Below are 57,671 nucleotides of genomic sequence, written 5' to 3'. Positions count from 1 at the left end.
AGCACCTTCCCGTACTACACGTCGTGGAAGGAGAACTCGCAGACCGCGGAGAACAACACCCGCTACATGGAGTACCCGGTGTTCACCGGCCTCTTCCAGTGGGCGAACGCGAAGCTCGCGGCGGGCTGGTACCACGTCGCCGAGGCGGGCTGGCTGCCCGGCGGGCTCCCGGTGGCCATCTACTTCGACCTGACGGCGTTGTTCCTCGCGATGGCCTGGCTGGTCACCGTGTGGGCGACCGGGCGGACGGTCAAACGCCGTCCGTGGGACATGCTGCTGGTGGCGGCCTCACCGCTGGTGCTGGTGCACGCGTTCACCAACTTCGACGCGATCGCGACCGCGTTCACCGCGACCGGCCTGCTCGCCTGGGCCCGCAAGCGGCCGCTGCTGGCCGGGCTCCTGCTCGGCCTCGGCGCGACGGCCAAGCTCTACCCGCTGTTCCTGCTCGGCGTGCTGTTCGTGCTGTGCCTGCGCGCCGGGAAGCTCACGCCGTTCTGGAAGACCGCGGCCGCCACGGTGCTGACGTGGGTGGTGGTGAACGCGCCGTTCATCCTCACCGCGACCCGCGGCTGGTGGGAGTTCTTCCGGATGAGCACGCTGCGGCCGATGGACCCGGACTCGCTCTACAACGTCATCTCCTACACCACCGGCTGGGCCGGGTTCGACGGCGTGCTGCAGCAGAACCAGACACCGACGTACCTCAACATCGTGGTGGCGGTGCTGTTCCTCGGCTGCTGCGCGGGCATCGCGTACATCGCGCTCGCCGCCCCCCGACGCCCGCGCGTCGGGCAGCTCGCGTTCCTCGTCGTCGCCGCGTTCCTGCTGACGAACAAGGTGTGGAGCCCGCAGTACTCGCTGTGGCTGGTGCCGCTGGCCGTGCTGGCCATCCCGCGCTGGCGGCTGCTGCTGGGCTGGATGCTGATCGACGCGCTGGTCTGGGTGCCGCGGATGTTCTACTACCTCGGCGTCGACCACAAGGGCCTGCCCGAGGGCTGGTTCCTCGGCACGGTCGTGGTCCGCGACCTGGCCGTCGCCGCGCTGTGCGTGCTGGTGGTCCGGGAGATCTACCGCCCGGCGACGGACCTGGTCCGGGCGGCGGGCGACGACGACCCGGCGGGCGGCTTCCTCGACGGCGCCCGGGACGTGATCGTCCCGAACGCCGTCCGGCACCGCCGCAAGGCCGCCGCGGTCTAACCGAGCTGTTCGCGCAGGTAGGCGATGTCGCCGGCCTGCCCGTCGGGCGGGGTCTCGACGACGACCGGGGCACCCGCCTCGCGCGCGACGGCGACCAGGACCTCGGGATCGATCGTGCCTTCGCCCTTGACGACGTTCGCGTGCCGGTCCCGCGTCGAGCCGAACTCGTCGCGGGAGTTGTTGAGGTGCACCAGGTCGATCCGGCCGGTGATCGCCTTGACCTTCTCGACGGCGGTCGAGAGGTCCCAGCCCGCGGCGAACGCGTGGCAGGTGTCCAGGCAGAACCCGGCGCCGAACTCGCCGACCTTGTCCCACAGCCGCGCGATGACGTCGAGGTCGCGGGTGATCGCGTTCTCGCCGCCGGCGGTGTTCTCGATCAGGATCGGGACCTTGAAGCCGCCCTTCTCCTGCTCGCGCTCGAACAGCTTGCGCCAGTTGTCGATCCCGACCTCGACGTCGTCGTTGTCGCCGACGTGCCCGCCGTGCACGATCAGCCCCTTCGCGCCGACCGCGGCCGCGCCGTCGGCGTGCTGCGTGACGTTCTTGCGGGACGGGATCCGGATCCGGTTGTTCAGCGAAGCCACGTTGATCAGGTACGGCGAGTGGATGAACACCTCGACCGGGTCCGCCAGGATGGCCTCGCCCTGCGGGTGCGGCTTCGGGGCCTTCCAGCCCTGCGGGTCGGAGAGGAAGAACTGGACGACGTCGGCTTTGCGCTCGGCGACCGCGGTCAACGGGTCGTCGTCACGGACATGGGCGCCAATCAGCATGCCCAGCACGCTACTCCGGTGCTTCTTCGCCCTGCGGCCCCAGTTCGTGACGCTCGTGGAGTACCGTGAGCGCGTTCCGTGATCCAGATTTGGTCCGACTGCCGGAGGGCATCGATGGGGAAGCACGTCGCCCGGATCACCGCACTGGGGTTCACCTTCGCCGCCGCGGCCACGCTCGCGGCGCCGGGCCTGGCGACCGCCGAACCCAGCCCGACCCTCGGCGGGGACTGCGCGACAACCCTGCAGAACGGCCAGGTCCGCGACGCGAAAACCGGTCTCGTGCTGGACGCGGGCGCCCCGCTCAACACCCCGGACCGGCTGACCGTCGGCCTCGACTCGAGCGCGAAGAACACGGACGGCTCGGCGCCCCTGCTGACCCTGCCGGTCGGTGACACCGTGCGGGCCCTCGGCGTCGGCGACGTGCCGGTGGTCGGCGACGCCGCGACGAACGCCGTGTGCCCGGTCGCGCAGGGCACTGTCAACGCTGTCGGAAACACGACACAGGGCATCCTCGAAGACGTCGGCGCCCCGCCGCTGCCGCTCCCGCCGAACCCGAACCCCCCGGCGCCGAACCCGCCGGCCCCGACGCCGCCCGCACCGAACCCGCCCGGCGGGAGCACCGGCCCGGTCGTCACCGGCCCCGGCGGCGCGGGCCTGCCGGGCGACGCGATCTCGGGCATCTTCACCAACGCCGCCCTGCTGCCGGGCAGCCTGGTGCAGGCCCCAGTGATCGCGCAGGTGATCCCCGGCCAGCAGGTCCCGACGGTCGACGCCGAGAAGTCCGGCACCGCGGAAGCCCTGCCGGGTGTCACCCCGCCGGCGAAGCTGCCGATGCTGCTCGCGGTGCTGGCGCTGGCGATCGTCGCGGCGGCACTCGTCCGGGCGTGGATCCGCCGTTCCCCGGCCTGATTTCACGGTCGGTGATCTCCGCTTCCACTCGAATGCCGGACATTTCTGAGCGAGCGGGCGTCACCGTGCTGCCTTAACGTCGTTGTCCTGGGGAGAGGCGACGAGACAAAGGGGCGGCGAGCATGCGGGATCGGACACGGAGGGCAACGGCGGTCGGTGCGACGGCGTTCGTCCTCGCCGGTTCGGCCGTGCTCGGCATGCCCGGCACGGCCTCGGCCGAGACCAAGACGGTGCCGTGCGGCGGCACCGTGTCCGCCAAGCCCGGCGACACGATCCAGGCCACGACGCCGCTGCTCGGCCTCCCGCTCAACCTCGGTGTCGTCACCGAAGGCACGAAGGTGCTGACCGGGACGATCAACGCCGTGCTGGGCACGCTCTGCAAGGTCACCGTGAACGTGGTGAACACCGTGGTCTCGCCGGTGCCCGTGGTCGGCGCGCCCGCGGCGAGCGCGATCAACCAGGGCGTCGAGAGCGTGACCAGCGGCGCCCAGAGCCTGACCGGCGGTGGCCAGCAGTCGTCGCCGCAGCCGGGCACCGGCGGCAGCCCGCAGCAGCCGCCGTCCGGCGGCACCGGGGGCTCGCCGCAGCAGGGCGGCACCCCCGCCTCGGGCGGCACGGGGATCCCGGAGGCGAACAGCCCGCTGCTGCCCGGGTTCTCGAGCAGCCCCGCGTTCGGCGGCTACCCGTTCACCCTCGGCACGGGCTACGCGCCGATGCGCGACTACAGCGGCATCCCGTTCGCGACGGCCGGGCTGTTCACGCCGTCGCCCGCGATCCGCTACGGCAGCCAGATCCCGGGGTACGCGCCGCAGTACGGCCTCACGAGCCCGGACGAGAACGGGTCGGGCGGCTCTGGCATCCAGACGGCGGGACGGGCCGAAGCGCTACCGTCCGCATCCAACGGCTTCACGGACGGGTCGAATCTGCCGCTGTTGATCGCGGTTCTGGCACTCTCCGGAGTCAGCGCGGGCCTCGTCCGCACCTGGGTGCTCCGCCGAATGGCCGCTGGGAATTGACCCGACTGCCGAGTATCTTTCGCGTATTCCCTTCGTTGATCCTGTTGCCTGGAACGACGCCCCCGTAACCCCTGGAGGAAAGCTCGTGCGGAAGACCCTGACCGTCACCGCCATCGCCGCGTTCATCGCTGGCGGAGCATTCCTCTCCTCGGGCACCGCGTCGGCGAGCCAGCAGGTGGTATCGAACAGCTGCACGGGCTCGGTCACCGGCCAGATGGGCGACCAGGTGGCGATCGACGGGGCTTCGGTCAAGACCCTCGTCACGAACGGCGCGAACAACGCCGGGACCCTCGCGGTCGGCAGCTGGGCGGGCGACTCCATCGCCAAGATCCACGCCATCCCGGTCGGCCAGGTGCCGACCGCCGCGGGCGGCGAGGCCACCGGCGCGGCCATCGGCAAGGCGGTCCGCACCGCGCTGGCCAACTCCGGCACGTGGGGGCTCGGCTTCGACTGGAACAAGACCCTGAACAGCGTGGAGACCACGGTCGCCAAGGCCTGCGGCCTCACGCTGCTCGCCAGCAACTACGTCGCCCCGAGCACCCCGGGCCAGCCGGGCGCCAACCCCGGCACGCCGCAGGGCGGCACCGGGACCGTCCCGGGCGGCACGACCGGCAACCTCTCGAACCTGAACCCCGGCACCACCGGCGGTACGGGCGGCAGCGCGCCGATGCGCGACTACAGCGGCATCCCCACGGCGACCGCGGGCACGGCCGTCGCCCCCGGTATTCGCTACCCGGCGAACGGCACCCTCCCCGGCGACGCCTCCGCGCCGCAGGCCGGCCAGGGCGACCAGAGCGGACAGGGCGCGAACATCCGCGACGCGGGCAACGCGCAGGCGCTGGCCTCGAACGGCGCGTCGAGCGACGTGCAGCTGCCGATGCTGCTCGCGGTGATCGTGCTCGCCGGCGTCACCGCCGGGCTGGTCCGCACCTGGGTCCTGCGCCGCGCGAGCTGACCCCCGGCGTCCGGTCCCGCCGGTACCCCCAGGTAGCCTTACCTGGACAAACCCTCCTGCCACGGACAGTCCGTGGCCGCGAGCCCATAGGAGGTGAGTGGTTGTGTCACGCCATTACGAGGTAATGGTCATCCTGGACCCCACGCTCGACGAGCGCACGGTCGCCCCCACGCTGGACAACTTCCTCAACGTGATCCGCACTTCGGGCGGTTCCGTGGAGAAGGTCGACGTCTGGGGCCGTCGTCGCCTCTCGTACGAGATCAAGAAGCACGCCGAGGGCATCTACGCGCTGCTCGACCTGAACTCCTCGGCCGACGCGGTCGAGGAGGCTCGACCGGCAGCTGTCGCTGCAGGAGACCGTGCTCCGCACCAAGGTCATGCGTCGCGAGGTCAAGCGCGCCGCGGCCAAGCCCGCTGCCGCCAAGGCCTGAGCCCGAGGGGAACCCCGATGGCTGGAGACACCGTCATCACGGTGGTCGGCAACCTGACGTCCGACCCGGAACTGCGCTTCACCCCGTCCGGTGCGGCGGTCGCGAACTTCACCGTCGCGTCCACCCCGCGCACCCTCGACCGGCAGTCCGGCGAGTGGAAGGACGGCGAGGCGCTGTTCCTGCGCTGCAACATCTGGCGGCAGGCGGCGGAGAACGTCGCCGAGTCCCTGACCCGCGGCGCCCGCGTCGTCGTGCAGGGCCGCCTGAAGCAGCGCTCGTTCGAGACGAAGGAAGGCGAGAAGCGCACCGTCGTCGAGCTCGAGGTCGACGAGATCGGGCCCTCGCTGCGCTACGCCACGGCCAAGGTCAACAAGGTCAGTCGCGGTGGCGGCGGCGGTGACTTCGGCGGCGGCGGTGGCGGCGGCAACCGCGGTGGCGGTGGCGGCATGCCGGCCGACGACCCGTGGGGCTCGGCCCCGCCCGCCGGTGGCGGCGGTGGCGGCTTCAGCGACGAGCCCCCGTTCTGATCTCGTACACATCCACACAGATTTGACTTTCCAGGAGTAACCAGTGGCCAAGCCACCCATCCGCAAGCCCAAGAAGAAGGTCTGCGTGTTCTGCAAGGCCGAGAAGAAGGGCCGCCCGGAACTGATCGACTACAAGGACACCAACCTGCTGCGGAAGTACATCTCCGACCGCGGCAAGATCCGTGCCCGTCGCGTCACCGGCAACTGCAGCCAGCACCAGCGTGACATCGCCATCGCGGTCAAGAACTCCCGCGAGATGGCGCTGCTGCCCTACACCTCGACCGCGCGCTAAGGGAGGGCACTGACATGGCGAAGATCATCCTCACCACGGACGTGGCCAACCTGGGCGGCCCCGGCGACATCGTCGAGGTCAAGGACGGCTACGCACGCAACTACCTGCTCCCGCGGGGCTACGCGATCGTGGCCTCCAAGGGCGCGGAGAAGAACGTGCGCACCATCCAGCGCGCGCAGGAGAGCCGTCGCATCCGCGACCTCGACCACGCCAAGGAGATCAAGGCGACGCTGGAGGGCCTCGGCGCCATCCAGCTCACCGGCAAGGCGGCCGAGGGCTCCAAGAAGCTCTTCGGTTCGATCACCGCCGGCGAGATCGTCGACGCGATCAAGGCGGCCGGTGGCCCGCTGCTCGACAAGCGCGTCATCGAGCTGCGCGACCACATCAAGACCGTCGGCAAGCACTCGGTCGGCGCCCGGCTGCACCCGGACGTGAAGGTCGACGTGCGGCTCGAGGTCAAGGCCGCGCAGTAAGGCAGTACGTCGTGGAAGGCGGGTCGTCCCTGGTGGGCGGCCCGCCTTCACGCTTTTCGGGGAACCTCGGACACACTTGCGGCGTCGGAGGACAATAGGAGCGGACGTGGAAGGGGATGGGGTACTTCAGATGGCCAACGAGGTGAGCATGTCCGCGCCGGCCAACAGCGGCGGCGGGGGAGCGGGCGGCGGCGGCTTCACGTTCGACGCCGACAAGATCGACGCCATCATCAAGAAGTGGCAGGACCTCCAAGCCGACCTCAAGCGCGACTACGACGACGCCAACCTGATGGCGAACGTCAAGGCGCCCGGCAAGGAGTTCGCCAGCGGCGACTGGGAGAAGCTCGCGAACCCGTCCGGCAAGGCGTTCCTCGAGCAGAACAAGAAGATGCAGGAGTACGTCAAGAACTACATCGACGCGCTCACCGCGGCCAAGCAGAAGATCACCACCAAGGAGTCGGACACGCAGGCCGACCTTTCGAAGACGGGGAACCAGGCCACGTGAACCGACGACTCCTCGCCGTCCCGGCCGTGGCTTTCGCCGTGCTCGCCGTCGTGGGCTGCACCGGCAAGACCGGCGGCACGCCCAACCCGGCGCCGACTTCGGCCGAGACCAGCAGCAGCGACTCGAGCGGCGGTGGCGGCGGTTCCGCGCCGAAGGTGCCGAGCCCGCTGAACACCGCGTCGATCACCTCGGACGCCTGCGCGACGCTGTCGGCGTCCGCGCGCGCCACCCTCGGCCTCGGCGAAGGCACGCCGCGGACCACGTCGAACGGCCCGAGCTGCACGTTCCAGGAGGCCGACGACCCCGGCAACCAGATCGACGTGACCACGGTGACGGCGAACAAGAACGGCCTCAGCGACGTCTACGACACGAAGGGCAACGACGCCTACTTCGAAGAGACGCAGATCAGCGGCTACCCCGGCGTGTACGCGGCCGCGCTCGACGACCGCTCCAGCGGCAAGTGCGGCCTGTTCGTCGGCGTGACCGACGAGCTCTCGGTCAACATCCTGGCGCAGTACGACCACGGCGCCGGCGCGTCCGACCCCTGCCCGGTGGTGGCGAAGTTCGGCGAGGCGATGATCCAGACCTTGAAGGAGGGCTGAGATGCTGGAACTGGTGCTGCTCGGCGGGTTCGCCGCGTACAACATGGCGACCACGCATTCGGACGACCACACGTCGGTGCAGGGCGATCGCAAGATCGACTGCTACGACATCTGGGAGAAGATCACCACCGGACCCGGCACCGGCTCCATCCAGAACGGGCAGGCGGCGGCGAGCAGGCTGCGGGGCGCCTACTCGGAGCGGCTCACCACCATCGACACGCTGGCCAAGGAGATGGACGCGGCCTGGACCGGCGGCGGCGGCGAGGCGGCGCAGAACGCCGAGCGCACCCGCTGCGGGTGTGGATGGAGGACTCGAACACCAAGCTCACCGACTCCGACAAGTACCTCGGCGAGCAGAACACCGCGTTCACCACGGTGCACGCGCAGGTCCAGGAGGTCCCGAAGGACCCGCCGAAGAACAACCTGCTCAACGCGATGACGCCGTGGACGACCGACACCGACCGGGCGATCCGCGACTACAACACCAAGGGCCAGGCCAACGTCGACGCCTTCAACACCTACTACAAGGCGAGCAACGACAACGGCCAGAAGATGCCGACCTACTCCGCGCTCGAAGGGCAGCAGGAGAACGTCAGCGTCGACCCCGGCAAGAACGGCAAGAAGAAGCCGGGCGACGACGGCAAGAACGGCACCGGCGACGGCGATGGGAACGGCAACGGCAACGGCACCGGGTCCACGCCCGGCGTGAACATGCCCGGCCCCGGCGGCGTCCCGTCCTTCCCCGGCCAGCCGAACGTCCCGCCCGGTGGCAGCTTCGACCCGGGCAAGCCGCCCGGCTTCGACCCCACCAAACCCCCCGGGTTCGACCCGACGAAGCCCCCGGGCTTCGACCCGTCGATCCCGCCCGGTGGCACGTACACGCCGCCGAGGTTCGACGACGGCACGCACTCGTCGGGCTGGACGCCGCCGAAGATCCCGGGCGCCGGCGGCTTCGGCCCCGGCGGCTCGGGTGGCGCGGGCGACTTCTCGATCCCCGGTGGCGGCGGCGGTTTCGGCCCCGGCGGGTCGGGCGGGATCGGCGACCCGACGGCGGGCTTCGGCCCGGGCGGCGCGGGCTTCGGGCCCGGCGGCTCGACCGGCGCGGCCGTGCCGGGTGGCGCGGCCGGGGCCGGCCGCGGCGGCGTGGGTGCCGGCGGCGGCGCGATGGGTGCGGGCGGCGCGGGCGCCGGGCGCACCGGTGCCACCGGGATGGGTGGCATGGGCGGCATGGGCCACGGCGCCCGCGGCCAGGGCGGCGGCGACGAGGAACGGACGTCGAAGTACCTGCTCGGCGACGACCCGAACGAGATCTTCGGGACCGACGAGCTGACCGCGCCGCCGGTCATCGGCGAGTAGCGCACGCGGGAGCGCCGGGCGCGTGCCAAGATGGGCGCGCCCGGCTCTTCGGTGTTCACCGGGCTCACCAAGCTGATTTTCCTAGGGGGAAGTGCGGTGCTGGACAGGCAGGTCACCATCTCGACCGGCACCCTGATCAACCTGATCCGGCGCCGGGGCGGCGAGCCGCACACCGTGCTGTCGGAGAAACCGACCTGGTACAGCGAAGAGGCCCAGCGCGCCGAGGACGAGCGGGTCAACGCCGAGCTCGCCAAGGCCGGGCTGTTCGGCCCGCGCGGCATGCACCCGGGGTTCGTCGCGACGGTCGAGGCGATCGCCCGGCCGCAGCTGGAGTACTACGGCTGGATCGACGGCGGGTTCCAGGGCAAGCCGGTGAGCTACCGGCTGCTGGCCGGCAGCGCCGGCGGCGAGGCGTTCGTGCTGGCCAAGCACGAGGAGCTGGACGTCGTAGTGCTCGAGTCCACCCGGCCGGGCGAGCTGCTCGACGACTTCCTCGGCCAGATCCCGAAGCTGGCCCCCGGCCGCGGGACGCCGCTCGCGGTGCCGAAGAGCCAGATCGAGGGAACCGCGCGCAACGACGAAGGCGCGTTCGCCGTGCTCCGCAACGACCGCCCGGCCGAGGGTTCGCAGGAGGTCGAGGAGATCCGCCGCATCCTCGCGCTACGCCGAATGGGGAGCGGCAGCCTGTACGTCGCGGCCCGCAGCCGGACCGGCTCGTGGCAGCGGATCGAACGCCCGGTGAACTACATCGATACCTCGGAAGGCCGGTGGCTGACCGAAGAGGTTCCGGGGCGCGGGGAGAACCGGATCGCCTTCACCCCGGCCGACCAGCGCGTTCTCGCTGACCGGTTACGCAGCGCACAGAGCCGGCTCACCGCGGCCTGATCGCCGCGCCCGTCAGCCCACCGGGTGGCGCCTCTACCCTCCGTAGCATTCATCCACAGGTCGCGTGGGCCAATGGGCCCGAGCTGGTCCACGACACGCCGAACGACGGACTTTCCGCGACACGCCGAACGAGTTTCAGGGAAGTTCTCCACACCTTGTTCACAGGTCCTGACCTGCGGATTTACCAAAGGCGATCACGCTTGTCCCCAACTTGTCCACAGCTGTCGCGGCACCTGTGACTGGTTACCCCCATTCATCCCCAGGTTGTCCACAGAAGGGTCCCCATCCTGAATTGCCATCGGCCTTCCGGGGGATCTAGCGTGCCCGCTCGGGCCTGTACTCACGGTGGCGCCCCGCGTGTCTGCGACAGCCGCGCGGCGTTCTCACCGATCATCGGGAGGACGGGTCCGGGACGGAAGAGCACGGGCCGGGCCGCGTGCTTCGAGAGCGAAGATCCGGCATACTCGAACGAGTGTTCGACATGATGAGGAGGTGTCCGGAGCGGTGGCGCTGACCGACGACCGCGGTCCGATGTACGCGGAGTCCGACCCGGGTCCCAGCGACCCCGGTGGCGGCTCCGGCGGCGGGTTCGACCGCCAGCCACCGCAGGACATCGCGGCCGAGCAGTCCGTGCTCGGCGGCATGCTGCTGTCCAAGGACGCCGTCGCCGACGTCATCGAAGCGCTCGGCCCCGACGACTTCTACCGGCCCGCCCACCAGGCCATCTACGACTGCATCCTCGACCTCTACGGCCGCGGCGAGCCCGCCGACCCGATCACGGTGTCGGCCGAGCTGGAGCGGCGCGGGGAGCTGGGCCGCGTCGGCGGCGCCCCCTACCTGCACACGCTGATCGCGACGGTGCCGACGGCGGCGAACGCGGGCTACTACGCGGAGATCGTTGCGGAGAAGGCGGTGCTGCGCCGGCTCGTCGAGGCGGGCACCCGGATCGTGCAGTACGGCTACGGCGCGGCCGCGGCCGACGGCGCGAACATCGACGAGGTCGTCGACCGCGCGCAGGCCGCGATCTATGACGTCACCGAGCGCCGGACCAGCGAGGACTACGTCGCGCTGGAAGAGCTGCTGCAGCCGACGATGGACGAGATCGACGCGATCGCCTCGCGCGGCGGCCAGTCCCAGGGCATCCCGACCGGGTTCACCGACTTCGACGAGCTGACCAACGGGCTGCACCCGGGCCAGATGATCATCGTCGCCGCGCGCCCCGGTGTCGGCAAGTCGACACTGGGGCTGGACTTCGCTCGGTCGGCGTCGATCCGGCACGGCCTGACCAGCGTCATCTTCTCGCTGGAAATGAGCCGGACCGAGATCGTCATGCGCATGCTCTCGGCCGAGGCCAAGATCCGCCTCGCCGACATGCGCGGCGGCAAGATGTCCGACGACGACTGGACGCGGCTGGCCCGCCGGATGAGCGAGGTCTCCGAGGCACCGCTGTTCGTCGACGACTCGCCGAACATGACGATGATGGAGATCCGCGCGAAGGCGCGCCGGTTGAAGCAGCGCAACGACCTGAAGCTCGTCGTTCTCGACTACCTCCAGCTGATGACGTCCGGCAAGCGCGTCGAGTCGCGGCAGCAGGAAGTCTCGGAGTTCTCGCGGCAGATGAAGCTGCTGGCGAAGGAGATCGAGGTCCCGGTGATCGCGATCAGCCAGCTGAACCGTGGTCCGGAACAGCGCACGGACAAGCGCCCGATGCTGTCCGACCTGCGTGAGTCCGGCTCACTGGAGCAGGACGCCGACCTCGTCATCCTGGTCAACCGCCCGGACGCCTGGGAGCGCGACGACCCGCGCGCGGGTGAGGCGGACCTGATCATCGCGAAGCACCGCGCCGGCCCGACGGCGACGATCACCGTCGCGCACCAGCTGCACTACAGCCGCTTCGTCGACCTCTCGCACGACTAGCCGAGAGCGCCGTACCCGCGGACGAAGGCCGTGAGGAGCCTGCCGAAGTTCTCGCGGTCCTCCTCCGGCCAGTCCGCCATGGCCTCGGCGAACACCGAGCGGCGAAAGGCGTGCATCTCCTCCAGGTGCGCCTGACCGGCTTCGGTCGGCACGAGCACGGCCCGTCGTCCGTCGCGCTGGTCGGCTTCGCGGCGCAGCAGACCCTGCTCGACCGCGCGCGCCACGAGGCGGCTGGCGCGCGGCTGGTCGACGCCCATCGCCGCGCTCAACGCGGTCACCGTGCTGGCCTCGCCGCGGTCGGCGAGTTCCTCGACGACGTCGAGCAGCTCGTGCACCGGGTCGTGCGCGCCGCGGCCGCGGGCCTTGCCGATCCGGCTCAATGCCCGCCGCTGCTGGCTGCGGCGGATCGCGATCATCCCGCGCTCGACCTCGGCCACCGCGTCCGTCATGGTTGCTCCACCTCCGAACTACATGTACTTTTACATGTAGTTGTTCATCGACATCTCCGGAGCACTCATGAAACCCCTCGGCTGGTGGCTTCGCCACCTCCACGAGCTTCTCGAATCCTCCATGGGCCGGGTCCTCGACGCGGAGTCGCTGACCCGGCGGCATTGGCAGGTACTCAACACGATCGCCCTCGGCGCCCGCACGCCGGAGGAGATCGACTCGGCCATGGCGCCGTTCGTCGCCGCGGAGGGGTCGATGACCCCGAAGGTGGCCGACTTGCGCGAGCGCGGCTGGGTCGCCGGAAACGGTGAGCTCACCGACTCCGGCCGGGAGGCACACGCGCGCGTCGAGGAGCGCGTCAAAGCCTTCCGCGCGTCGGCGATCGACGGCATCAGCGACGACGACTACCGCACGACGATCCGCACCCTGGAACGCTGCGCGGCGAACCTCGAAGCCGCCTGAGGAATATCCCGAGGCGAGGCGACGTAGAACTCTAGTAGTTGAACTTTCAAGCACTGGAGCCGTCGATGTCCGCCACCCCGGTCCTCTACCTCAGCCACGGCGCCCCGCCGCTCGCCGACGACGCCACGTGGACCCGCCAGCTCGCCGCCTGGTCCGCCGACCTCCCGAAGCCCCGCGCGATCCTGGTGGTCTCGGCGCACTGGGAAGAGGCGCCGCTGACCATCGGGGCCACGACGACCGTGCCGCTCGTCTACGACTTCTGGGGTTTCCCCGACCGCTACTACGAGGTGAAGTACGCGTCGCCGGGTGCGCCGGAGCTGGCGGAGAAGGTGCGGAAGCTCCTCCGCTCGACCGACACGCCGGTGCACGACGCGCCGGAACGCGGGCTCGACCACGGCGCCTACGTGCCGCTCGTCGAGATGTACCCGGACGCCGACATCCCGGTGCTGCAGATCTCGATGCCCTCGCTCGACCCGCGGGAGCTGTTCGACCTCGGCCGCAAGCTCGCGCCGCTGCGCGACGAAGGCGTGCTGATCATCGGCAGCGGCTTCTTCACCCACAACCTCAGCGGCATGGCCCGCGCCACCGACGGCACCCCGCCGTCGTGGTCGGCCGAGTTCGACCACTGGGGCGACGAGGTCCTGCGCAGCGGCGACGTCGACACGCTGCTCGACTTCCGCCACAAGGCCCCGGCCGCGACCCTCGCGCACCCGCGGATCGAGCACTTCGCCCCGCTGTTCGTCTCCCTCGGCGCCAGTTCGGCGGAAGGCCGCACGGTGATCGACGGGTTCTGGCACGGCCTGGCGAAGCGGTCCTTGCAGTTTTCCTGAAGACGCGAACGAGCCCCAGGAGCCGGTCTGGCTCCTGGGGCTCGTCGTCTCCAGGGAAGGAGAGCTTTTTCGACGTCCGCGCTCGCGGGGTGGGGGCGCTCCGTGCGAGGTCGCCCTCGCGGCGCGTGGAGCGCCCGCCCGCGGCAGCGGGGACTGGGGCCGGGCGGGCTCTGGCTGAACCCGCCCGGCGTCACCGAACTACTTGCGCTTGACCAGGCCCAGCAGCTTCGCGAGGAAGCCGGTGGAGTCCAGGCCCGACATCGCCGGGACCTGCGCGGCCGGGGCCGCGCTGTCCAGCACCGGCAGCTTGGCGTTCACCGGCAGGGCCGGGGTCGCCGGGAGCGCGGTCGGCAGCGCCGGGACGCCACCCAGGGCGGGCAGCGCCGGCAGCGCGACGGGCAGGCCACCGGTCGGCAGGTCGGCACGCTCGCCCGGCAGGGCGGGCAGGGCCGGGGTGGCCGGCAGCGCGATCGGCAGGCCGGCGGTCGGCAGGTCCGCACGCTCGGTGCCGTGGCCGGGCAGGGCCCCGCCCAGCGCCGACAGGCCGGTCACGGCGGGCAGCGCCGCGGTGTTCGGCAGGGTCGGCTTCGGCAGCGCCGGGGTGCCGGGCAGGCCCGCCGGGGTCGGCAGGTGGCCCAGCTGCGACAGACCCGCGAGCGGGCTGGTCACCGGGGGCACGTCGGCGCGCTCGGCACCGATCGGGGCGGCCGTCGGCAGCGCGGTCGGCAGCGCGGGCAGGCCCTCGGTGGGCAGCCCGGACGTCGGCAGGCCACTGGCGAGCCCGGTCAGCGACGGCAGCTCGTCGGCCGCCATCTCCGAACCGTCGACCGGGAACGCGATGGCGTCCTCGGCCTCGTCGATGCTCGTCATGTCGGTGGCTTCGGCGGTGGCGACCCCGAGCAGCTCGAGGGGCACCCCGAAGATCTGCACCGGCAGCGCGAACGCGTGGTAGAAGTTGTAGCCCGACAGGCTGGACCCGTCGCCGGCGGTGGTGGCTTCGCCGCCGTTCTCCGTGGTCAGCGTGTTGTCGCCGACGGCGTGCGCGACGCCGCCCACGGTCACCGCGTCGCCGAACAGCTGCGCGATCGCGGTCACCGGCAGGTCGAGGATGTTGCCGGAGATCGCTCCGTCGAGGCCCGACGTGGTGTCGTCGCCCGCGTTCTCGACCGAGGTCATGCTGACGCCGGTGCCGGTCGCGACACCCGCCGCGCTGACCGCGTCACCGAAGACCTGCACCACCGGCAGCGCGTCCGCGCCGACGATGTTGCCGGCCACGGCGCCTTCGTCACCGTTGGTGGTGGCGTCGCCGCCCGCCTCCGACGTGGTGTCGTTGGTGCCCTTGCCGTGGCCCAGCGCCGCACCCGCGACGCCGTCGCTGAACACCTGCGCGACCCCGGCGACCGGAGCCTTCACGATGTTGCCCGTCAGCGCACCGGCCTGCCCGTCGGTGGTGGCGTCGCCGCCGGCCGAGGAGTCGGTGATGTTGTCGTTCTCACCGGTGCCGATGCCGCCGAGGGCGGCGCCGCTGCCGGCGGCCAGCACCGGCAGGGAGACCGGGGCCTCGATGATGTTGCCGGCACCCGCACCCGCCGGGCCGTCGGCCGAGACGTCGCCGCCCGCGTTGGACGTCGTGTCGGTCGAGCCCTTGCCGTGGCCCTGGCCGATGAACGCGCCACCGATGTTGGCGACCTGCACCGGCAGCGACGCCGGCACGGTGCCCAGGTTCGAGCTCAGGAAGCCGTTGTCGTCGTGGGTGCTGCCACCGCCGCCGCCCGAGACGACCTTGGTCTCGTCGGCCGAGCCGGAGCCCTGGCCGATGAAGGAGCCGCCGACGCCGAAGACCTCGGCGGGCACGCCGACCGGCACCTGGACGACGTTGCCCGAGCCGGAGGAGTTGTTGCCCTGCGTGCCGTCGTACGCCCCGGCGGTGACCGTCTTGTCCTCGGTCGCCGTGCCGGAGGCGTTGCCGATGTGGCTGCCGCCGATGCCGAAGACCTCGGGCGCGCCCGCGGCCTGCGTGTTGACGATGTTGCCGCCGATGACGGACTCGTTGCCCTTGGTGTAGCTGCCGTTGCCGGCGTTGGCGTCGGTCGTGTTGTCGTGCGCGGCGTTCGCCTGGCCGATGTAGGTGCCACCGATGCCGAAGGCTTCGACCGGCAGCGCCACCGACGGGTTGATCACGTTGCCCGCGCCGGCCGACTTGTCGCCCGCCGTCTGGACGAAGCCGCCCGAGTCGACGGTGCTGGAGGAGCTGCCGGGCTCGGGGGCGCCGGCGGTCGCGTTGCCGATCCAGGAACCGGCGACACCCGCGACGTTGGCGATCGGGGACAGCGAGACCGCGCCCGCGTTCCCGCCGAGGAACGAGCCGTTGCCGCTCGTCTCTTCGTAGGTCGGGATGCCGAGGCTGCCCTCGCGGGTGTCCCCGGCGGTGGCGTCGGCCGAGTTGGTGCACGAGCCGGCGTGCGACAGCGAGCCCCACACGGCGCCCGAGTTGCAGTTGAACTTGACCGGCAGGGCGACCGGCGCGCCGACCACGTTGCCCGAGCCGGCGCTGTCGTTGCCGGAGGTGAACAGCGAGCCGCCGGAGGTGGCGACCGTGTCGGCGTTGTAGCCGTGGCTCTGCCCGTTGCCGAGCAGGTACGAAGCGGCGTTGCCGGTCACCTGGACCGGGGTGGCGAACTGGCCCGCCACGATGTTGCCGGAGAGGGCCGAGCCGTCGCCGTCGGTGTCGACGTTCCCGGTCTCGGTGGTGCTCTGGCTGGCCGATCCGCCGGTCACCCGGCCGGTGCCGCCCGCGACGCCGCCGCCGTTGCCGGCGATCTGGACCGGGAGCGCCCAGTCGAGGGCGACCGCGTTGCCCGCGAGGCTGGAGCCGTCGCCGGTCGTCGCGATGTCCTGGTTGTGGTCCCAGGTCTGGGTGTGGTCGCCACCCTGGACGTTCGCGTCGCCGATCACGCCGATCGCGTTGTCCACGATCTGGATCGGGACGACGACGTCGCCGGTGACCTTGTTGCCCTTGAGGTTGTTGTGCCCCGGGGTGAACGCGCCGGCGCCGTCGGCCTTGGTGGCACCGCCGAGGGTGCTCTGGCTGATCGGGCTCGCGTCGTCGAGCTGCTTGGCGGCCTCGTTCGCCGCGTTGGTGACCGGCTTGGTGCTCAGCTCCGTCTGCCCGGCGGGCAGGTCCAGCTGGCCGAAGGGGGTGCCGACCGCGTTGTTGGCTTCCTGGATCGGAACCGTGACGTTCAGGTCGAGCGGCGAGGCAGGGGTGTCGGGGTTGACGTTCTCGTCAGCCGAGGCGATGCCGGTACCCAGCATCAGCAACCCACCCGTGACAAGTGCGGTCTGGAGTCCGCGCTTTGCCCACGTCTGCATGGGGTTTTTCTCCTTTATTTCGGGTTCCCTTGCGGGCTTATGGGGGTGCGTCGAATGCACCGAGGGGGAAAGGAACTTCTTGCGGGCGCGACAATGCGCACCGCCGTGTCACGGGAAATTCGCGGACGCAGGAGCCGTCAGATGAAGACGGACTTGGGCGCGTCAGCGACCCGTGAAGGGAGGTGTTCAGTCAGGAGTGACGCCGGGCTGCTCGCCCGGGGTGCGCACAGAGTTGCGCAGGCCGGCGCGGCTCATCGCCGCGACGGCGGTGTCGACGGCTTCGGTCGTCCAGAACGGGACGCCGAAGTTGAGGCCGTCGAGGTGTCCACCGGGGGCCGTGGTGCCACCCGGGGCGGTGGGGACGGACGGCGCGATCGGAAGCTGCGCCGGGGTCAGCGGGGACGGCAGGTCACGGTGCCCGTCGCGGGAGTGGCCCGCGGCACCGGTGCCGTCTTCGAGGTGGGAGTTCTTCGCCAGCGCGAGCGCGGCTCGCACGGAGTCGGGGAGCTGGACCGTCGTCACGGCGACCCCGTCGGTCGCCTGGCCGACGCCGGTGGTCACCGGCTCCTGCTCGACCGGGGCGAGGCCCGGGAAGCTCGGGGAGCGGGACCAGGTCGCCGTGGCCGGCCGGGTCGAGCAGCTGCCACACCTGGCGGCCGAAGTCCTGCGCCGGCGCCGGGGTGACGGTCTCTTCGAGGACCTGGCGGGTGTCCGCCGGCTTGCGGACGACGTGCTCGACCGCGCCGAGGGTGCGCTCCGCCGGGCTCAGCACCGCGTCGTCGGCGAGGTCGGACACCGAGTCGCTGACGCGGTCGGAGACCTCGTGCTCGAGGGTGCGGGCGTCGGCGTGGCACGGGCGCTGCGGCTCGCTCCACGTCGTCGCGTCCTGGTGGCAGTTCGCCGCTTCGGCGAGGCCGCCCGCGACGTCACCGGCGAGGTTGGCCGTGCCGTGGTTGACGTCGCCGAGGCTGCCGGCGGTGGCGTCGGTGACCGGGGTGACGGAGGAGGTGCCGACCTCGACGGTGTCCGCGGAGGCGGTGGCACCGGAGACGAGCCACGCGGCGGCGGTGCCGGCGACGGCCCCGCCCAGCACGAGCAGCGCACGCGACACGAGACGGCGCGAGCGCTTGGCGCCCTGCCCCTCGTTCGTCGCGGTGATCGCCACTCGTTGTCTCCTCGTGCTTGGTTCGTGATCAATCCGGCCGATTGCCGTTGCGGAAGCGACCTAACCAAACCCGCGCCGCGCCGCGCACCCTCGACACGACTTGATGCCCCCATCGTGTGAAGAACACATCGTGTAGTCCGATCTGACGATGGGTGATCGGCCCAGGCAGTCCCCAGTGCCGGACGCGGCCGCCGGAAAGCGGCCGAATCGGGCGGCGTTGCCAGTACGGTGAGCGCGTGAGCCACGCGCGACGCGAAGACCCGTTCCTGCCGGAGCACGAGGACATCACCGGGCTGATCCCCCGGGGGCTGCGCATCAGCGCGGCTCTCGCGTGGCGGTTCATCGTGGTGATCGCCGCGCTGTACGCGGTGGTGTGGGTGATCGGCTACCTGTCCGTCGTCATCATCCCGCTGTCCATCGCCCTGCTGCTGTCCGCGCTGCTCGCGCCGGCCGTCCAGAAGCTGGTGGCGGTGAAGTTCCCGCGCGGGCTGGCGACGGCGATCGTGCTGATCGCCGGGCTGGCCGTGCTGGGCGGGCTGCTGACGTTCGTCGTCACGCAGTTCTCCTCCGGCCTGCCCCAGCTGCAGAAGCAGCTCAACGACAGCCTCGACCAGATCAAGAACTGGCTCGTCTACGGTGCGCCGCACCTGCGCCAGGAGCAGATCCAGGACTTCATCAACCAGGCGATCAGCTTCATCCAGAACAACCAGGCGTCGATCACGACGACCGCGCTCACCACGGCGAGCACGGTCGGCGAGATCCTCACCGGCTTCCTGCTGACGCTGTTCATCACGATCTTCTTCCTCAGCGGCGGCGAGACCATCTGGTCGTTCCTCGTCCGCGCGGTGCCCGGCCGGGTCCGCAACCGCGTCGACGTCGCCGGGCGCCGCGGGTTCGCGTCGCTGGTCAGCTACGTGCGGGCGACCGCGGCGGTGGCCGTGGTGGACGCCGTCGGCATCGGCATCGGGCTGTGGATCATGGGTGTGCCGCTGGTGATCCCGCTGGCGACGCTGGTGTTCCTCGGCGCGTTCATCCCGATCATCGGTGCCGTCATCACCGGCGGTGTCGCCGTGCTGATCGCGCTGGTGACGAACGGCTTCATCGGCGCGGTGATCGTGCTGGCCATCGTGATCGGCGTGATGCAGCTGGAGAGCCACGTCCTGCAGCCGCTGCTGCTGGGCCGCGCGGTGAAGCTGCACCCGCTGGCCGTGGTGCTGGCCATCACCGCCGGCCTGGTGGCGGCCGGGATCGCCGGCGCGCTGCTGGCGGTGCCGCTGCTGGCCGTGCTGAACGCCGGTGTCCGGTCACTGCTGCACGAGACCAACCCGGACCCGGGTGAGGTGAACGTCCTCAAGGACCAGGCCGCGCAGCCGAACGACGCCGAGCCGGGCACGCCGAAGGCGGAAGTGCCGACGCGCGGCGAAGAGGAATGACCGCCGCGCGGACCCCCGATCCGATCACGCCGATGTGGCGGGGCGTGATCGCGTTCCGCGTGCTCACGTGGGCGTTCGCCTGCGGCACGGTGATCGTCCAAAGTGGTCACTACCAGCGCGAATGGCTGGCGTGGGCGATCCTCGGCGTGATGGCCCTGTGGTCGGTGGTCAGCAGCTTCCTCTACCTGCGCGAGCGGACGCGGCCGCCGTCGCTGGTCGTCTTCGACCTCGTCATCACCACCGCGCTGCTGCTGACCTCGCCGTGGGTGCTCAGCGACGCGCAGTTCGCGCTGAACGTCCCGCTGATCACCACGGTGTGGGCGGCGGTGCCACCGGTCGCGGCGGGCGCACGGTTCGGCGCGAGCGGTGGCGTGCTCGCCGGGCTGGTCGTCGGCGTGGCGACCGGTCTCGCGCGCGAGAAGTTCGACCTCGACGTCGCCCGCGACGGCGTCCTGCTGGCCGCCGCCGGGCTGCTCGTCGGCATGGCCGCGACGATGGGCCGCCGGTCCGCGGCGCGGCTGGAGCAGGCGCTGCGGAAGGAAGCGGCGACGGCCGAGCGGGAGCGACTGGCGCGGTCGATCCACGACAGCGTGCTGCAGGTGCTCGCGCGCGTGCGCAAGCGCGGCAACGAAGTCGGCGGCGAGGCGGCCGAGCTGGCGCGGCTGGCCGGTGAGCAGGAGATCGCGCTGCGCTCGCTGGTGACGACCGAGCCGGTGAAGCCGAACGACAGCGGCACGACGAGCCTGCGCGCGGCGTTGCAGCTGCTCGCGACGTCGTCGGTGCAGGTGTCGACCCCGGCGGACGACGTCGAGCTGCCGGCGCACGTCACCGACGAACTGGTCGCCGTCACCCGCGAAGCGCTCTCGAACGTCGAGAAGCACGCGGGACCCGGCGCGCACGCCTGGGTCCTGCTGGAAGACCTCGGCGACGAGGTCGTGGTGAGCATCCGCGACGACGGGCCGGGCATCCCGGACGGCGTTCTCGAGCGGGCGGCGGCGGACGGGCACCTCGGCGTGGTGGAATCCATCCGGGGGAGGGTCCGCGACCTCGGCGGGAGCGCGGCCCTCGACACCGGGCCCGGCCGGGGCACGGAGTGGGAGGTCAGGGTGCCGAGCACGAGGGGTGCGAGATGAGCGACGAGCCGCGGATTTCGGTGATGGTGGTCGACGACCACCCGATCTGGCGCGACGGGGTGGCCCGCGACCTGACCGAGCACGGCTTCGACGTGCGAGCGACCGCGCCGGACGCCGACGCGGCGCTGCGCATCGCGCGGACCGTCCAGCCGGACGTCGTGCTGATGGACCTGAACCTGGGCAGCACCTCCGGCGTCGACGCGACCCGCGAGATCACCGCGGCGCTGCCGTCGACGAAGGTGCTGGTGCTGTCCGCGAGCGGCGAGCACAAGGACGTCCTGGAGGCGGTGAAGGCCGGCGCGTCCGGCTACCTGGTCAAGTCGGCGTCCGCGGCCGAGCTGGTCGACGCGGTGCACCGGACGGCGGCGGGCGACCCGGTGTTCACCGCGGGCCTGGCCGGGCTAGTGCTCGGCGAGTACCGGCGGATGGCCGACGCGCCCGCCGAGGGCGCCGAGCCGCCGCGGCTGACCGAGCGCGAAACCGACGTCCTGCGCCTGGTCGCGAAGGGACTGACCGCGCGGCAGATCGCCGAGCGGCTGGTGCTGTCGCACCGCACAGTGGAGAACCACGTGCAGTCGACGCTGCGGAAGCTGCAGCTGCACAACCGCGTCGAGCTGGCCCGGTACGCGATCGAGCACGGCCTCGACGAGGAGTGACCCTCACGGGATGACGGCGATCCCGGACCAGTCGCTCGTCGGCAGAGCCGCTGTGCCGAGCCGCCACTTCGGTTCACCGGGGTGCCAGGCGGCGAGAACGCCGTCGGCCAGCACGAGATCGCCCGCCTCCGACCAGTCGAGGCCGCCGCCGCGCTTGAGGTGTTCGGTGCTGAACGGCATGCCCGCGGCGTGTTGCCAGGTCAGCGTGTCCGGGCGGAGCAGCCAGATGTCCCGGGTCTGGGTGCTGGTGCCGCGGTAGGCGGGGTCGGCGAAGTCGACGGCCCAGACGCCGCCGTCCCGCGACGGCACGACCGCGGGCGTCCGGCCGAGGGCCGGTCTGCTCAGCTGCTTCCGGTCGCCGGAGCGCAGGTCGACGAGGGTGAGGTCGGTCAGGCCGTCGAGCAGCATCCGGTCGTCCGCCACGGCGAGGATGCGCGGCTCCTGCCGGACCGTGCGGCCGGTCTCCGGCTCGATCAGCGCGTCGGTCGACTCGGCGGCGCCGGAGTTGATGGTGATCAGCAGGCCGTGCGCGGTCTCGGCGCGCACCTGGGTGCGGCAGCTGGCGGGCTGCCCTTGGCCGAACTCCCCACCGGAGAGCGAGACGTGCTGCAAGCGGCAGGCATCGGGCGCGTCCTGCCGGATCAGCCAGACGCTGTCGCCGTCGACACCAGGCGCGACCGACCACGCGCGGCCGAGCGAACGCGGCGGGCTCGACGGTCCCGTGTAGACGAGGGTTTCGAACGGTTCGGTGCTGTGCGTGTAAGGCGGGTAGACCGTGAAGACAGCGTGCTTCCCGACCCGCACGACGCTGAGCCCGATGTCGCCCGTGGGATAGCCGGGCGGGGTGGCGGCGGGCCCGGTGTCGGCGTCGAAGAGGGTGGGGCCGGCGGTGGGGAGCAGGGCTGTCACGCCGATCCCGCCGGTCGCGCGGACCCCGTCGAGGCCTTCCGGCGGGCTCCACGGGGTCGTCGACACGGGCGTGGTCGTGGGCGACGGCGGCGCTTCGGCGGTGCACCCCGCGAGCAGGAGCAAGGCCGCGCCGGCGACGGCACCGCGGAATACGGGTCCGTTCAGGGTTTTCCCCCGATCTCCCTGGTGAAATCCGGTTCTACCATCGTGGGCATGGGCGAGGAAGAGACCACGACGGCGATACCGGTTCCCGAGACCAAGCCGTTGAGCGAGCGCGATCTCCGGGTGTCCGACGACGAGCGCGAGCACGTCGTCGGGGTGCTCCAGAAGGCGATCGGCCGCGGCATGATCGACCTCGACGAGTTCACCGAGCGCACCGACCGCGCGCTGGCGTCCCGGACCCGCGGCGAGCTGAACGCGGTGCTGGCCGACCTCGCCGGCCTTTACCACCCGGCCGCCGCCGTCGCCGCTGCTCCGGCGTACGCGCCGCCGATCGGCTACGCGCCCGGACGGCGTTTCGAGCTCAACGCGAAGTACTCGTCCCTCGTGCGGAGCGGCCCGTGGGTCGTCCCGCCGGAGATGGTGGTGCGCAACAAGTACGGGTCCACGAAGCTCGACTTCACCGAGGCCCAGGTGCAGTCGCCGGTGGTGCACATCGAGCTGGACGCCAAGTGGGGTTCGGTCGAGGTGATCATCCCGGAGCACGCGGCGGTCGACGTCAACTCGATCACCGACGTCAAGTTCGGCGCGCTGGAGGACAAGACGCGCAGCAACGGGCGGATGGGCAACCCGCGGTTCGTGCTGACGGGGCGCGTCCACGGCGGTTCGCTGGTCATCCGGCACCCCCGGCGGGGGTTGTTCGGCTAGCCGGGGCCCCTCTGCCCCCGGCGTCAAGAAGGCCTCCCCACCCAGGCATCGGGTGGGGAGGCCTTCGCCGCGTTCAGGCGGTCCGCAGGTTCTTGCCGACGAACCAGACGAGCGCGGCGAACGCGACGGCGGCGAGCCCGGCGACGACGTGCAGGCCATCGGGGAGGCCGTGCGCGCGGACGACGGCGTTGCCCAGGGTCCCGACGGTGGCGAGGCCGAGCGAGTAGCCGAACTCGTTGACGGTCTGGGCGAGCGCGGAGGCGGCTCCGGCCTTGCGCGGCGGAACGGACCCGACGACGAGATCGGTACCCAGCGCGACCATCGGGCCGACACCCAGCGACGTCACGGCGAACCCGAGCGCGGGCCAGACGGGCCCGGCGGCGGGATCGACGAAGGCGAGCACGGCCATCCCGGTGGCGGCGACGGCGACCCCGCCCGCGATCAAGGCGCTCGGGCGGAAGCGGCGAGCGAGCACGGGAGCGGCGAGGAAGCTGACGGTCGAGGCGGCCATCCCGGGCAGCAGCCCCAGAGCCGCACCGACGGGCGAGAGCCGCTGGGTGAGCTGCAGGAACTGCGCGACGAACAGCATGGTGGTGCCGCCGAGCATGCTGAAGAGCAGCATCCCGCCGAGCGTGGTCCGGAACGCCTTGCCGGCGAACAGGCTGAGGTCGAGCAGCGGGTCGTCGAGGGTCCGCTGCCGCTTGACGAAGAAGTAACCCACGACGAGACCGGTGAGGAGGGCGGCGACGGGGACGGCGTGGACGCCTTCGCGGGCGAGCTCCTTGACGCCGTAGACGGCGGGCAGGATCGCGGCCAGGGAGAGGGCGACGCTCGGGAGATCGAGGCGCCCGGCGGACTCGTCGCGGTACTCCGGCAGCAGCTTCGGGCCGATGACCAGCAGCAGGACCATGGCCGGGACACCGAGCAGGAAGACCGAACCCCACCAGAAGTGTTCAAGGAGCACCCCGCCGACAACGGGGCCGACGATCGCGCCGACGGAGAAGCAGCCGGCCCAGATCCCGATGGCCTCGGCGCGTTGCCGCGGGTTGGTGAACATGGTGCCGATGAGCGAGAGGGTGGAGGGAGCCAGGGTGGCCCCGGCGATCCCGAGCGCGGCCCGGGCGGCGATGAGCATCCCGGCGCTGGTCGAGAAGGCGGCGACGAGCGAGGCGACCCCGAAGGCGGCGGCCCCGAGCAGGAGGAGCTTCCGCCGCCCGATCCGGTCGCCGAGCGTCCCCATGGTGACCATGAACCCGGCGACCATGAAGCCGTAGGTGTCCATGATCCACAGCTGTTCGGTGCCATCGGCGTGCAACCCGGCGGCGAGCTTCGGCAGGGCGAGAACGAGGACGAAGACGTCGAGCGAGACGAGCAGGGTGGGCAGGGCGAGCACGGCCAGCCCGACCCACTCCCGTCGTCCGGCCCGGGCGGTCAGTTCCGGGGCTGTCGCGGTGACGGTCATGGCGGGTCCCTCTCGGCTCGGTGGTTTCGGTCTTCACCACTTCGTCGAGCGAGGCTGGGCTGGATCGACAACCCGGAGGCGGATTTTTCGGGGGCGCCGTGAAGGCCACCGCTGGAGGGTGGCCTTCACGGGCCCAGCGACAGGTTGTCCACACCCCTCGTGCATTGGGGACAACTCCGTGCGTCCAGGTTCGCACAGAACGGCACTGTCGGTAATGGCCGATAGACTGAAAGTGGGGGGCGCCCCTGCGGGTGCGGCGAGATTTCGCGCCGCGGCGGCTCGCCAGGCCGCGCAGCTCGCGCGACCAGCCCGCTACGGCGCGACCAGCACGGCCCACGCAGCTGGCCTGGTCAGCGCGCAGCCCGCCGGAACCGCGCGGCTGCCGTGCGCGACCAGGCCCCATCCACGCGGCCACCCCAGCCCACGCGGCTGGCTTGGTCCGCGCAACCAGCCCTAATCCACGCGGCCAACCCGGCCCACGGGGGCTGGCCCAGCCCCCGTCAGCTACGGGTTCGCTCCTACTGCCGCAAGCCGCGCCCCGCGAGCTGTGTCCGGCACACCCGGGCGACCACGACCAGCCGCGCGTCGATCAGGGGCGAGCCGCAGCGCGGGCCGCTGCCGGGTCCGAAGTCGCCAGGGCCGCTTCCGCCAAGGCCTCGCACTCCGCGAGCGTCGCGGACGCCAGGCTCGCGCCCACCGTCCGGATCGCCGGGGCGTTCATCGAGAGACTCGTCAGCCCCAGGCCCGCCAGGACCAGCGCCAGCCGCGGGTCGGCCGCCGCTTCGCCGCACACGCCCGCCGGTTTGCCCGTGGCCTTCGCCGCGTCGCCGATCAGCTTGAGCAGGCGCAGGAGGGCCGGCTGCCACGGGTCGTTGAGCTTCGCGACCGCGCCCAGCTGGCGATCCGCCGCGAACGTGTACTGCGCCAGGTCGTTCGTGCCGACCGAGACGAAGTCGACGACGTCGAGGATCTCGCGGGCGCTCAGCGCCGCGGCCGGGATCTCGATCATCACGCCCGCCCTGGCGATGCCCGCCGCGCGGACGCGGTCGGCGAACCAGGCCGCTTCCTCGACCGTCGCGACCATCGGGGCCATCACCGACACCTCGGCGCCGGAGTCCTCTGCCGCGCCCGCGATGGCTTCGAGCTGGCGGTCCAGCACCTCCGGGCGGTCGAACGCGACACGCAGCCCGCGGACGCCGAGCGCCGGGTTCGGCTCGGCTTCCGGCGAGAGGAACGCCAGGGGCTTGTCGGCGCCCGCGTCCAGCGTCCGCACGATCACCGGCTTGCCGCGGAACGGCGAAAGCACCGCGGTGTACGCGGCGCGCTGGTCGGCCACCGACGGCTCGTCGGAGGCGTCCAGGTAGCAGAACTCGGTGCGGAACAGGCCGACGCCTTCGGCGCCCGCGTCGGCCGCGGCCTGGGCGTCGGCCGGGGAGCCGACGTTGCCGTAGACCTTCACGCGGTGGCCGTCGGCCGTCGCGCCCGTGCCGTTCCACTCGGCCAGCTGCGCGACCGTCGCCGTGATGACCGGTGCCGACGGGTCCGCGACCTCGACCGTGCCCGTGTCGCCGTCGACCGCAAGCGCTTGCGCGTCCAGCGCCAGCAGTCCGCGCACCGCGACGACGGCCGGGATGCCGAGCGCGCGCGCCAGAATCGCCGTGTGGCTGGTCGGGCCGCCCTCTTCGGTGACGAGCGCGAGAACCTTCGCCGGGTCGAGGCCAGCCGTGTCGGCCGGCGCGAGGTCGCGGGCGACCAGCACGCTCGGCGACGCCAGCTCGGGCACCCCCGGCGGCGCGATGCCGAGCAGCTCGGCGATCAGCCGGTCGCGCACGTCGCGGACGTCGCGGACGCGTTCCGCCATGTACCCGCCCGCGGCGGCCAGGGCCTCGGCGAAGCCCTCGGCGGCCTGGTAGACGGCGCGCGCCGCGGGCAGCCCCTGCGTCTTGACCAGCTGTTCGGCCTGCGCGGCGAGCGCCGGGTCGGCGGCCATCGCGGCGGTCGTGATCAGGATCGTCGCGGCTTCGCCGGACGCGGTCTCGGCCTGCTTCTCCAGCCGCGCGGCGACGGCTTCGGCGGCGGGGGCGATCCGCGCGGCCTCGGCGGCCGGATCGGCCGGGGCGGGGGTGGCGGCGGGCTCGCCGAGCGGCTCCGCGACGCGGACGACGGGACCACGGGCGCGGCCGGGGCTGACGGCGACCCCGGACAGAGACTCAGACGACATGGTCTAGACCATAGCTCAAGTGGGCCGGGATATCTCGTGGTGGCGGGCACAACCCGCGTCGCGTGACCTGTTCGAGCACGGGCCGGACCTCCTCACGCCACCAGGCTGCCAGCATACGGCCGAATCGCCGGGTCAGAGACTGATCATTCTCCCAGCTCAGCCGCGGTCGGGTAGGACGGCTGCGCACCGTGCCGCGTCACGCTGAAAGCCGCGACGCGCACCGCGCGCTTGGCGGCGGTCACGAGGTCGGCGCCCTCGGCGAGCGACGCGGCGAGGGCGCCCGCGAAGCCGTCCCCGGCTCCCGTCGTGTCCACGGCCTCGACCTTCGGCGACGCCACCTCGGTGACACCTTCGGCCTCGACGACGACGGCGCCATCGGCACCGAGGGTCACGACGGCGGCCCGCGGCCCGAGGGCCAGGAGCTGCCGGAAGTCGGCACCCGGCCCGGTCAGCCAGGCGGCCTCGTGTTCGTTGACCAGCAGGACGTCGAGCTTGGCGAGCGTCTCGGCGGAGAGCTTCGCGGCGGGCGACAGGTTCAGCAGCACCTTGACGCCCTCCTCGGCGGCGCGCGCGACGGCGTGTTCGACGGTCGGCAGCGGCACCTCGAGCGAGACGACCATGACCTGCACCCCGTCGAAGACGGCGTCGACGTCGCCGGGCGTCAGGCTCGAGTTGGCGCCGGGCGAGACGAGGATGGCGTTTTCGCCGTCCGGGGTGACGGTGATGTAGGCGATGCCGGTGGGCCGTTCGCTGGTCCGCACCAGCCCGGTGTCGACACCGGCGGCGCGCAGGGAGTCGAGCAGCAGGCGGCCATAAGGATCGTCGCCGACGGCCCCGAGCAGTGCGACATCGGCCCCGAGCCGCCCGGCCGCGACGGCCGTGTTGGCCCCCTTGCCGCCCGGCGAGAGCACGGTGTCGCCGCCGAGCACGGTCTCACCGCCACCGGGCCGCCGATCCACCGCGACGACGAGGTCGGCATTGGCGGATCCCACAACGAGGACGTCGGAGTTCATCCCCGCACTGTGCCACGAAAGCGGTCCGGGCCAGGTCATCACGGGCGCGGAAGGGGAAAGTGAAGGTTTTTGTAACTTATCCGGGGCTGAGTGCGACAATCATGCGAGCAGCGGATACCCGTCACTCGATCGGGGGATGCAAGTCCCTCAGCCGTCACTTCGCGGACCGGTCCCGCTCTCCAGGTGCGTCACCACGGCAACGTGATGACGTTGCCCCAACCGGCGCGAGCCGGGCAGGGCATCGGGTCGCCGGCGCCGATCACGTAGCCCCCCGAGTGATCGGCGTCGGCGGCGCCCAGGCCACACCGCCGGGAAGCACCTCGCGGATGTGCTCGTCGAACTCCCGCGCGGCCGTCGCGCTCAACGCGCGGGGAAACCGGTACCAGCCGTCGGCTTGCCGCAGCGGGTGCAGGTCCGGACGGTCGAGCGGGAAACCGTCGCTCGCCGGGCGGAACTCGACGAGCCGCGCCGGTGTCCTCAGCTCGGCGATCTCCGGCCAGGCGACCTCGATCCGCCGGTAACGCGACACCCAGCGGATGCCGGCGGCCGACAGCTCCAGGGTGACGCGGAACTTCCGGGAACGGCTCTGCCGCTCGGCGATCTCCAACCAGGTCGCGCCGGCGAAAACAACGGCGAACACGACCAGGCACGCGGTCCGGATCCCGTTGCGCGGCCCGAATTCGATCGCCGCGCCCAGGCCCAGCTCGACCATGAGGGCGCACAGCCGGCCCCACCGGAGCAGCGCCCGGTTCCACGCGTTGACGTGGATCGTGACGGATCCGGTCGCTTCGAGGGGTGGCGGCATCCACGAGGGCACCGCATCCCTGACCGGCGATGGCGGCCGCATGAGAACCGGCGCCTCGACGACGCGATCGACCGTCGCGCCGATGTGCCGCGCCAGCACTTCGCGCACTCGGGGTGCCTCCCGGTCGTACAGCCCGATCCCCGCCACCAGGAAGTCACCGCCGCCGATGCGGACCAGGCTCCGGTGGCGGCTTTCGAACCCGTCCCGAGCCGGGCTGAGCACGACCTGGTGGCCTTCGCTCTTCCGCGGGCTCTCGACGACCGACGCGGCGCGGAGCTCGTCCCACCGCACGGTCCAGACGACGCGGCCGATCACCCGGGAGATCCCCGCCGGGTCGAGGACCAGCTCGTCGCGGACCGGCCTGCGCACCGACCGCCGGACGAGGTTCAGCCCGAGCAGGCCGAACCCCCCGCCGAAGACCCAGCCCGCGACTCGCGGGCTCTCCTGGGTCGCGGCCAGGGCCATCCACAGGAACCCGGACGCCACGACGAGCAGCACCACGGCGAGGATCCAGGGCCGCCCCGCGGTCCGCGAAACCACGATCCGGCCGCCCGCCGGCTCGGTCATTCGATCGAACCCGAGATCCGCCGCGCTCCTGGGCTGTCGAACACCGGCGGCTGGACGGTCGTCTCCTTGTCCGACGACTCGTCTTCGTCTTCGCCCGCCCACTCGTCCAGCCCTTCGGCCTTCTTCTTCCGGGACTCCTTGCGCCACTCCTTCTTGGCGTCCTCCTTGAGGTCCTTGCCGAAGTCCTCCCCGAACTTCTCGCCGAACTCCTCGCGGACGTCGTTCCGGAACTCCTCGCCGATGTCCTTGAGGTTCTCGCCGATCGACTTGTCCGACGAGACGATGTCCTTCCACTGCTTCCGATCAGGGCGTTCGTCGCGGACCTTCTCGAGGAACGTGCGCGTGTCGCGAGGTTCGTCCTTGATCAGCCCGCCGACCTTCTTCAGCGGTCCGGGCAGGCTCTCCGCTCCGCGCTTCAAGGCGCCCTTGACACGCCGGAAAATGTCACTGATGCGGTGGAACAGCTCCTGCGCCTTCTTGAAGGCCGTCAGCAGCTTCTTGATCCACTCCATGCACTTGCTGCCGGTCTTGACGGCTTCCGCGGTGCCCTCGGTGGCCATGCCCGCCGGCAGGGCGGGGCCCGGGTACCGGCAGGCGATGCTGATGAGCTTGCCGACGCACTCCGAAATCAGGTCACGCACGATCGAGCGCACGACACTCAAGATCGTCTTGCAGATGTCGACCAGCTTCGCGATCGCGTTGGCTCCGGTCGCCACGCCCGCGTACGTCGCCGCGCGATCTTCGGCGAAGGCGCGGTAGGCGTCCGCCGAGGCGCCTTCCCAGGCCGCGCTGTCCCGCTTCACGGTGTCCTGGAGGTCGGTGCTGATCTTCTCCAGTTCTTTGCCGACGTTCTCCCAGGTGCCGACCATGTTCTCCAGCGCCGTCTGGTCACCCGTGAGCCAATCGAGCGGCTCGCGCAGCCAGGGGAAGAACTCCATCGCCCAGCCGACGGCCGCGGAGGCGAGGGTGCCGATCGGGTCGGCGACGAGCTCCGCGAGGCCACCCGCGCCGAACGCGGCGTTCAGCAGGCCTTCGGTCCAGTTGCCGTCGGCGACGGCGGTGCCGGCGTCCCAGAAGTCCTGGAAGAGCCCGGCGCCTTCGAGGGCACTGCGGTCGTCCGCCGCGTCCGTTTTGATCAACGGGTTTTCGGCCACGGCTCAGTCCTCCACCTTGAAGAGGTCCTTGAACTCCGCCTCGTCGGCTTCCTTCATCTGCTGCCAGAGCTGGATCCGGGCCGAGTGGTCGAACGACGACGTCGACGCCGATTCGATCGCGATCTCCGCCACCTGCTGGGCGATCGCGCAGATCGCCGCGAGCGGGATGCCCAGCAAGCCGAACGCCTCGGGGTGCTCGGTCGCGCGAGCGGCTTCCTTGCACCGGTCGATCCGGTCGGTGATCGCCTCGATGTTCTCGCGGTGTTTCCGCAGCTCCTGCGGATCGACCGCGAAGCCGGGGCCGCCTGGTCCGGCCATGGTCGCCTCCCTCGTCCGCGCTTCAGCGCAGGTAATCGCCGTCGCTGAAGTAGTCGTCGTCGTGTCCGGTGTCGGACGACGGGCGCGGCGCGCGCGGTGGTTCCGGCGGCTTCGGCGCCGGAGGCCGCTGCCGCTCCTCCTCGGGTACGAACCGATCGTCGTCGCCCGGTGGCACGGGCGGTGCGGCGAACCCTTCCGGCTTCGGTGCGGGGAACGCCTGCTCGAGACGGCTGACCAGCTGGTTCATCACTTCGGGCCCGACCGGGTCGGTGACCTCGGCCCGCATCGCCGCGGCCAGCTTGCTCTGAGCGGCCTTGACCGTGCGCAGGATTTCCTCGGCGAGGTCGGGCTTGTCCCGCACGCCCATGCCGATCTCCAGGCCGACGAGGTTGCCCGCGTGATCGACCTTGACGCCGATCTGGCCGTCCTTGCTGCGCTCGGAGACCGAGACCGCCTCGATCTCGCTGACCATCAGCTCGGCTTTGCGCCGGGACTCCGCCATCCGGTCTTCGAAGTCGGCGATCAGCTGCTCCGGGTTCGACACGCGAACCTCCCCTGTTCACGTCAGTAGCCGTACGGCGACCGAGTGTGGCACACCGGTCCGACAGTTTCGGCGCGTTCCGGTTTTCCCCACCCGTCCGGGCGGCCAACCTGGTGTTCGCGCTGGTCAGTGGCTCGTAGCGTCACTTTCCATGAACATCTCCGACTGGAAGCGGACGATCCACGCCGCGCTCGCACTGCCCGCGTACTTGGCCGGTCCGAAGGCGCGGACCCGGCTGGCGCGGCGGTGGCTGGGCGCCGAAGCGAAACCGGGCGGCTTCCCGGCCGCGGTCGCGGCTTTCCCGGTCGCCTTGCTGGTCTGGTACCTCGTGGCGCGGATCGCGACGTTCGGGTTCTTCTGGACCGAAGCCGGTGCCGCCGGTTCATGGGGCGGGCCTTCGCTGCTCGGCGCGTGGGTCGTGCACTTCTTCGTGGCCCTCGGCATGGCCGTGATGGCCATGTGGGTGCTGCGGCCGCTGACCCGGTGGCAGGTGCGAACGTCTGACCTGGTCAATTCTTCGCACGGGCGGTAACCGGTGGGGTATTGTCCGTGACGCACGAGGGGAGATCGAACGCGAGGGGAGCGCGGGTTCGGTGGGGTTGTTCGGCGACATGCTCGACGCGGCCAAGCACGTCGGGTCGGAGATCGCGCACGCGGTCCAGTCGGGTGGTGAGGGGCTCGGCAAGGTCCTGAGCGGCGCGGGTATCGGCCTGCTCGCGGGCGGGCTGCCCGGTGCGGTCGCGGGGGCCTACGTCGGCTCGCAGACCGGCAGCGGTGCGGCGAACCCGCAGACCGCCGGGTTGTCACCCGGCCAGCTGGTCCAGGCGGTGATGAGCGGACCCGGCACGGGGTCGCTGCAGAAGGTGCACCAGGCGGGTGTCGATCAGTCGGCTTACCAGCGCCAGCTCGAGCAGGGCACGCGTGAGCTGACGGCCGGGCTCGAATCCGCGTGGACCGGCGGCGCGTCGGACGCGGCCCGCGAGCGGCTCCAGCCGTTGACGGCGTCGGCGGCCTCGGCGTCCACGACGCTGGACCGCAACTCGACGCTGGCCCAGACGCAGATCGACCAGTTCCACCAGATGAAGAACTCGCTGCACCCGGACGTCACCGACCAGCCGCCGACGCGCAGCGCCTGGGACGTCGCGACGCCGTGGGACACCGACACCGAAGACCAGATCAACCAGTACAACCAGAAGGCCCAGGAGAACGTCGAGCGGTACAACGCGTATTCGCAGCAGTCGACTTCGAACACCGCGGCCCGCACCATCGACTACGGCCAGCTTCGCGAGTACACCGGCGGCGACTTCACGGTGCAGGACCCGAAGAAGCCCGTCGACCCACCGTCGCCCAGGAGGAGGACGACCGGAGGAGACGACGACCGGGCGATCGGCGGGCAGGTCCAGCCGCCGCCGTCGGTCCACCCGCCGGGCGGGCAGCAGCCGCCGCCTCCCGGCCAGGTCGTTCCGCCGGGCTCGACCACGTACCCGCCGGGATCGGACGACAGCGTCCGCGCGCAGGGCTACGTGCCGCCGTCGACGCAGTTCCCGCCGGGTTACCAGCCGCCAGGGACGGGACCGGGCACCGGGTTCGGTCCCGGCTCGGGTCCCGGAGGTGGGTTCGGCCCCGGCTTCGGACCGGGGTTCGGCCCCGGTGGCGGCGGCTTCGGACCCGGTTCGTCGTCGGGTGCGGGCACCGGCGCGGGCGGCGGCTCGGGCGCGGGCGCCCGCGGCCCGGGCGCGGCCACCGGAGCCGGGGTTCCGGGCGAAGGACGTCCCGGCGTGGCCGGCGGTGCTCGCGGCGGCGCGGCGGGCAAGCCGGGGTCACCGGGGATGGGCGGCATGGGCCACGGCGCCAAGGGCGGCAAGGGCGAGGAGGACGCGGAGCACCAGCGCGCGTCGTACCTGATGGAAGCGGACCCGGAGAGCATCTTCGGCGGGACCGACGAGCGGACGGTGCCGCCGGTGATCGGGCTGTGATCTTCCTGCCCAAGGCCGCGTTGCTCACCGCGTGGGAGTGGGAACGGCACGGCCCGCCGCCGGCGGTCCTCGGCGCGGACAACCTCTGGCTCGGCGACGAGACCCGCAAGCGGCTCGAAGAGAAGGTCCTCGACGTCCTCACCTCGCTCCGGCTCGCGGCGGGCGGCACGTTGACGCGCGAGTTCCGCGACGTCCTGCGCGTCCTGGCGAAGGGCGCCCACCAGTTCACGGCGTGGCTGGGCGACATCGACGCGGACGAGTCGGGCACGGTGCTGATCTCCGCGACCGGCCCGGAGGCGTTTCGCCTGATCCGGAAGGACGACACGGTCCGGATCGACGTCGTGGAGCCGTCGCGGCTCGCGGAGTCCCTGGTGGACGTGCTGCCGCCGGTGCCGCCGGCCCGGATCGAGGCGGTGTCGATCCCGGAGGCGCGGTTCTCGGGCCGGGCGGTGGAGGATTCCTACGACCTCGACGACCCGACTGTCGACCGGGGACGTGACCCGCTGCCCTGGGCGCGACAGTTGATGGCGGCTCGGCGGACCGGGCTGCACCAGTGCTACGCCGTGAATCGCGGGGTGCGCAGCGCGCCGATCACCGCGGTGGACGTCGCCGGAACCGGGCGGGTGCTGACGTATGTGTTTCCGGGGCGGGAGCGGATGGTCAGCTTCCAACCGGGGACCCGGGGTGCGCTGACCGACGTGCTGTACGCGACCCTGAACGGGTTAGGGGGAGGGCGATGACGGATCCAGGAAGCGCGATCTTCAGCGGCGTCGGCTTCTGGGCGACCGATATGCCTAGTGGGGCGTCGCGGCCCGCCGGTGGGCAGGGATTCGCGATGAGCAGCTCGGAGATGCGGGCGATGCTCAAGAAGGCCGAGGACCAGCTCAACACCGTCAGCGAGCAGATTCGTGAAGCCGACATCCTCAGCCGGGCGAATCCGCCGGCGGAAGAGCCGGTCAGCCAAGCGGCGGTGAACGGTCCGAACGGCATCAACGAGACTGGTCGCTATTACCAAGGCCATCTGCAGTACCAACTCGATTACTACACGGAGCTGACTCGCCGGATGAGGCAAGCACTCGGCATCACGGAGGCGGCAGATCACCAGGCCGCGGATTCGACGAAGAAGATCAAGGGGTCGCTGGAATGATCCGACGGATTTTCGCCACGACGGCCGCCGCGATCACCGGGATGGCGGTGCTGGCTTCCTGCACAGGTGAACGCCAGACTCCCGGGACGGCCACCCCCGCTCCGTCGAGCAGTGCGGAACTGCCGAACAGTGGCGCGCCGAAGGTGGACAACCCTCTGCCGGCGAAGGTGCTGGAGGGGAGTCCGTGCGATTCGGCGCTGACCGAGGAGCAGCTGACGGACTACCTCGGACAACCCGGCGCCGCCAAACCCAAGGACTCTGAACTGGGTCCGATGTGCGACTGGGCCAGCACCTCGGGAAGCGGCGCCGGAATCCTGGTCGCTTACGAGACGAAGACCAGGCAAGGGCTCAGCCTCACCTACCGGGTCGAAAAGCCGAAGGCCAGCCGCTGGGTCGACGACCTGTCGCCGGTCCAGGGTTACCCGGCCGTCGGCTATGTCGACGTGGGTGCCAGTGGCCAACGCAGCTGCGTGATCGTCGTCGGCGTAGCGGACGACTTGGCCTATTCGATCTCTTTGGTCCTGGGCAGTGATTCGGGTAAGGACGCCTGCCAGCTCGGGCGGGGCGTGGCCGACACCGTGTTGACGAACCTCAAGGCGCGGGCCTGAGCTGCACCTTTTCGTTACGGCGGAGATCGCGTTAATGCAAGATTTGTCGTAGTAAGCACCTAGACTGTTCGGATGAGCCACCCCACGCGGAGGGGTCGCGCGCGTGCGGCTACCGAACAGGACATCCGGCGGACCGCCCGGAAGCTGCTCGTCGAGCAGGGGCCCGAGGCGGTCACCCTGCGTGCCATCGCTCGGGAGCTGGGGATCACCGCGCCCGCTCTCTACCGGTACTACGAGTCGCGGGACGATCTCGTCGAGAACCTGCGGCTGGATGTCTGTGCCGATCTGGCCGATGAGCTCGCCGAGGACATCGCCGATCTGCCTGATGACGGGATGCTGCAGCTCTTCGCCATCTGCAAGGGCTTCCGGCGGTGGGCGCTCACCCACACGAAGGAATTCACGCTCGTCTTCGCCTCCCCGACCGGGGGCGTGGGCTCGACGGCGGGGAGTGCGCTGAGCCGGGTTGATGAACCCTTCGGGCGGATCTTCCTGGCCGCCGCTGGGCGGGTGCTTGCCCGGACCGACATCGTCTTGCCCTCCGCCAGCCGTGTGCCCGATGAGCTGCGGGACGACTTGAAGACCTTCCAAGAGTCGCTGGTCACGGTGCTTGCTGAGTCGGAGCAAGACGTTCCCGTCGAGAAGATCGACCTCGGCGTGACGTACCTGATGATCCAGTTCTGGGCCCGGCTCTACGGGCACGTCACGCTCGAGGTCTTCGGCAACTACCCCATCCCGATGTCCAAGCCCGACGTCCTCTTCGAGGCCATGCTCATCGACCTGGCTCGGGAAATCGGGCTCGACCGCAGCTAGGCCGCGTGCCCGCCGTCCACCGACAGCACCGCCGCCGTCACGTACTCGGCGCCCGGTGATGCCAGGTACGACACCGCCGACGCCACCTCGGACGGCCTCCCGTAGCGGTCGAACGCTGTCAGCGCCGCCTGGTCCGCCGCGTACGGGCCGTCCGCCGGGTTCATGTCCGTGTCCGTCGGGCCCGGGTGGACCAGGTTGACCGTGATGCCGCGCGGTCCCAGCTCGCGCGCCAGCGCCTTCGTCAGGCCGACCATCGCCCCCTTGCTCGTCGCGTACAGCGCCATGCCCGGGCCCGGGACTCGGTCCGTCACGCAGCTGCCGATCGTGATCACTCGGCCGCCGTCGGCCAACACCCCCGCCGCGGCTTGCGTTGTCGCGAACACGCCTCGGACGTTCACCGCCAGCACTCGGTCGACGTCTTCCAACGAAGTTTCGTCGAACGCGCCCACGAAGCCGACGCCCGCGTTGTTCACCAGCACGTCGAGCCGGCCGAACTCCGCCACCGCTGCCGAAACGGCGGCCGAGACCGCGGCTGCGTCCGCCGAATCCGCCTGGATCGCCAGCGCGCGGCGGCCGAGGCCCTTGATCTTGTCGACCACCTCGGCCGCCCGCGCGGCGTTGTTCACGTACGTCAGCGCGACGTCCGCGCCGTCCTCGGCGAGCCGCAGTGCCGTGGCCGCGCCGATTCCGCGGCTGCCGCCCGTCACCAGTGCCACCTTGCCGTCGAGGGTCATCCCCGGTTCTCCTTCGATCGAGCGGTTTTCGTTGACCGCTCAATCAAATCGGGAGAACCGGGGAATCACCGGCGGCTTTCCGACAGCGCGCTACAGGACGATGTTGACCAGCCGGCCCGGGACCACGATCACCTTGCGCGGTGCGCCGCCGCCGACCATCGCCGCGACCTTCTCGTCCGCCAGCGCCGCCGCCTGGACCTCGTCCGACGACGCCGACGCCGCGACCGTCACCCGGGAGCGGACCTTGCCGTTGACCTGGATCGGGTACTCGACCGAGTCCTCCACCAGGTACTTCTCGTCCACCACCGGGAACGGGCCCTGCACCAGCGAGTCCGCGTGGCCCATCCGGTGCCACAGCTCCTCGGCCATGTGCGGGGCCAGCGGCGCCAGCATCAGCACCAGCGGCTCGGCCAGCTCACGCGGCGTCGACGCGGCCGCGCCGTACACCTTCGTGAGGTGGTTGTTCAGCTCGATCAGCTTCGCGCCCGCCGTGTTGAACCGCATCTCCGCGTAGTCCTCGCGGACGCCCGCGATGGTCTTGTGCAGCACCTTGCGGTCCGCCTCGGAAGCGTCCTCAGTGGACACTCGCAGCTCGCCGGTGTTCTCGTCGACGACCAGGCGCCACAGCCGCTGCAGGAACCGGTGCGCGCCCACGACGTCCTTGGTCGCCCACGGGCGCGACATGGCCAGCGGGCCCATCGCCATCTCGTAGAACCGGAACGTGTCGGCGCCGTAGTTCTCGGCCATCTCGTCCGGCGTCACGACGTTCTTCAGGCTCTTGCCCATCTTGCCGTACTCCTGGGTGACTTCCTCACCGTTGTAGAAGTACTTGCCGTCGCGCTCCTCGACCTGCTCGGCCGGGACGTAGACGCCGCGCGAGTCCGTGTACGCGTACGCCTCGATGTAGCCCTGGTTGAACAGCTTCCGGTACGGCTCCTTGGACGTCACGTGCCCCAGGTCGAACAGCACCTTGTGCCAGAACCGCGAGTACAGCAGGTGCAGCACCGCGTGCTCGACGCCGCCGACGTACAGGTCGACGCCGCCGGTGTCGTCCACGCCGTGCTCGGCGTGCCGCGGGCCCATCCAGTACTGCTCGTTCTCCGGCGCGCAGAACGTCTCCGAGTTGGTCGGGTCCAGGTAGCGCAGCTGGTACCAGCAGGAACCCGCCCAGTTCGGCATCGTGTTGATGTCGCGGCGGTACTTCTTCGGGCCGTCACCCAGGTCCAGCTCGACCTCGACCCAGTCCGTCGCACGCGCCAGCGGCGACGACGGCGTCGAGTCGCGGTCCTCCGGGTCGAACGTCACCGGCGAGTAGTCGGCGACCTCGGGCAGCTCGATCGGCAGCATCGACTCGGGGACGGCATGCACTTCACCGTTCTCGTCGTAGACCACCGGGAACGGCTCGCCCCAGTAACGCTGGCGCGAGAACAGCCAGTCGCGCAGCTTGTACTGGACGGTCCCGGTCCCGGCGCCCTTCTCGGCCAGCCAGTCGATGATCGTCTTCTTGGCCTCGGCCACGTCCATGCCGTCCAGGAAGCCCGAGTTGATCGCCGGGCCGTCACCCGTGTACGCCTTGCCGTCGAAGCCTTCGGACGGCTGCACGGTCCGGATGATCTCCAGCCCGAACTTCTCGGCGAACTCCCAGTCGCGGACGTCCTGACCGGGGACGGCCATGATCGCGCCGGTGCCGTAGCCCATCAGCACGTAGTCGGCGACGAAGATCGGGATCTGCTTGTCGTTGACCGGGTTCGTCGCGTACGCACCGGTGAAGACGCCGGTCTTCTCCTTGTTCTCCTGCCGGTCCAGCTCGGACTTCCGCGACGCCGCGACGCGGTACTCCTTGATGGCCTCGGCGGGCGTCGCCGCGCCACCGGTCCAGCGGGAATCGACGTCCTCAGGCCAGGCCGAAGTGACCAGCTTGTCGACCAGCGGGTGCTCCGGCGCCAGCACCATGTAGGTGGCGCCGAACAGGGTGTCCGGCCGGGTCGTGAAGACCTCGATGCCGTCGTCGCCGGACTTGAAGGTGACGCGGGCGCCGTGCGAGCGGCCGATCCAGTTCCGCTGCATGGACTTGACCTTCTCCGGCCAGTCCAGCAGGTCCAGGTCGTCGACCAGCCGGTCGGCGTACGCGGTGATCCGCATCATCCACTGCCGCAGGTTGCGGCGGAAGACGGGGAAGTTGCCGCGTTCGCTGCGGCCGTCGGCGGTGACCTCTTCGTTCGACAGCACCGTGCCCAGACCCGGGCACCAGTTGACCGGCGCTTCGGAGATGTACACCAGCCGGTGGTCGTCGATCACCTTCTTCCGCTCGGCCGCGCTCAGGGCCGCCCAGTCCTTGTTGCCGGGCACCTCGCGCGAGCCGTCGGCGAAGGCGGCTTCCAGCTCGGCGATCGGGCGCGCCTTGCCCGCCTCGGTGTCGTACCAGCTGTTGAAGATCTGCAGGAAGATCCACTGCGTCCAGCGGTAGTACTCGGGGTCGATCGTGGAGATGCGACGGCGTTCGTCGTGGCCCAGGCCCAGGCGCCGGATCTGGCGCAGGTAGGTCCGGATGTTCTCCTCGGTCGTCTTCCGCGGGTGCTGCCCGGTCTGGACGGCGTACTGCTCGGCCGGCAGGCCGAACGCGTCGAAGCCCATCGTGTGCAGCACGTTGCGCCCGATCATCCGGTGGTACCGGGCGAAGACGTCGGTGCTGATGAAGCCCAGCGGATGCCCGACGTGCAGGCCGGAGCCCGACGGGTACGGGAACATGTCCTGGACGAACAGCTTGTCGCTGGGCACCGGCTGCCCCTCGACGGCGAGCGGCCCGACGGGGTTGGGCGCGTGGAAGGTGCCCTGGTCGGCCCAGTGGTCCTGCCAGCGCTGCTCGATCTGACCCGCCAGCGCCGCCGTGTAGCGGTGCGCGGGGACGTCGGTCCCGGTCGCCTCAGTCATGCCGTCTTCCTTCGTGTCGAGCCGCTCCAGAAACAACTCGACCCCTCAGCCACCAGGGCATGAGGGGTCGCCGCGCCGGCCGGGCGGGCCCGGTCAGCGCGGCAGGCTAAGGAGCAGCCGAGCCGTGTTCACACCTTCATCGTAACTTGCTGGTCAAAGCCGTTCGGAGGGGACCGCCAGTGCGACGAACTGGGTGACCTGGGTCGCGGAGAAGTTGTTGTCGCTGACGATGATCAAGCTGCGCTCCCCGTTCGGCAGCTTCGGACCCCACGTCATGCCCTCGATGTTGTCCACAGTGGACAGGCCGAGGTCGGCGGCGTCGAACAGCAGGCGCTTTTTCACCGGCTTCACGTGCTTCGCGTCACCCAGCGACTTCACGTTCAGGACGTTCGTCGCACCCTTCGTGTCGATCTCGTAGACGCGCACCTTGTTGCCGACGCCGGTGCTGAACGACCGCTCCATCATCAGGAACTTCGTCGGATCGGCCTGGTCGACGGCCAGCATCGAGGAGACGCCGGTGGTGGCGAACGCCGTCGGCGGCACGGGCGCGGCGAAGAGCGGCTCCTGCGGGTAGGCGTACTGCGCCAGGACCGGGCCGGACCGCGCCTGAAGGGTGATCCGCGACAGCGCGCCGGACGTCGTCGTCGGCTCGGGGCCGTCCTGCAGGAGCGGGCCCTCGACCTCGCTGGCCAGCAGCGAGCCGAACCCGGCGAACGTGATGCCCTCGAGCACCAGGTTCTGGCGCGGACCCGCCGTCGGCGTCATCTTCTCGTTCGCGGGGATCGGCAGGTCACGGACGTATTCGCCGTCGCGGCGCGCCTCCCGGATCGACGGGTCGATGAGCGTCGTCGCCGTCCGCTCGCCCTCCTGCGACCAGTAGTAGTCGCCGGTCCACGGGTCGACGCGCAGCTCTTCGGGGTCGATCGTCTGCTCGTTCTGCGGCTTGCTCGGGTCGTTCTGCGCCAGCGGCGGGTACGGCGTGCCGTCCGGGCGCAGGAGCGGCTTCGTGCCGGTGAAGGTGACGTCGCCGACGCCGTCGGCCGTGACCGGGAAGGTCGCCGTGTAGAACCGGGCCGGGTTGATCGCCGACCGGTCGTCGCAGATCAGGGCGTACCCGCCGGTCCGCGGGTCGTAGTCGATGCTGGACAGGCCGCCGACCGTCGTGCCCTGGAACGGCAGGGCGTTCGGGACGATCTTCTCGCCGAGCAGCCGGATCGGCCGCTGGTGACTCACGGCGGCTTCCGCCGGGGCCGCCGCGGCGAGAATTCCCCCGATCAGGGCAGCGGTCAGGACGGTGGGCAGTACACGCGGTGACATGGCCTGTAGCACAGTCGATCAGGGTATCCGGCAGGTTGCCGGGACGTCACGCTTATCCTTGACCCCGTGTTCGCTATCGCGCTGGTTCCGATCGTGCTGGGTCTGTTCGTCGGCTTTGGTGGGTTCCTCGGTTTCCGCGAGCGCTTGACGCGCGAAGGCGGGACCGGCGTGCGCACCCAAGCGGCGTTGCGCAGCGAAGAAGCTTTCAAGCTCGCCAACCGCGTCGCGGGGCTGCCGACCATGGCCGGGGGTGCGATCTCCGTGCTCGCCGGGCTGGCCGGGCTCGCGATGCCGACGACCGGCGGGCTGGTCTCCGCCGCGCTCGCGGGCGTGCTCGCCATGCTGCTGCTGGTCATGGGCGGCGGCGTGCTCGGCAACCGCGCCGCGCTGACCGTTCCGGCCCCGGCTCCGGCGGCGCCCGCCGGGTGCAGCGGCTGCGCGTGCGGCGCCGGCGGCTGCGGCGTCTTCAAGAAGGAAGACGCCTAGTTCCTTTGCAGGTCGCCCGGGTGGGTGGCCAGCAGCGCCAGCGGGACGCCCTGGCGGCGCAGCACCTGGCTCCACAGGTCTCCGTTCGGCGACGCCAGGATGTCGCTCGGCAGCGCGGGCACGATGACCCAGTCCTCACGCTCGATCTCGCCCGCGAGCTGCCCCGAGTCCCAGCCCGCGTACCCGGCGAACACGCGCACACCGCGGACCTTCGGCACCAGCACCTCGGGATCGGTGTCCAGGTCGACCAGCGCGACCGGCCCGCGGACGGCGATCACGCCCGGCACACTCGCCGCCGTCTCGCCGGTGCGCAGCGCGGCCAGGCACAGCGCCGTCTTCTTCTCGACGGGCCCGCCGACGAACACGGCCTGCGGCTCGGCGACGTGCCCACCCCAGTTCGGCAGCACGTCGTGCACGGCGACGTCGCTCGGCCGGTTCAGGACCACGCCGAGCGTGCCCTCCTCGCGGTGGTCGATGACGAACACCACGGTCCGGCGGAAGTTGGGGTCGACCATCGTGGGGGCGGCGACCAGGAGGGTTCCCGGTTCAACCTCGGCGTCCGCAGGCACGCGACCCATGATCCCACCCCCGGCCCGGCGAATTACTTCGGCTCGGGAACAATCGCCCCAAGAGCCTCGTTTGAAACAGTGGTCGGCGCACTCCGTGTCCCCCGGGCTCACTGAAGAACCGCCTTTGTGGAATACCGTCCGGCTGGAGCCACACTGCGCATAGCCGCCGAGAGGCGACCTTAGTGCGTCGGCCACCTATTACCCTGGCCCTGTGACGATCAGCGCCCGCGTGGCGACACCGCGGAAGGGTCCACGGGAGCTGCTCAAGGACCCCGACTTCCGGCGTCTGCTCTTCACGCGCTTCGCGGCCAGCTGGGGCGACGGCGTCTTCCGCGCCGGGCTCGCCGGTGCGGTGCTGTTCAACCCCGAGCGCGCCGCCGATCCACTCGCCATCGCGGGTGGGTTCGCCGCGCTGCTGCTGCCGTACTCGGTGGTCGGGCCGTTCGCCGGGGCGCTGCTGGACCGCTGGGACCGCCGTCGCGTGCTCATCTTCGCGAACCTCCTGCGCGGGCTGGCCATCGTCGCCGCGTCCGCCGCCGTCGGCTTCGGGTTCGGCGGGCTCGGCCTGTTCTCGCTGGCACTGGCCGCGGAAGGCATCTCACGCTTCATCGGCTCGGGCCTCTCGGCGTCGCTGCCGCACGTCGTCCCCGAAGAGAGCGTCGTGACGGCGAACGCCTTCTCCACGACGCTCGGCTCAGTGGTCGCGGTCATCGGCGGCGGCTGCGCGATCGGCCTGCGGGCGCTCTTCGGCGGCAACGACGTCGGATCGGCTGAGACCACGGCGTTCGCCGTCCTCGGCACGCTGGTCTCGGCGCTGATCGCGCGCGGCTTCGCCCGTGGCGTGCTCGGGCCGTCGGTGGTCGACGAGCCGACGAACCCCGTGCTGGCCGTCGCCCGCGGACTGGCCGACGGCGCGCGCCACGCGTGGCGCGCCCCCAGCGTCACGGCCGGGTTCATCGCGCTGTTCGCGCACCGGGCGTCGTTCGGGGTGTCGCTGCTGGTCACCGTGCTGATGATGCGGAACTACTTCACCGACCACGGCCTCTTCCGCGCCGGACTGCCCGGGCTCGGGCAGATGGCCGCGCTCGCCGGCACGGGCCTGTTGCTGGCCGGACTGCTGACGGCGCGGCTGGTCCGCGTCTTCGGCAGGCTGCGCGCGGTGCTCGGCGCGCTGCTGCTCGCCGCGGTCGCGCAGGCCGCGCTGGGGCTGCCCATGGTGCTGCCGCTGGCGCTGCTCGCGTCGTTCCTGATCACCGGGGCCGGGCAGGTGCTCAAGCTCTGCGTCGACTCGTCGATCCAGCTCGACGTCGCCGACGAAGCCCGCGGCCGGGTATTCGCGTTGTACGACACACTGTTCAACATCACGCAGGTCGCGGCGGTTTCGCTGGCCGCGCTGGTCGTCCCGGACGACGGCCGCGCGCCGGGCCTGCTCATCGCCGCGACCGTCTGCTACCTCGTCGGCGGAGCCGGGTACGTGCTCGCCCGCCGCCGCGCGATTCGCTGAGGCAAACACCCGAACCGGTCACCGGGATTGCTCCATTGGCATTAGGGTGACGGCAAGTCATTAGTAGGTTCGAGGGACACCGGGGGCACCTGTGACCACCGCGGGCGACGACCGTGCACGGCTCGAAGCACGCAATGCCGCGATGAAGGACCAGATGGACACCCTCCTGGAGAACTTCGAGCGGCAGACGGCGCAGCTGCGTGACGCCCAGGCCGCGGCGGCGGAGACGTCGGCTCAGGTGAGCTCGCCCGACGGACTGGTCCGCGCCACCATCGACGCCGGCGGCAGCCTCGCGAAGCTCGAGTTCGCGCCGAACACGTTCGAGCGCACGACGCCCGCGCAGCTCGCGACCACCGTCCAGACGCTGGTGCGTCAAGGATCGTTGCAGGTCAAGCAGAAGATCGCGGACCTGATGGCGCCGATCACCGAAGGCCTGCCGGACCTCGCCGACCTGGTCGAGGGCGCGCCGTCGCTGGCCGGGCTGGTGCCGAAGATCCCCGAGTTCGTCGAAGAAGAAGCCCCGGCACCCCGTCCCGAATCGTTCGAGGACGGCGGATCGATCCTGCGCAACGAGCAGGCGCCCCCGATGCCCGCGCCGAAGCCGGCCCCCAAGCGCGTCCGCCCGCCGCGGTCCGACGAGGACGAGGAGCCGCCGTCGTCCTGGATGACGAGGGGCGACTGATGCCGGAGGGGGGTTCCGGCTTCACCGCGGAGCCGGACGCGGTGCTGCGCGCGTCGAACGGCCTGATCACGGCCGCGGACGGCCTCGACAGCGCGCTGAAGACGTTGCAGGGTGCGCTCGACGCGCAGGGCGAGTGCTGGGGCGACGACGACTCCGGCAAGGAGTTCGCGAAGGACTACGTGCCCGGCTCGCAGGGCGCCGTCGAAGGGTTCACCAACCTCGTGCAGGGGCTGCGCGGCCTGCAGCAGAACGTCGCCAAGTCGATGAAGGCACTGTCCGGCGCCGACGAAGACGTGACGTCCCAGCTCAGCAAGGGGCAATGACGCGTGGGTATGGAGATGCCCGACGCGGTCAAGTGGCTGCTGCCGATCGTCGTCGGGGAGAGCTGGCCCGAGGGCGACGAGACCAAGCTGAGGGCCCTCCGGGACGCGTGGCATCAGGCGGCATCGGCGATCGCACCAGCCACGGAAGCGGGCAACCAGGCGGCATCGGGCATCCGCGACAACTGGACGGGCGACGGCGCGGACGCGTTCGTCGAGCAGTGGAAGAAGTTCGTCGACGGCGACGAGGCGTACTTCAAACAGCTGGCCGACGCGACTAAGGCGTTGGGTGATTCGTGCGACCAGACGGCTTTGGACGTCGAGTACACGAAGTACATGATCATCATCTCGCTGATCGTGCTGGCGGCCCAGATAGCGGCGATGATCGCGGCGGCGGCGGTGACGTTCGGCGGCTCGACGGCGGGGATCGCGCCCGCTCAGATGGCCACGCGGATGACCGTGCAGATGCTGTTCCGGCAGCTGCTCGAGAAGCTCGCGCAGCAGGGGTTCAAGCAGGTCGCGAAGGAGCTGCTGGAGAAGCTGCTCAAGCAGGGGCTCAAGAAGATCGGCATGGAGGTCCTCAAGAACGAGGCCATCAACCTGGGGATGGACGCCGGGATCCAGGGCCTGCAGATGGCCAAGGGGGACCGGCAGAGCTGGGACTGGTCGAAGACCTCCGATGCGGCTGTTTCCGGTGCGGTTGGTGGGGTCGTTGGGGCGGCTTCGGGGTCTATTGGGCGGGGGGCTACGGAGGGGCTTTCGCATTCTGCCGGTGGGCAGGTTGCCGATGCTGCTCTTCGGGCTGGGACTCGGGGGGCTGTTGAGGGGGTTGCTCAGACCGTTGGGCAGGCTGCTGTTACCGGGGATCTTGGGTCTTTGACTCCGGAGCAGCTGCTCATGGGGGCTTCCAGCGGGGCTGTTGGTGGGGCCGTTGGGGGTGCTAAGGAGCAGCTGCACTCTGTTCATGAGGCGAACATTCCTGGGGGTTCTGGCTCTGACTCGGGTGGCTCTGGGGAGTCGCGGAGTTCTCGGGATTCTGACGCTGGGGATTCCGGCCGGTCGGGGCGGCGGGAGGAGTCGAGTTCGGGTTCGGAACCGGAGTCGCGGTCTAGCTCGGAACCCGAGTCGCGGAGCGAAGAAACCCGGTCGAAGCTCGGAAGCCGAGTCACGACGCGAGCCCGAGTCGCGGGGCGAAGAGCCGCGGTCGACTTCTGAACCGGAGTCTCGGGGCGAGGAGCCCCGGTCCACCTCCGAACCGGAGTCACGGGGCGAGGAACCCCGGTCCACTTCGGAACCCGAATCGCGGGGCGAAGAACCCCGGTCCACCTCCGAACCGGAGTCACGGGGCGAGGAACCCCGGTCCACTTCGGAACCCGAATCGCGGGGCGAAGAACCCCGGTCCACCTCCGAACCGGAGTCACGGGGCGAGGAACCCCGGTCCACTTCGGAACCCGAATCGCGGGGCGAAGAACCCCGGTCCACCTCCGAACCGGAGTCACGGGGCGAGGAACCCCGGTCCACTTCGGAACCCGAGTCACGGGGCGAAGAACAACGGTCCACCTCCGAACCGGAGTCGCGAGGCGAGGAACCGCGGCACGAGCCCGAGTCGCGAGGCGATGAGCCGGAGTCGCCGCGGGCGGCCTCCGAGCCGGAAGTTCGGCGGGAGGCGGACAGCACCCCAGCCCCCGAGCGGCAGTCGGTGGAGGCGCGTGCGGATGAGCCGTCGGCGCGGCAGTCCGCCGAGCCGTCGAGGGGTGCGGATCAGCCGCAGGCCACGGGTGAGGCGCCGCGGCCGGGCCCGCAGGCAGAGCGTCCGGAGGCTGTCGCGCAGCAGGCTCCGCAGAGCCAGCCGACGGGTGGGTCGCCGCAGGGCGGCTACGGCATGGCCCCGCCGCCGGGTTTCGGTGCGGAGCCGGGGAGGCCTGGCGTTGGACGTTCGCAAGACAGCGTCGGGGCGGCTGGGTTCACCGGTGGGTCGAGCCAGCCGTTCGCTGCGGATGCTGCGTTCCAGAATGGTCCGTCGCCGCAGACGGCGCCTCCGCCCGGGGGATTCGCGCCACCTCCGGTGGGTGGGATGGCGAACGGTGGTGGCCCGGGGCCGCGGCCTGGCGGGGGACAGCCGTCGCATGAGCAGCCGCGACAGGATCCGCGGCGGATGTTGCAGCAGCCGCCCGTGGGTGGGCAGCCGCCGGTTCGACCGGGCGGTCAGCGTCCGTCGCCGCAGGGTGGGCAGCCGCCGGTTCGGCCTGGTGGACCGGGGCAGCCGCCGATGCCGCCGGGTGGGGTGCCGCACGGGCAATCTGGTGGGCCTTCGCCTGCGACGCATGGTGGGCAGCAAGGTTGGCAAGCTGGTGCGCCGCACCCGGGTGGGCAACCGCGCTTGCCGCACGGTGGGCAGGCGCCCGGGTGGGCGGGGGATCCGCGGGCTGGTGGGCAGCCGCCTGTCTCGCAGGGTGGGCAGGCTCCCGTTCGGCCGGGTGAGCAACGGCCCGGCGGGCCGCCGCAAGGTGGGCAACCTCCACAGGGCGCGCCGCACCCGCAAGGCGGACAGCTCCCGCAAGGCGGGCAGCCGCCGCAGGGCGGGCAGCACCCACAGGGTGGACTGCCTCCGCAAGGCGCGTCGCATCCGCAGGGCGGGCGGCCTCCGCTAGGCGGTCAGCTGCCGCAGGGAGCGCCGCATCCGCAGGCCTGGCAGCACCCGCAAGCTGGGCCTCCTCCGCAAGGTGGGCTACCACCGCAGGGTGCGCCGCACCCACAGGGTGGACAGCAAGGTGGGCAGCCCCCGCAGGCGGCGCATCCGCCGCAAGGGGTGCCACATCCGCAGGGTGGACTTCATCCGAATGATCCGCGCCGGATGCCGCCAGGGCGGGGTTCCATGCCTCCGCCGCATCCGGCCGTGGGTGGGCGTCCTGCTGGGTATCCGAACCAGCCGCGGGGTCCGCAGGGGCCTGGGCCGCACCCTGGTGGACGGCCGCCCATGCCGCCTCCGCCTGGTGGGCGGCCTCCTTTGCCGCCGTCGCGGCCGGGTGGGCACTCTCCTGTTCCGCCGCCGCGGTTTGGGCCGCCGCAGGAGCAGCTTCCTCGCGGACCCCATGGGCGGCCCGGGGATCCGCGGGTGCCTTACGAACCTCCGGCTCCGCGGCCGTCCGAACCGACTCCTCAGGAGCGGCCTGCGCCCGCGCAACCGCGCCCAAGCGAGTCGCCGACTGCGGAACAACCCCTCGCGCGCGACCATGCACCCGGTGCTGCGCGGCTCGACGAGCACACGCCCGGCCGCGAGCAGAGTCGCGCGGGGGAGCCTTCCGCTGAGCAGGCCGACGGGCAGCGGTCTGCCGAGCCGCACGCGCCGGTGCGCGAGACGACCGCCGCCGAGGAGGGGCGCACGCCCGGGGAGGAAGCCGAACAGACTCCTGCCGAGGAACACCGCCCCGAGCAGGAAACGACACAACACGAGACGTCCGGTGACGAACACCCGGACCACCAAACTGACGACGCTTCCCTCCCCGAGACGCCGCACGAGCCCTACCTGACCGACACCGCCTTCCGCACCGAAGACCCCGCCGGGGTCAGGCGGATCGAGGACACCTTCATGGACTCCGGGCGGCGGAGCCTCGAGACCGGCGAATGGCGCCACGAACAAGTCCGCCGCGAGGCGCTCGCCAAGCGCGACGAGTTCCACCCCGGCATGTCCGACGCCGGGGCCTTCGCCGTCCACGCCTACACGCGCTACGAGATGGTCGGGCCGCTCAACCGCGCCCTTCGCCTGGGTGGCCCCGAACTCGTCGATCTCGCTCCGCAAGCCGGTGCGCTCGTCTCCGGTCTCAATGAGCTGCCGCCGCACACCGGGACCGTTTCGCGGCGCGTTGACTTCCAGGGCGATCCCGCGCGGCTGCAGGCCTTCCTCGGCCGCTTCCACGAGGGCGCGCACATCACCGAACCCTCCTTCCTCAGCTCGTCGAAGGTCGATGCGGACCACCCGCGCAGCACCTTCCCCGGCGAGGTCGAGATGCGGATCCAGTCCAAGACCGGCCGGGACGTCGAGTCCATGGCCAGCATCGGGAACGAGCGCGAGGTCCTCTTCAAGGCCGGTTCGCAGTTCGCCGTCACCGGGGTCGAGATGGGGCCTGGTCACCCCGAGCACCCGCAGCACAAAAAGGGCGAACCGCAGTGGATCGTGCACGCCGAAGAAGTCACTCCCGGGGATCCGCGGCATCTCGGTGACGCCGAGGCGCGGCAGGCCGTCGAAGACCGCCGGGCTCAGGAACGTGCTGACGAAGAACGCTTCCAGCGCGAAGCCGACGAAGAGCTCGAGCGCTTCTACGCCGAACACCCGCACCTCAAGCCCACCGGCGACATGTCCAAGCTGCTCGGCTTCGACCCCGAGGACGCGCCGCCCGCACCCGAGCGGCGGGTTCCGGCCACCGGTGAGCCAGAGGGTGGCTGGTCCCAGCTCGCCGAGCCGCTGACGCCGGGTGGCACCCCCGTGCTGCACGCCGGTTCTGTCGAGACGCCTCAGCAGCACGCCCGGCTCGTGCGGGACGCCGTTCCCGAACTCGGCGCCGTCAACACCCGCAACCACTACGGCCCCGACGCTCTCGAGAACGGCTACCGGACCAACGCCGCCGAATCCATGGTCGCCTTCGAACGGCGGATGAACGGTGAGGACGTCGTTGCCGGGCCCGCGCAGGGAGAACAACTCAGTGGGCCGTGGAGCAGCCGGGGCAGCTTCGACGACGTCGCTCGCGGCCTCGGGGAACGTCCCGTCGGCGCGCACTCCGCCGTCGCATTCGAGCACCTCGGGGAGTCGCGGCTGGTCGCCGGGGTGCACACCGAACACGGCATCGTCTTCGCCGATCCCGTCACCGGGCGGCTCGCCGAACTGCCGCCCGACGCCACCGGCATCCGGGAGATGCCGCTCGGGCACCACGAGCCGCCGAGCATCGCCGATCGGCTCGGACCGACGCCCGAACGCGTGCCGCACGACGAGGGCTTCCTCTTCGACGACGAGCACCGCGGCACGTCCGCTGACCACGAGAGCATCCGCCGCGCCGTCGGGGACGAGGGCATCTACCAGGAGATCCACGACCGCGCGCTCGCCCGCCGCGACGCCGCCCACCTTCCGCTCAGCGACGAAGGCGCCGTCGCCGTGCACGGCTACACCCGCGGCGAGTACGCCTACGACGTCAACGAGGCCCTGCGCCGCGGTCCCGGCCACCCCGGCTTCGACCTCGCGCAGGAGAACACCCGCGCGATCATGGACGGGCTCAACCAGGTCCCGCGCCAGTCCGGGGAGGCCCTCCGCGGCATCGACGTCGGCGGCGACCCGCGGCTGGCCGAACTGGTCGCCGGGCCGTACGAGCCCGGCGCGGTCGTCGTCGAGCCCGCCTTCTCCAGTGCCTCCATCAAGACCGGCGAGCTCTCGACGTCGAAGTTCGGCGACGACGTCGAGCTGCACATCCGCTCCGACAACCTCCGCGACATCTCGAAGCTCGCCGAGAACCCGGGCGAGCGCGAATCCCTCTCGCCGCCCGGGACGCAGCTGCTGGTCCACGAGCGACGTCTCGAGCTCACGCCCGACGGCCGCCGCAAGTGGGTCATCGTCGCCGAGGAGATCGGGCCCGGCCACCCGCGCTACCTCGACCCCGAGACCGCTCAGCAAAAGATGGCCGAGCGGCGCGCCGAGAACGACCACAACGCGGCCGAGTTCGCGCGGCGCAAGCAAGCCTCGCTGATGGAACGGCTCGGCGGCCTGACCGAGCCGGAACACGTCACGCCCTCGCCGGAGCCGCCGACCGTCCACGACGCCGTCGACACGCCCGCCGAGCCGCTGCCCGTGCCTGAACCGGGTCCGGATTACTCGCGGCTCGCGCGTTCGACGAACCCGCCCGCCGAGCCGGCCATCCACGCCGGCGGGACGACGCCGAGCGAGCGCGCGGCCTACGTCCAAGACCGGCACCCGCACCTGCGCGACGTCAACCCGGGCTTCCACCGGCCGGGCGCCCTCGAGAACGGCTACATGTCGAACTGCACGCGCGGGCCCGAGGCCTACCTGGACCGGCTGCGTGGCGGCGACATGACGGCCGAGCCGATCCTGCTGCACGAGATGGGCACCCGCGGCACGCTCGAGCACCTCGAAGGCCGCTTCGGCGAGTCCTTCTCCGGCCGGGGCAGCTACGACGACGTCATCCGCGAGATGCGCGAGAAGCCGCTGGACCACCACGCCGTGGTCGCGGTGAAGTACGAAGGCCCGAACGGTGTCGAGTACGGGCACGTCGCGATGGTCGTGCACACCCGTGACGGCGTCGCGTTCATCGACCCGCAGTCCGGCGACCTGATGCACCTGCCGCAGCCGCCGAAGGACATCAAGCTGATGCACGTCGGCACGCCGGACGAGGTGCGCGTCGGCACCGACCACACCACGGCCGAGACGCACGGCGGTTACGGCAGTGCGCCGCACGCCCGCCTCGACGAGCTTCTCGCGCAGCCGCGCGTGGCCGAGGCGCTCGACGGCGCCACCACCGACCTCGTCGTCAAGGACCACGAGGGCAACCCGCAGAACCTCGGCCCGATCGGCGAGTTCATCCGGACGCGGCTGGCCGAGCACCCGGAACTGGTCGACCTGCTCCACGACCCGGCCAACGAGTTCCTGACGCGGTCGCTGCTGCGGAAGCCGGAGACCATCGCCAGCCTGCTGGTGCACGACGAGGCCATCCCGATCCTCACCGACGCCGTGCACGAGGTGCACCACCCCGCCCCGGACGCCGAACCGGTGGCACCGCACCCGGACCCGACTCCGCTCACCCCGGAGCAGGCCGAAACCTCGCGGGACGTGCTCGACCAGGCCGAGGACCATCCGGACGCACACCGCGCGCAGGCCCCGTTCGACCCGAGCAAACTCGGGGACGAGGCGTACACGCGCGAGTACCTCGCCGAGCGCTACCGCGAAGCCGCGCGGGCCGATCTCAAGCTGAAGGAGATCCTGCCGCCGCTGGCCGAGGAAACCGGCGGCCACGCGGGGTTCCGGCCCGGACCGAAGTCCGAAGGCCGGGCGATGGACAAGATCAACACCAACTACGACGGCGACGCGTCCCGGCTGGTCGATCTCGCGGGCGCGATGATCCAGTTCGACCGTGTGCAGGACGCGTACGCCGCGTTGGCGCGGATCGCGGCCCACCCGGAGCTGGAGATCGTCGACTTCGACGACCGCTTCGCGAACCCCGCTCCGGCGGGTTACCGCGACCTCCAGATGAGCGTGCGCATCGACGGGCACGTCGCCGAACTGCGCCTCCATCTGAAGGCGCTGGACGACGTGTCGGCGTACGAGCACTCGCTGTACGAGGTCCGCCGTGACCTCAAGGCGCTCGCGAAAGCCGAGGGTCGTGCCTACACCGCCGAGGAAAAGGCCCTGATCGACGGGCTGGTCAAGCGCGAACGAGAGCTGTTCTGGGACGCGCTGCAGGGGAGTCTCTAATGGTCCAGACGCCGGCGTACTTCGAGTACTTCGCCCACAGCTACGTGGTGGACAGCACGCCCGACGGCGGGTTGACCGGGCGCATCCTGAACTGGAAAACCGGGGCGTTCGACGAAGACCCGGAACACGTCACCGACGTCCTCTTCGACCACGGCCCGGACATCCGGAGCCTCGACCGTGAGCGGTTCATCCGCCGGACCGAGGAACAACGGCAGCGTTACCTCCGCGGCGACGGGCCGATCTTCGCGCTCTACCAGACGATCGACGCGCTCTGGGACACGGCGAAGGAGGAGAACCGCCGGATCACCAAGGAGGAACGCGCCTTGATCGACTCTCTTTATCGGCGCACCTTCCGGATGTGGGAGGACGAGTTCGCCCGCCGCGCCGCCGGGGAGCCGCCGACCTTCACGTTCACCTCGGTGCTGGCGCGATGATTCACGTGGAACATCGCCTTTCGCCGGACGACCAGCGCACCCTCTTGGTGCAGCTGGGAAAGCTCGTGCGCGAACACCGCGCCGACGCCGCGCGGCCCGCCGTCGTCGACTTCCGGCAGGTCGGCGCGCACGCCGAGATCGACGGCCACAACGCGGCGACGCCGGACGCCGTCGCCGAGCAGTTCTCCGAGCTGCGGCAAGGGATGTACACCGACGGCCGCGGCACCTGGCTGCAGGCGCGGTTCACGCTCAACCCCGACGGCACGTTCGACTTCGACTTCGCGCTCGACGACGATCCCGTGTGGACGGACCCACCGCCGTCGACGGCCTACCCCGAGGAGCTCGCCGCGTTCCCGCGCGCCGACGAGCACATCCCGGACTGGTGGCGGCTGCGCGCGCAGCTGCCGCTGGGGGTGGTGTTCCGGCACGCCGAGGTCGGCGACCTGGACGTCGAACGGCCGCCGCTGACCGACACCGAGGCGCCGCTCGTGCTGCAGTACCTCGAGCGCGAGGCCGTCGTGCACGAAGAGGACGACGAGCGGTTCCACACCGACGGCACCTGGATCTGGTCCGAAGCCGTGCCGCTGCTGCTGGCCAAGCACGGCGTGCCGCCGGAGCCGGACCTCGTCGCGCACATCCGCCGCAACCACTTCCAGCCGCCGTACGTCGAGCCGCTGGTCCGGCGGACCGCCGAGGCCGATCTGCTGGGCAAGCCGCGGCCGAAGCCGAGCCGCGCCGACGTGAAGAAGACCGGCGGTGACGTCGTCGCGGAGCTGGAGACCACGCCGGACCCGAAGCTCGGCGACGACGAGCTGCTGATCGTGCTGGTGCAGCGGCTCGGCGAGCACGGGGTGTGGCCGGAGGCCTACCGCGTCGGCGAGCGCGCGGACGGCACGTGGTGCCTCAACTTCACGCCCGACGGCTGGGAGGTCGCCGCCTACGCCGGCGGGAAACCGCGGTCGCCGAAGTACTTCGAGCGGCTCGAAGACGCGGCCCAGCAGCTGCTCGGCGCGCTGCTGCTGCACCCGGCGCGGATGACCGCGGGCCACGAAACGCCGTTGGAGACCGCGCGCGAGCTGGCCGACTGGCCGGTCCACCCGGCCCCGGGTGAGCCTCCCCTCACCCTGCTCCGCAACAAGCGCATCACGCGGCTGGTGGCGGGTACGGTCGTTCTGCGCTTCGGCGAGGAACCCGGCAACCTCGTCCACCACGGGGAGGTACGGTTCGCCACGACGTCGCTGCCGCTCGAACGCGAGCGGGTGCGGCGGAGCTACCGGCTGAGACGCCCCTTGCACGTGATCACCGGCATCACGGTTCCATGGGCGAACCTGCCGGGTGGCGCGGTGGCCTTCGTGCTGCCGAAGACGATCGCCGAGCACGAGTCCGACGGAAGCCTGGAGAGGATCGAGTAGGTGGAAGCGGCGGAAGCGATTGCCAAGGTCGGTCAGTGGCTGCGCGCGGTGCACGGCCCGGACGTCTCCGGTCCCGCCGGGCTCCGGGTGGACACCGAGAAGGTGCTGCGCATCCCCGAGGGCTGGTCGGTGCCCTACAACACCATCGCGTTCCTCGACGAGGGGCGGCCGGAGAAGGAGATCTTCCCGCCGCCGTCAGTCGTCGTGCGCGAGCCGGACGGCGAGCTGCGCCAGGCACATCCGCACCCGGGTGGGCTGTCTGTGCCGGTGGCGTTCCCCGGCCAGGAGAACTGGCGCGAGGTCGTCGACCCCGAGTACGTGAAGGCCGGGCTCGGCGAGCTGGGCGTGCCGCTGCAGGCCGTCGCGGGCTGGGTGAAGGTCGACGCCGAGGGCAACCAGACCGGCGAAGAGCGCGAGAACCCCGAGTACAAGGCAGGGCCGATCCGCCGCGGCTACCCGAAGCCCGAGAACACCCTCGAGACGCTGCTGTCGTTCGCCAGCGTCGGCTGGCTGACCCGCGAGCTGCTGCTCATCGGGCTGATCCGGTGCGAGGTGTTCGTCCCGCTCGACCTGGAGACCGGCAAGACCGACCGGTTCTACTTCGCCGAGGAGCGCAACGAGCTCAAGGTGTTCAGCTCGACCCGGCACCTGCCCTCGCGGGAGCACGGCTGGTGGAAGGTCGACGTCGCGACGCTGGCCGAGTTCGAGCACCCGCCGAACCTGGTGATCAACGGCGGCCCGACGACCATCGAGGACGTCTCCAGCGGCGAGCTCGCCGAGATCGTCAAGCGGTTCCCGCGGCACGAGCCGCGCATCGACGTGCACGGCCGCTGCCCGGAGGCTGAGGAGGACCTGATCCGCGTCGCCGCCGACACCGCGGCCCGGATGGGACTGCCGGATCCGGTCAAGCCGCCGCTGGTCGCGGCCGAGAAGGCCCGGCGCCGCGGCTTCGAGCTGACCGCCGAGGAGTGCGCGAAGACCGTGCTCGGCGAGTCGTGGCTGAAGCGCATGACCATGCCCGAACCGCCGCGCAGCAAGCCCAACGACCTGCGCGCGAACGGCCTGGCCCCGGCCTACGACAACGCCGGGCGCACGGTGCCGCGGCTGGACACCTTCGGCAAGTACTTCGAGCGCGACCTCGACGGCTTCCGCTACGGCTGGCAGCGCGTCACGGGCGCGTACGTCGGCTTCGCGCTCGGGGAGGCCCTCGGCGCGGCCGTCGACCGGATGATGCTGCACGACATCCACGCGAAGTTCGGCATCGACGGCGTCACCGACCTGGTCCAGGCGTTCGACCAGCCGGGCCGGATCGGCTCGCTGACGCAGCGGCTGCTGTTCTACACCGAGGCGGCCATCCGCAGCCCGCACCGCGAGCAGCCGGAGTCGCGCGAGGCCGAGCTGCTCTTCCCCGGCGTCGTCCGCGGGGCGCTGCAGCGCTGGTTGCGCACGCAGGGCGCGCCGATGGAGCACGCCGACGGCTGGCTCGTGCAGGTCCCGGACCTGCACGCCCGCCGCGACGCCGACGACGTCGAGCTCAACGCCTACCACCAGCTCGCGACCGAAGCCGCGGGCGCGCCGCCGATGACCGGCCCGGCCGCGCTGATCCCGGCGTTGCCCGCCGCGCTGACCATGGCCGGTCCCGGCAGCGGGCTGAGCGGCGGCGCGCGCCAGGCGGTGCGCGACCTCGCGGGTGTCACGCACCCGACCGAACCCGACCTGGCCGCCGCGACCTACCTGACCTGGCTGTTCGAGCAGGCGCTCACCAAGGACGCGTTCAGCTTCCCGATCTGGAACCTCAGCCGCGAGGTGCTCAACCCGGACAGCGAGTACCAGCAGGGTCCGGAGTGGACGGCGATCAAGGACATGGTCGCCGAGTCGGTGCCGTTCTTCGGCGAGCACGGGCTGCCCGACCTGCGGATGCCCGAGCTGATCGGCGACGGCAAGACCACGCTGTCGGTGATGGGACGCGCCTTCGCCGCGTTGTCCGGCTTCGAGAACTACCCGGAGCAGGCGCTGCTGCGCGCCGTCAACCACTCCGGCCGCAGCGCGCTCACCGGCGCGCTGGCCGGCGCCCTGCTCGGCGCGCGCACCGGGATCCCGGGGCTGCCGCAGAAGTGGGTCGACCAGCTGGAGCTGCGCTACCTGGTCGAGAACGTCGCGTCGGACGCCTACTGGCACTTCGACCGGCACTCGGCGCTGAGCGCGCTCGGCGACCAGTGGATCGAGCGCTACCCGCGGCATTAGCGCGAGGATGAGGAGAATGACAGAAGCGGAAGCCGACGGCTTCGTCGAGTGGCGCCCCGACGTCGACCCCGAGTTCGACGAGAAGGCGTTCCCCGACCTCGGCATCCCGGTGCGCGCCATCCGCGGCTGGGCGCAGTACACGCTGTTCGGCGAGCCGACCGGCCCGCGCCGGGTCAACGAGCGCTACACCCCGGGCCCGGTGTGGAGCGGCTTCCCGGTGCCGACGACCGACGCCGAGAAGCTGCTGAACTACCTGGGCGCGAACTGGATCAGCCGCGCCGAGTTCGCCCGCGCGCTGTTGAACTGCGAAGTGCTGGTGCCGACGCCGGACGGCGAGCCGCTGCTGCGGCCGGTGCCCGGGTCGTCCGGACGCGAGGTGATCGCCTACAGCTCGTCGGCGAAGGTACCCGGCCGGTACCCGCGCCGGTGGCGCGTGACGGTCCGCGAGCTCCTGGCGGACCGGCCGTCGACCGGGCTGACGCTGGACCCCGGTACCGGGCTGGTCCGCAGCCTGACCGCCGCCGAACTGGCCGACGTCGAGCCCGGCGAGCGGCGGCCCAAGGTCGACGAGCCCGCGCCGGAAGCCGGGCCGGAGGTCGCCGACGCACTCCCGGGGCTGGTCGAGGAGTTCGGCATCGAGCCGCCGGACCTCCTCGAAAGGCACCTGCGGTACGCCGTCGACCACGCGCGCGACCACCACTTCGAGCTGACGCCGGAGGAGTGCGTCCGGTACCTGCGCGGGTTCGCCTGGCAGTACCGCAACGGCGTCCGGCGGCGGGCGGGCCAGGACCCCGAATGGCCCGCCGACCTGGCCGCCAACGGCTTGATCGCGCACGTCGACGAGGACGCGCGCCCGCGGCCGGTGCCGTGGACGTACGGGAAGTTCTCCGCCTTCGGCACGCCGGCCGCGCGTTTCGCGTTGCACCGGATCGTCGGCGCGTACGTCGGCTTCGCCATCGGTGACGCGCTGGGCGGCGGTGCCGACCCGGCCGGCCCGCTGCCGATGGGCGGGCTGACGCGGCACCTGCTGTTCCACACCGACATCGTGCTGCGCGGCCTGCCGCCGGTGCCGACCGGCGAGGTGCCGTCGCCGCTGCCCGATCCGGACCCGGTCGGCTGGCTCGCGGTCGCCACGCGGCACGCCGGGTTCGCCCCCGACGACCCCTCGGCGTTGCTCGCCACGGCGTTGGCCGCGACTCCGGCCAGTGCGGTCGCCGTCGACGGCGTCGACGCTGACCAGTACGCGAAGGACGTCGCGCGCGAGCTGGCCGGCGGTGCCGTCGCCGAGGGCGTCGACCTGCTGATCGCGCTGTTCCAGGCCCTGCTCACCCGGGACGCGTTCGCGCTGCCGGTGCACCTGCGGCTGCGGGAGATCGGCGGCGAACTCGCGACGCGGGTGCTGGCGTTGCGCGAAGACCGCGACGCCGACGACGTGAAGCAGCTCGAATCCCTCGGCGAGCGGGCGGTGCTGAGCCGGGCGCTGTTCGCCGCGGCCAAGCGCGGCCACGACCCCGAAGCGGCCATCACGCTCGCCGCGCGGTCCGGCCCGGTCGCGGGTGCCGTCGCGGGCGCGCTCGTCGGCGCCCGGGTCGGCGTGCCCGGCCTGCCCTGGGTCTCGGTGCTGCCCGACCTCGGGCTCCTCGAGGACGTCGCGAGCGACGTCTTCTGGTACTTCAACCGCAACGGCCTCCAGACGGAGACCGCGGAGCACGCCCGCTGGGAGCGCCGGTACCCGAGCGGCCGCTTCACGCCGAAGCCGAAGGGACCCGACATGCGCTCGCGACTACGCGGCAGCCTGCTGGCTGGGGCGATCGGCGACGCGCTCGGCGCGAAGACGGA

General features: G+C 71.3%; 51 protein-coding genes and 1 pseudogene (2 of these 52 only partly in view). 35 read left to right on the top strand and 17 right to left on the bottom strand.

Annotated elements, in window-relative coordinates; all coding sequences use genetic code 11:
- Positions 1-1,194, top strand: the 3' portion of a protein-coding gene (locus QP939_RS14020; protein ID WP_285457192.1) for a glycosyltransferase family 87 protein. Its footprint begins 357 nt before the window's first position; 1,194 of the gene's 1,551 nt are visible here — the last part of the coding sequence; its start codon lies beyond the left edge, outside the window; the stop codon is at positions 1,192-1,194.
- Here the strand turns inward: QP939_RS14020 and QP939_RS14015 are convergent.
- Positions 1,191-1,964: a deoxyribonuclease IV gene (locus QP939_RS14015; protein WP_285457191.1), complete on the bottom strand. Its 774-nt coding sequence runs from the start codon at positions 1,962-1,964 to the stop codon at positions 1,191-1,193. The genes QP939_RS14020 and QP939_RS14015 overlap by 4 nt on opposite strands.
- A gap of 114 nt (positions 1,965-2,078) precedes the next feature.
- On the opposite strand from QP939_RS14015, the gene QP939_RS14010 reads away from it, so the two are divergent.
- The 12 genes and pseudogenes from QP939_RS14010 (at position 2,079) to dnaB (ending at position 11,832) form a co-directional block, all read left to right on the top strand.
- Positions 2,079-2,873 (top strand): hypothetical protein, encoded by a 795-nt coding sequence (locus tag QP939_RS14010; protein ID WP_285457190.1) that lies wholly within the window; start codon positions 2,079-2,081, stop codon positions 2,871-2,873.
- A gap of 122 nt (positions 2,874-2,995) precedes the next feature.
- Entirely contained in the window at positions 2,996-3,889 is an 894-nt protein-coding gene (locus tag QP939_RS14005) for a hypothetical protein (protein ID WP_285457189.1), read from the top strand.
- An 85-nt stretch (positions 3,890-3,974) separates the two neighbouring features.
- Positions 3,975-4,844 (top strand): hypothetical protein, encoded by an 870-nt coding sequence (locus QP939_RS14000; protein WP_285457188.1) that lies wholly within the window; start codon positions 3,975-3,977, stop codon positions 4,842-4,844.
- A gap of 103 nt (positions 4,845-4,947) precedes the next feature.
- Positions 4,948-5,275 (top strand): annotated as a pseudogene (rpsF, locus tag QP939_RS13995) (30S ribosomal protein S6).
- Positions 5,276-5,292: 17 nt separating this feature from the next.
- Entirely contained in the window at positions 5,293-5,802 is a 510-nt protein-coding gene (locus QP939_RS13990; protein WP_285457187.1) for a single-stranded DNA-binding protein, read from the top strand.
- Positions 5,803-5,845: 43 nt separating this feature from the next.
- On the top strand, positions 5,846-6,094 hold the full coding sequence (gene rpsR, locus QP939_RS13985; RefSeq protein ID WP_003098744.1) for a 30S ribosomal protein S18: 249 nt from the start codon (positions 5,846-5,848) through the stop codon (positions 6,092-6,094).
- Positions 6,095-6,108: 14 nt separating this feature from the next.
- Positions 6,109-6,567, top strand: a complete 459-nt coding sequence (rplI, locus tag QP939_RS13980; protein ID WP_072475378.1) for a 50S ribosomal protein L9 — start codon at positions 6,109-6,111, stop codon at positions 6,565-6,567.
- Between the two features lie 130 nt (positions 6,568-6,697).
- Positions 6,698-7,072: a hypothetical protein gene (locus tag QP939_RS13975; protein WP_285457186.1), complete on the top strand. Its 375-nt coding sequence runs from the start codon at positions 6,698-6,700 to the stop codon at positions 7,070-7,072.
- Entirely contained in the window at positions 7,069-7,674 is a 606-nt protein-coding gene (locus tag QP939_RS13970; RefSeq protein ID WP_285457185.1) for a DUF3558 domain-containing protein, read from the top strand. The genes QP939_RS13975 and QP939_RS13970 overlap by 4 nt, the downstream gene beginning before the upstream one ends.
- Positions 7,675-7,977: 303 nt before the next feature.
- Positions 7,978-9,030 (top strand): hypothetical protein, encoded by a 1,053-nt coding sequence (locus QP939_RS13965; protein ID WP_285457184.1) that lies wholly within the window; start codon positions 7,978-7,980, stop codon positions 9,028-9,030.
- A 96-nt stretch (positions 9,031-9,126) separates the two neighbouring features.
- Positions 9,127-9,915 carry an ESX secretion-associated protein EspG gene (locus tag QP939_RS13960; protein WP_285457183.1) on the top strand — a complete coding sequence of 263 codons (789 nt, stop codon included), beginning with the start codon at positions 9,127-9,129 and terminating at the stop codon, positions 9,913-9,915.
- Positions 9,916-10,419: 504 nt separating this feature from the next.
- A complete protein-coding gene (dnaB, locus tag QP939_RS13955) occupies positions 10,420-11,832 on the top strand; it encodes a replicative DNA helicase (RefSeq protein ID WP_285459739.1) in 1,413 nt (470 codons plus the stop codon).
- Here dnaB and QP939_RS13950 read toward each other — a convergent pair.
- Complete coding sequence (locus QP939_RS13950) at positions 11,829-12,281, bottom strand: MarR family winged helix-turn-helix transcriptional regulator (RefSeq protein ID WP_285457182.1); 453 nt, start codon at positions 12,279-12,281, stop codon at positions 11,829-11,831. The two genes, dnaB and QP939_RS13950, sit on opposite strands and share 4 nt — an antisense overlap.
- A 67-nt stretch (positions 12,282-12,348) precedes the next feature.
- Here QP939_RS13950 and QP939_RS13945 point away from each other — a divergent pair, with 67 nt between their 5' ends.
- Both QP939_RS13945 and QP939_RS13940 read left to right on the top strand, forming a co-directional pair.
- The gene (locus tag QP939_RS13945) at positions 12,349-12,741 is read left to right on the top strand and encodes a MarR family winged helix-turn-helix transcriptional regulator (protein WP_285457181.1); all 393 of its coding nucleotides are present in this window, start codon (positions 12,349-12,351) and stop codon (positions 12,739-12,741) included.
- A 65-nt stretch (positions 12,742-12,806) separates the two neighbouring features.
- Positions 12,807-13,571, top strand: coding sequence for a dioxygenase family protein (locus tag QP939_RS13940; protein WP_285457180.1), 765 nt, complete (start codon positions 12,807-12,809; stop codon positions 13,569-13,571).
- 198 nt (positions 13,572-13,769) lie between these two features.
- Here QP939_RS13940 and QP939_RS13935 read toward each other — a convergent pair whose 3' ends face one another.
- The 3 genes from QP939_RS13935 to QP939_RS13925 form a co-directional block, all read right to left on the bottom strand.
- Positions 13,770-16,943, bottom strand: a complete 3,174-nt coding sequence (locus QP939_RS13935; RefSeq protein ID WP_285457178.1) for a beta strand repeat-containing protein — start codon at positions 16,941-16,943, stop codon at positions 13,770-13,772.
- A gap of 186 nt (positions 16,944-17,129) precedes the next feature.
- Positions 17,130-17,438: a hypothetical protein gene (locus tag QP939_RS13930; RefSeq protein WP_285457177.1), complete on the bottom strand. Its 309-nt coding sequence runs from the start codon at positions 17,436-17,438 to the stop codon at positions 17,130-17,132.
- Entirely contained in the window at positions 17,353-18,108 is a 756-nt protein-coding gene (locus tag QP939_RS13925) for a hypothetical protein (protein WP_285457176.1), read from the bottom strand. The genes QP939_RS13930 and QP939_RS13925 overlap by 86 nt, the downstream gene beginning before the upstream one ends.
- A gap of 236 nt (positions 18,109-18,344) precedes the next feature.
- Between QP939_RS13925 and QP939_RS13920 the strand changes: the two genes are divergently transcribed.
- Genes QP939_RS13920 through QP939_RS13910 form a run of 3 tightly spaced genes read left to right on the top strand, consistent with a single transcriptional unit; the run spans position 18,345 to position 21,330 of the window.
- The gene (locus QP939_RS13920) at positions 18,345-19,541 is read left to right on the top strand and encodes an AI-2E family transporter (protein ID WP_285457175.1); all 1,197 of its coding nucleotides are present in this window, start codon (positions 18,345-18,347) and stop codon (positions 19,539-19,541) included.
- Positions 19,538-20,674 carry a MacS family sensor histidine kinase gene (gene macS, locus QP939_RS13915; protein ID WP_285457174.1) on the top strand — a complete coding sequence of 379 codons (1,137 nt, stop codon included), beginning with the start codon at positions 19,538-19,540 and terminating at the stop codon, positions 20,672-20,674. The genes QP939_RS13920 and macS overlap by 4 nt, the downstream gene beginning before the upstream one ends.
- Entirely contained in the window at positions 20,671-21,330 is a 660-nt protein-coding gene (locus tag QP939_RS13910) for a response regulator (RefSeq protein WP_285457173.1), read from the top strand. The genes macS and QP939_RS13910 overlap by 4 nt, the downstream gene beginning before the upstream one ends.
- Before the next feature lie 3 nt (positions 21,331-21,333).
- On the opposite strand, the gene QP939_RS13905 is transcribed toward QP939_RS13910, so the two are convergent.
- A complete protein-coding gene (locus QP939_RS13905; protein ID WP_285457172.1) occupies positions 21,334-22,305 on the bottom strand; it encodes a hypothetical protein in 972 nt (323 codons plus the stop codon).
- 147 nt (positions 22,306-22,452) lie between these two features.
- Here QP939_RS13905 and QP939_RS13900 point away from each other — a divergent pair, with 147 nt between their 5' ends.
- Positions 22,453-23,106: a DUF1707 SHOCT-like domain-containing protein gene (locus QP939_RS13900; protein ID WP_285457171.1), complete on the top strand. Its 654-nt coding sequence runs from the start codon at positions 22,453-22,455 to the stop codon at positions 23,104-23,106.
- 73 nt (positions 23,107-23,179) lie between these two features.
- Here the strand turns inward: QP939_RS13900 and QP939_RS13895 are convergent, their stop codons facing one another.
- The 7 genes from QP939_RS13895 to QP939_RS13865 all read right to left on the bottom strand — a co-directional run bounded on the left by QP939_RS13895 (position 23,180) and on the right by QP939_RS13865 (position 31,190).
- Entirely contained in the window at positions 23,180-24,568 is a 1,389-nt protein-coding gene (locus QP939_RS13895; RefSeq protein WP_285457170.1) for an MFS transporter, read from the bottom strand.
- A gap of 589 nt (positions 24,569-25,157) precedes the next feature.
- Positions 25,158-26,789: a phosphoenolpyruvate--protein phosphotransferase gene (gene ptsP / locus QP939_RS13890; protein ID WP_285457169.1), complete on the bottom strand. Its 1,632-nt coding sequence runs from the start codon at positions 26,787-26,789 to the stop codon at positions 25,158-25,160.
- 143 nt (positions 26,790-26,932) lie between these two features.
- Positions 26,933-27,802: a ribokinase gene (locus QP939_RS13885; protein ID WP_285457168.1), complete on the bottom strand. Its 870-nt coding sequence runs from the start codon at positions 27,800-27,802 to the stop codon at positions 26,933-26,935.
- Positions 27,803-28,061: 259 nt separating this feature from the next.
- Complete coding sequence (locus tag QP939_RS13880) at positions 28,062-29,174, bottom strand: hypothetical protein (protein ID WP_285457167.1); 1,113 nt, start codon at positions 29,172-29,174, stop codon at positions 28,062-28,064.
- Positions 29,171-30,328: a WXG100 family type VII secretion target gene (locus QP939_RS13875; RefSeq protein ID WP_285457166.1), complete on the bottom strand. Its 1,158-nt coding sequence runs from the start codon at positions 30,326-30,328 to the stop codon at positions 29,171-29,173. Before QP939_RS13875 ends, QP939_RS13880 begins: the two co-directional genes overlap by 4 nt.
- A 3-nt stretch (positions 30,329-30,331) precedes the next feature.
- Positions 30,332-30,646, bottom strand: a complete 315-nt coding sequence (locus tag QP939_RS13870; protein ID WP_285457165.1) for a hypothetical protein — start codon at positions 30,644-30,646, stop codon at positions 30,332-30,334.
- A 22-nt stretch (positions 30,647-30,668) separates the two neighbouring features.
- Positions 30,669-31,190 (bottom strand): YbaB/EbfC family nucleoid-associated protein, encoded by a 522-nt coding sequence (locus QP939_RS13865; RefSeq protein WP_285457164.1) that lies wholly within the window; start codon positions 31,188-31,190, stop codon positions 30,669-30,671.
- Between the two features lie 148 nt (positions 31,191-31,338).
- Here QP939_RS13865 and QP939_RS13860 point away from each other — a divergent pair, with 148 nt between their 5' ends.
- The 6 genes from QP939_RS13860 (at position 31,339) to QP939_RS13835 (ending at position 35,728) form a co-directional block, all read left to right on the top strand.
- Positions 31,339-31,719, top strand: coding sequence for a hypothetical protein (locus QP939_RS13860; protein WP_285457163.1), 381 nt, complete (start codon positions 31,339-31,341; stop codon positions 31,717-31,719).
- Positions 31,720-31,780: 61 nt separating this feature from the next.
- A complete protein-coding gene (locus QP939_RS13855; protein ID WP_285457162.1) occupies positions 31,781-33,163 on the top strand; it encodes a hypothetical protein in 1,383 nt (460 codons plus the stop codon).
- A complete protein-coding gene (locus tag QP939_RS13850; protein WP_285457161.1) occupies positions 33,160-33,903 on the top strand; it encodes an ESX secretion-associated protein EspG in 744 nt (247 codons plus the stop codon). Before QP939_RS13855 ends, QP939_RS13850 begins: the two co-directional genes overlap by 4 nt.
- Entirely contained in the window at positions 33,900-34,310 is a 411-nt protein-coding gene (locus QP939_RS13845) for a hypothetical protein (RefSeq protein WP_285457160.1), read from the top strand. The genes QP939_RS13850 and QP939_RS13845 overlap by 4 nt, the downstream gene beginning before the upstream one ends.
- Positions 34,307-34,918, top strand: a complete 612-nt coding sequence (locus tag QP939_RS13840) for a DUF3558 domain-containing protein (RefSeq protein WP_285457159.1) — start codon at positions 34,307-34,309, stop codon at positions 34,916-34,918. Before QP939_RS13845 ends, QP939_RS13840 begins: the two co-directional genes overlap by 4 nt.
- A 72-nt stretch (positions 34,919-34,990) precedes the next feature.
- The gene (locus QP939_RS13835; protein WP_285457158.1) at positions 34,991-35,728 is read left to right on the top strand and encodes a TetR/AcrR family transcriptional regulator; all 738 of its coding nucleotides are present in this window, start codon (positions 34,991-34,993) and stop codon (positions 35,726-35,728) included.
- Here QP939_RS13835 and QP939_RS13830 read toward each other — a convergent pair.
- The 3 genes from QP939_RS13830 to QP939_RS13820 form a co-directional block, all read right to left on the bottom strand.
- Positions 35,725-36,462, bottom strand: coding sequence for a 3-oxoacyl-ACP reductase family protein (locus QP939_RS13830; RefSeq protein WP_285457157.1), 738 nt, complete (start codon positions 36,460-36,462; stop codon positions 35,725-35,727). The genes QP939_RS13835 and QP939_RS13830 overlap by 4 nt on opposite strands.
- Positions 36,463-36,552: 90 nt before the next feature.
- Positions 36,553-39,393, bottom strand: a complete 2,841-nt coding sequence (leuS, locus tag QP939_RS13825) for a leucine--tRNA ligase (RefSeq protein WP_285457156.1) — start codon at positions 39,391-39,393, stop codon at positions 36,553-36,555.
- Positions 39,394-39,546: 153 nt separating this feature from the next.
- A complete protein-coding gene (locus QP939_RS13820; protein WP_285457155.1) occupies positions 39,547-40,710 on the bottom strand; it encodes an esterase-like activity of phytase family protein in 1,164 nt (387 codons plus the stop codon).
- Positions 40,711-40,776: 66 nt separating this feature from the next.
- Between QP939_RS13820 and QP939_RS13815 the strand changes: the two genes are divergently transcribed.
- A complete protein-coding gene (locus tag QP939_RS13815) occupies positions 40,777-41,196 on the top strand; it encodes an SdpI family protein (RefSeq protein ID WP_285457154.1) in 420 nt (139 codons plus the stop codon).
- Here the strand turns inward: QP939_RS13815 and QP939_RS13810 are convergent.
- Entirely contained in the window at positions 41,193-41,774 is a 582-nt protein-coding gene (locus QP939_RS13810; protein ID WP_285457152.1) for a YqgE/AlgH family protein, read from the bottom strand. The two genes, QP939_RS13815 and QP939_RS13810, sit on opposite strands and share 4 nt — an antisense overlap.
- A gap of 202 nt (positions 41,775-41,976) precedes the next feature.
- Between QP939_RS13810 and QP939_RS13805 the strand changes: the two genes are divergently transcribed.
- The 9 genes from QP939_RS13805 to QP939_RS13765 form a co-directional block, all read left to right on the top strand.
- Positions 41,977-43,269 carry an MFS transporter gene (locus QP939_RS13805; RefSeq protein ID WP_285457151.1) on the top strand — a complete coding sequence of 431 codons (1,293 nt, stop codon included), beginning with the start codon at positions 41,977-41,979 and terminating at the stop codon, positions 43,267-43,269.
- 142 nt (positions 43,270-43,411) lie between these two features.
- Complete coding sequence (locus QP939_RS13800) at positions 43,412-43,951, top strand: YbaB/EbfC family nucleoid-associated protein (RefSeq protein WP_285457150.1); 540 nt, start codon at positions 43,412-43,414, stop codon at positions 43,949-43,951.
- Entirely contained in the window at positions 43,951-44,274 is a 324-nt protein-coding gene (locus QP939_RS13795) for a WXG100 family type VII secretion target (protein ID WP_285457149.1), read from the top strand. The genes QP939_RS13800 and QP939_RS13795 overlap by 1 nt, the downstream gene beginning before the upstream one ends.
- 9 nt (positions 44,275-44,283) lie before the next feature.
- Entirely contained in the window at positions 44,284-45,486 is a 1,203-nt protein-coding gene (locus QP939_RS13790) for a WXG100 family type VII secretion target (RefSeq protein WP_285457148.1), read from the top strand.
- A 2,134-nt stretch (positions 45,487-47,620) separates the two neighbouring features.
- Positions 47,621-51,742, top strand: coding sequence for a toxin glutamine deamidase domain-containing protein (locus tag QP939_RS13785; protein WP_285457147.1), 4,122 nt, complete (start codon positions 47,621-47,623; stop codon positions 51,740-51,742).
- Positions 51,742-52,176, top strand: a complete 435-nt coding sequence (locus QP939_RS13780; protein WP_285457145.1) for a hypothetical protein — start codon at positions 51,742-51,744, stop codon at positions 52,174-52,176. Before QP939_RS13785 ends, QP939_RS13780 begins: the two co-directional genes overlap by 1 nt.
- Positions 52,173-53,588 (top strand): TNT domain-containing protein, encoded by a 1,416-nt coding sequence (locus QP939_RS13775; RefSeq protein WP_285457143.1) that lies wholly within the window; start codon positions 52,173-52,175, stop codon positions 53,586-53,588. Before QP939_RS13780 ends, QP939_RS13775 begins: the two co-directional genes overlap by 4 nt.
- Positions 53,589-55,832, top strand: a complete 2,244-nt coding sequence (locus QP939_RS13770) for a YrhB family protein (RefSeq protein WP_285457142.1) — start codon at positions 53,589-53,591, stop codon at positions 55,830-55,832. It abuts the gene before it with no gap.
- 16 nt (positions 55,833-55,848) lie between these two features.
- Positions 55,849-57,671, top strand: partial view of an ADP-ribosylglycohydrolase family protein gene (locus QP939_RS13765; protein ID WP_285457141.1) — the 5' portion only. Its footprint extends 1,009 nt past the window's final position; only the first 1,823 of its 2,832 coding nucleotides appear in the window; its start codon is at positions 55,849-55,851; its stop codon lies beyond the right edge, outside the window.

The sequence above is a fragment of the Amycolatopsis nalaikhensis genome (genome assembly GCF_030264295.1).
GTDB classification, from domain to species: domain Bacteria; phylum Actinomycetota; class Actinomycetes; order Mycobacteriales; family Pseudonocardiaceae; genus Amycolatopsis; species Amycolatopsis nalaikhensis.
Note: the sequence above shows the minus strand (reverse complement) of the source record. Positions and strands in the feature narration are given on the sequence as shown.

What these genes read in the sequence shown, in the direction of transcription:
- QP939_RS14015 (WP_285457191.1), bottom strand. Translation starts at nt 1,964, where the DNA reads ATGCTGATTGGCGCCCATGTCCGTGACGACGACCCGTTGACCGCGGTC.
- QP939_RS14010 (WP_285457190.1), top strand. Translation starts at nt 2,079, where the DNA reads ATGGGGAAGCACGTCGCCCGGATCACCGCACTGGGGTTCACCTTCGCC.
- QP939_RS14005 (WP_285457189.1), top strand. Translation starts at nt 2,996, where the DNA reads ATGCGGGATCGGACACGGAGGGCAACGGCGGTCGGTGCGACGGCGTTC.
- QP939_RS13990 (WP_285457187.1), top strand. Translation starts at nt 5,293, where the DNA reads ATGGCTGGAGACACCGTCATCACGGTGGTCGGCAACCTGACGTCCGAC.
- rplI (WP_072475378.1), top strand. Translation starts at nt 6,109, where the DNA reads ATGGCGAAGATCATCCTCACCACGGACGTGGCCAACCTGGGCGGCCCC.
- QP939_RS13975 (WP_285457186.1), top strand. Translation starts at nt 6,698, where the DNA reads ATGGCCAACGAGGTGAGCATGTCCGCGCCGGCCAACAGCGGCGGCGGG.
- QP939_RS13965 (WP_285457184.1), top strand. Translation starts at nt 7,978, where the DNA reads ATGGAGGACTCGAACACCAAGCTCACCGACTCCGACAAGTACCTCGGC.
- QP939_RS13950 (WP_285457182.1), bottom strand. Translation starts at nt 12,281, where the DNA reads ATGACGGACGCGGTGGCCGAGGTCGAGCGCGGGATGATCGCGATCCGC.
- QP939_RS13945 (WP_285457181.1), top strand. Translation starts at nt 12,349, where the DNA reads ATGAAACCCCTCGGCTGGTGGCTTCGCCACCTCCACGAGCTTCTCGAA.
- QP939_RS13940 (WP_285457180.1), top strand. Translation starts at nt 12,807, where the DNA reads ATGTCCGCCACCCCGGTCCTCTACCTCAGCCACGGCGCCCCGCCGCTC.
- QP939_RS13935 (WP_285457178.1), bottom strand. Translation starts at nt 16,943, where the DNA reads ATGCAGACGTGGGCAAAGCGCGGACTCCAGACCGCACTTGTCACGGGT.
- macS (WP_285457174.1), top strand. Translation starts at nt 19,538, where the DNA reads ATGACCGCCGCGCGGACCCCCGATCCGATCACGCCGATGTGGCGGGGC.
- QP939_RS13910 (WP_285457173.1), top strand. Translation starts at nt 20,671, where the DNA reads ATGAGCGACGAGCCGCGGATTTCGGTGATGGTGGTCGACGACCACCCG.
- QP939_RS13900 (WP_285457171.1), top strand. Translation starts at nt 22,453, where the DNA reads ATGGGCGAGGAAGAGACCACGACGGCGATACCGGTTCCCGAGACCAAG.
- QP939_RS13895 (WP_285457170.1), bottom strand. Translation starts at nt 24,568, where the DNA reads ATGACCGTCACCGCGACAGCCCCGGAACTGACCGCCCGGGCCGGACGA.
- ptsP (WP_285457169.1), bottom strand. Translation starts at nt 26,789, where the DNA reads ATGTCGTCTGAGTCTCTGTCCGGGGTCGCCGTCAGCCCCGGCCGCGCC.
- QP939_RS13885 (WP_285457168.1), bottom strand. Translation starts at nt 27,802, where the DNA reads ATGAACTCCGACGTCCTCGTTGTGGGATCCGCCAATGCCGACCTCGTC.
- QP939_RS13880 (WP_285457167.1), bottom strand. Translation starts at nt 29,174, where the DNA reads ATGACCGAGCCGGCGGGCGGCCGGATCGTGGTTTCGCGGACCGCGGGG.
- QP939_RS13870 (WP_285457165.1), bottom strand. Translation starts at nt 30,646, where the DNA reads ATGGCCGGACCAGGCGGCCCCGGCTTCGCGGTCGATCCGCAGGAGCTG.
- QP939_RS13860 (WP_285457163.1), top strand. Translation starts at nt 31,339, where the DNA reads ATGAACATCTCCGACTGGAAGCGGACGATCCACGCCGCGCTCGCACTG.
- QP939_RS13845 (WP_285457160.1), top strand. Translation starts at nt 33,900, where the DNA reads ATGACGGATCCAGGAAGCGCGATCTTCAGCGGCGTCGGCTTCTGGGCG.
- QP939_RS13840 (WP_285457159.1), top strand. Translation starts at nt 34,307, where the DNA reads ATGATCCGACGGATTTTCGCCACGACGGCCGCCGCGATCACCGGGATG.
- QP939_RS13835 (WP_285457158.1), top strand. Translation starts at nt 34,991, where the DNA reads ATGAGCCACCCCACGCGGAGGGGTCGCGCGCGTGCGGCTACCGAACAG.
- QP939_RS13830 (WP_285457157.1), bottom strand. Translation starts at nt 36,462, where the DNA reads ATGACCCTCGACGGCAAGGTGGCACTGGTGACGGGCGGCAGCCGCGGA.
- leuS (WP_285457156.1), bottom strand. Translation starts at nt 39,393, where the DNA reads ATGACTGAGGCGACCGGGACCGACGTCCCCGCGCACCGCTACACGGCG.
- QP939_RS13820 (WP_285457155.1), bottom strand. Translation starts at nt 40,710, where the DNA reads ATGTCACCGCGTGTACTGCCCACCGTCCTGACCGCTGCCCTGATCGGG.
- QP939_RS13810 (WP_285457152.1), bottom strand. Translation starts at nt 41,774, where the DNA reads ATGGGTCGCGTGCCTGCGGACGCCGAGGTTGAACCGGGAACCCTCCTG.
- QP939_RS13800 (WP_285457150.1), top strand. Translation starts at nt 43,412, where the DNA reads ATGAAGGACCAGATGGACACCCTCCTGGAGAACTTCGAGCGGCAGACG.
- QP939_RS13795 (WP_285457149.1), top strand. Translation starts at nt 43,951, where the DNA reads ATGCCGGAGGGGGGTTCCGGCTTCACCGCGGAGCCGGACGCGGTGCTG.
- QP939_RS13790 (WP_285457148.1), top strand. Translation starts at nt 44,284, where the DNA reads ATGGAGATGCCCGACGCGGTCAAGTGGCTGCTGCCGATCGTCGTCGGG.
- QP939_RS13780 (WP_285457145.1), top strand. Translation starts at nt 51,742, where the DNA reads ATGGTCCAGACGCCGGCGTACTTCGAGTACTTCGCCCACAGCTACGTG.
- QP939_RS13775 (WP_285457143.1), top strand. Translation starts at nt 52,173, where the DNA reads ATGATTCACGTGGAACATCGCCTTTCGCCGGACGACCAGCGCACCCTC.